The following is a 57,671-nucleotide window of genomic DNA, read 5'->3' as shown; positions in this document are numbered from 1 at the left end:
CATTAATTAGTTTTAGAGGATTAGAAGTTAAGGCTTCACCAAATGTGCCATATGATCAAAAAGAATCATTAGCACCATTAGGAGAAGTTTATAGCATTGAAACTTTATTAAATTGGACACCGGAAAGTGATCCAGATGCTAAGTATAATAGAGCAAGCATTGAGCTTCAAGATAGGTTTATGGGAGACATTGTAAATGAAAATGCTAATCCAGAAGCTAAAATAATGAATGTTGCTTTAACTAATCCATATGTTGATAGAGCACCATCACAAGGTAGTGATTCAATGGATGCTTATGTGTTTTCATATTGGCAGTATGTAAATTCATATGTTTATTGGGGAGGATCAAGTAGAGGAATATTTGCACTTCCAACACCAGATGTAGTTGATAATGCACATAAAAATGGTGTTCCAGTTTTAGCTACAATAGGATTTCCATGGGGACCAGGAGAAGGGTATGTTGAACAGGTAAGAGCATTCCTTCAAAAAGATAAGAATGGAAACTTCCCAGTTGCAGACAAAATGATTGAAATAGCTGAATATTATGGATTTGATGGATATTTCTTTAACCAAGAATCCTATGGCTGTGTAAAAGATGATGCAGATAGAATGGTAGAAATGCTTGAGTATATCAAAAAGAAAGCTCCAAATATGGTTATAGGTTGGTATGATTCTATGACTGTTGATGGAAATGTTAAGTGGCAAGATGCTTTAAATGATAAGAATGCTGCTTTCTTCCAAAATGGAGAAAATAGAACAACTGACGAATTCTTTTTAAATTATAATTGGACTCCAGAAAAAATAGAGACTACAGTGAATACTGCTAAATCATTAGGAAGAAGTCCTTTTGATGTTTATGCAGGATTAGATGTTCAACAAAATGCATATAATACTCCATTTAATGATGATTACTTATTAGATGAGAATGGAAAGCTTAGACTTTCTTTAGCTATGTACACTCCAAACTCAACATTCTCAATGGCTAAGGATGTTTATGATTTCTATAAGCATGATCAAAAATTCTGGGTAGGACCAACAGGAGACCCATCAAAATCAGATACAGAGCAAGATTGGACAGGATTAGCTAACTATGTTCCAGATAGATCAGCAATAAATGATTTACCATTTGTGACAAACTTTAATTTAGGACATGGGGAAGATTATTATATAGATGGTTCACTTTCAAGGGATGAAGAGTGGAACAATAGAGCAATGCAAGAATATTTACCAACTTGGAGATGGATAGTTGAATCAAATGGTTCAAAACTTACTCCAGATTTTGACTTTAAAACTGCATACAATGGAGGAAGTTCATTAAAGGTTGAAGGTAAGTTAGAGGCTGCAAATCCAAACCACATTAAGTTATACAGCACTGATTTAAATATAGAGAATAACTCAACAGAATTATCAATTGTTTATAAAACAGAATCAGCTCCAAACATGAAAGTAGGATTATGTTTTGGAGAAAATTATGATGAAGAAAACTTTACATTCTTTGATGTAAATAAAAATAGTAATGGAGAATGGACAGAGGTTAAAATACCTTTAGGTGACCATGTTGGAAAAACAATTTCTGCAATATCATTAAAGTTTGAAAGTGGTCAAGATGTTGAAAACTTTAAGATAAATGTAGGACAAATATCTATAGAAGAAACTGCTGAAAATAATAAAGGTTTAAAAAATAGTGATGTTATTTTAGAAGAAACAATGGTTCATAATTCAAATAGTGCAGAGGCTAGAATTTACTGGAATGGATTAGAATCAGGAAATGAAGATGATTTAGCATTCTATGAAATATATAGAATTAAGCCAGATGGATCTAGAGAACTTATGGGAGCAACTCCAAATGATGCTTACTATGTTCAAGAGTTTGAGAGATATGGAGAAGAAATGGAATTTGACATTGAAGTAGTTCCTGTAGATGTAAATTACAATAGAGGAGAAGGAAAGAGAGTAACATTCAATTGGGGAATTCCTCATGATGCTACACAAATTCCAGATAAAAAGGTTTATGAAAACCTTGCCTTATATAAATCAGTTCAAACTAGTGCAGAGGGTGCTGCAGAACCAGGTCTTAAAGCCGTTGATGGAAAAGTAGATAATAATAGTAAATGGTGTGCCGCTGGAGCTAATAGTGGTTGGTTAACAATTGATTTAGGAGAGCCAAAAAATATTCAAAGATGGGTTGTTAAACATGCTGAAGCTGGTGGAGAAGCAAAAGAAATGAATACAAGAGATTTTGCTTTAGAAGTTTCATATGATGGAGGACAAACTTATCAAGAGGTTGATGCTGTAACTGGAAATGAGGAGGCTATTACTGATAGAAATTTAGCAGAGCCAATAGTTGCACAGCATCTAAGACTTAGAATTGATAATTCAGGAAATTCACCTTGGGCAGCTATAAGAGTATACGAGTTCCAATTATATGAAGAAACATTTACAGATCAAACAACTGAGATTCCAATGAGATTTGTAAATGCTAAAAATAATAAAGGGGCTAATGACTCTGTATTATTTACAAGAGGTAAAGAAGGACAAACTGTTAATCTTTATAAGGGATTAAATGATGAAACTCCTTTTGCTACAGCTACTATAGACTCTAATGGAGAAGCTAAATTTGAAGGATTAGATTTTGGTGAAGATGGTGGAAGAGTTTACTATGGAACAGTTGAAGAAGGTAAGAGAGAAAGTTTAAGAATGAGTGCTGCTTTTGAAGGAGAAAATTGGGAATATTCAAAGGTTCCAGAAAGATTTGAATTAACTCCTTACAAGGCACCAGGAATGAATGGAGAAAATCATAATTATGGTACTTTAAAAATAAAGGATTTAGAAGCAGGAGATATTGTAAGCATATTTAATGACAAGGATTCAATATTCCCAGAGAAGGTTAGTGTTCCAGTAGCCAAAGGGGGAGATACAGCTATTTTAGATAGAATATCTATTAATCCAGAGGGTGGAGTACTAACATTAGAAGTTAAATCAGAAGGCAAGAAGGCTAGAAGAATTGAAGTTCCATATTCAGGTTTTGGCGAAATAGAAATGAAAATAGAAAATGAAGCACCTACTAACTTAAGAACAGTAGATGTTCAAAAGAAGAGTGTAAGTCTTGCTTGGGATTCACCAGAAAATACTTATGGATTAGATGGATATATAATCTATAAGGATAACAAGAAAGTTGGAGAAGTTTCAGCAGATCAAACTGAATTTACAGTTGGAAAGTTAAACAGACATACAATTTATAACTTTAAAGTTGCTGCTAAGTATTCTAATGGAGAAATTTCAAAAAGAGATACAATAACAGTAAGAACAGCTAGATAGATAAACTAAATAATTAATTATAAATGATATTAGATAGATTTAAATATTTTATATTCTATCTAATATCATTTTTTATTAGGCCACCATTATATAAAATTAAAGGCTATGTGGTTCTTACCTTTATATGCAAAAATTCTATAATAATATTATAGAGTTAAATTTGGATTTACTTATAATAATTATAGTTGGAGGACAATAATATGAAGGTTGGAATAATAATGGGAGGAATTTCTTCAGAGAGAGAAGTTTCTTTAGCAAGTGGAGAATCAATTTTTAATCATATAGATAAAGAAAAGTATGAAGTTAGTAAAATAATTATAAATAATAAAAGAGATATCTTAGAAAAAGTTAAAGGGTTAGATTTTGCTTTACTAGCACTACATGGTAAATTTGGGGAGGATGGAACAGTTCAAGCTTTCTTAGATATAATGGATATACCATATTCAGGATGTGGAGCTTTAAGTAGTTCTTTATGTATGGATAAAAATCTAAGTAAGAAGGTTTTAAAAGCTGAAAACATAAGAACAGCAAAATGGATAACTGTGAAGTCTATAGAGGAAATAGATTATGACAAGATTGAGGAAATTGGCTATCCAGTTTTTGTTAAACCTAATAATGGAGGATCGAGTGTGGCTACTTTTAAGGTTTATAAAAAAGAAGATATAAAAAATTCTGTTATGGAAGGATTAAAATATTATGAAGAAGTAATAATTGAATCCTTTGTAAAAGGAAGAGAAATTACTTGTCCTATATTTAATGGAGAGCTTTTCCCTATTCTTGAAATAAAGAGCAAAGCAGATTTTTATGATTATAAGCAAAAGTATGCAGCTAATGGAGCAGAACATTTACCAGTTCAGTTAGAAAAATCTTTATATGATGAAGTTAAGGAAATGGCTTTAAAAACTTTTGAAGTATTAAAATGTGAAGTTTATGCTAGAGTGGATATGATAATTTCAGAAGAAGGAGTTCCATATATACTAGAAGTAAATACATTACCTGGTATGACAGCTACAAGTTTATTTCCACAAAGTGCAGAATCTAGAGGAATATCATATTCAAAATTTATAGATTTAATAATAGAAACATCATTAAATAAGAAAATAAAATAAATAGAAGTTTTCAAAAGTCATTTATTTAAAGATAATTATTTTAATAAATGGCTTTTCATATACTCCTTTGAATAATATTTAGATATATTGTATATTAGATAAAAAAAGGTAATTAATGTTTAGGACATTAGAGAAAGAGGTATTAAATGGAGTTATTTGTTTCAGATTTAGACGGAACTTTACTAAATAAGGATCAAGTTATATCAGATTATTCTAAAAAGGAATTAAATAGACTTATAAGCACAGGGATTAATTTTGCAATTGCAACAGCTAGAAGTCCAGCTACTGTTTCAGATATTTTAGATGGAATAGATATAAAAACACCTGTTGTTCTTATGAATGGAGTTATAATTTTTGATATTGAAAAGAAAAAATATATAGATGTTAAAGAAATAGACAAAGAAAGTGTCAAAGAGATTATCAAAATACTTCAAGAATATAACAAAACATTCTTTCTTTATGGGATAAAAGATGATTATCTATGGGTTTATCATAAAGATTTTACTTATGATTTTGAGAGAGAATATTATGAGGAAAGATGCAATAAAAAACTTAAGTCTTTTAAAAAAGTTGAAAATTATTTAGATATTTTAGATGATAATCAAATAATAAATTTTGTGTTTTTTGAAGATAATAAACTTATAGCTCATGAATTATTTGAGAAGATACTGAAAGTAAAAGGTGTTACTGGTAATTGTTATAAAGATATATATAACGAAGGAGCTTTTTTCTTAGATGTATATAATGAGGAGGCTTCAAAAGCTAATGGAATAAAATTTTTGGCGGATTATGTAGAACATAGTAAAGTTATAACTTTTGGTGATGGAGAAAATGATGTTCCTATGTTTGAAATTGCAGATGAATGTTATGCTTTAGAAAATGCTTCAGCTGGGTTAAAGGCCATAGCTACGGGGATTATTGGCAATAATAATGATGATGCAGTGGTTAGATTTTTGATTGAAAGATTAAAATAGAAAAAATGTAAAATGAATAGAAAAAATATAGAAGAAGTATAATTAATAGGTGTACTTCTTTTATAATTTGTCAAAATAAAGTTTGAATTTTTTGAAAATTTTTTAAAATGGTTTAAGGTATTGCTGTAAATAAGAAAAATGTCCTTTATATAGATAAATACTTGCTTAAAGAGGTATTATTTATTTAATAGAATTTGTATTTTTGCAAAATATATATATGTTTAAAATTTACATAAGGCTTGTAAAACTGATGTAAAAATTGTAAAATTAACGTAAGATAAAGTGAAAAATTTGTCTTAAAGAATAAAAAAATAGGAGGTATACATATGGTAGGAATTATTCTTGCTAGTCATGGGGAATTTGCTAAAGGCATATTACAATCTGGCTCAATGATTTTTGGAGAACAGGAAAATGTAAAAGCTGTTACATTAATGCCGAGTGAAGGACCTGATGATATTAGAGCAAAAATGAAAGAAGCAATCGCTTCCTTTGATAATCAAGATGAGGTTTTATTCTTAGTTGATCTATGGGGTGGAACACCATTTAACCAAGCAGATAGCCTAGTTGAAGAACATAAAGACAAATGGGCAATCGTAGCTGGTATGAATTTACCAATGGTTATTGAAGCTTATGCTTCTCGTTTCTCAATGGAATCAGCACAAGAAATTGCTGCTAATATTCTAAAGTCAGCTAGAGAAGGAGTTAAAGTTAAGCCAGAATCATTAGAACCTGAAGAATCTACTAAAGCTACTACAGATTCTGCTCAACAATCTAACAATGTAGGTGCGCCTGGCTCTTTTGAATACGTTTTGGCACGTATTGATTCACGTTTACTTCATGGTCAAGTAGCAACTGCTTGGACAAAAACTGTAAAACCAACAAGAATTATTGTTGTATCAGACGATGTAGCTAAAGATGAACTTCGTAAGAAATTGATTCAACAAGCAGCTCCTCCTGGAGTTAAAGCGCATACTGTTCCAGTTAGTCAAATGATTAAGCTTGCAAAAGATGATCAACACTTTGGAGGACAGCGTGCATTACTTCTTTTTGAAAACCCAGAAGATGTACTTAGAGCAGTAGAGGGAGGAGTACCTATAAAGACAGTTAATGTTGGTTCTATGGCTCACTCTCCAGGTAAGGTTCAACCAAATAAAGTACTTGCTTTTAATCAAGAAGATATTGACACTTTTAATAAACTTAAAGAAGCTGGATTAGATTTTGATGTTCGTAAAGTTCCAAATGATACAAAAGGAAATATGGATGAAATTCTTAAAAAAGCACAAGAGGAATTAAATAAATTAAAATAATTTGATTTAATATAAATAAGTTATTTTAATGAAAAGGAGGATTAATAACAGTGGATTTAAATATAATTCAAATAATATTAGTTATTATTATTGCATTCTTAGCTGGTATGGGAGGGATCCTAGACGAATTCCAATTTCATCAACCATTAGTTGCTTGTACTTTAATAGGTTTAGTTACAGGTAATTTAATACCATGTTTAATCCTAGGCGGTAGTCTTCAAATGATCGCTTTAGGTTGGGCAAACATAGGTGCTGCCGTAGCACCAGACGCAGCATTAGCATCTGTTGCAGCTGCAATTATCTTAGTTCTTAGTGGAGAAGGGCAAGCGGGAATATCTTCAGCTATCGCTATAGCAATTCCACTAGCTGTTGCTGGATTATTATTAACAATTATTTGTCGTACAATAGCTACAGCATTTGTACACCTTATGGATGCTGCTGCTAAAGAAGGTAATATAAGAAAAGTTGAAATGTGGCATTTCATTGCTATTCTTATGCAAGGTGTACGTATAGCATTACCAGCTGCATTAATTTTATTAATAGGTGCTGGTCCAATAAGCGCATTACTTGCTTCTATGCCTGCTTGGTTAACAGATGGTTTAGCAGTAGGTGGTGGAATGGTAGTAGCTGTTGGTTACGCAATGGTAATTAACATGATGGCAACAAAAGAAGTATGGCCATTCTTTGCAATCGGTTTTGTATTAGCAACTATTTCTCAACTTACACTTATAGGATTAGGTGCAATTGGTGTAGCTTTAGCTCTTATTTACTTAGCACTTAGCAAAAAAGGTGGCTCAGGTAATGGTGGATCAAACATAGGAGATCCAGTAGGCGATATTATCGATAGATACTAAGAAGGGAGAGAAGACGAAAATGGAGAAAAATTTAAAATTAACAAAAAAAGATCGTCTTTCTATTTGGTGGCGTTCAACTTTCATTCAAGGATCTTGGAACTATGAAAGAATGCAAAATGGTGGTTGGGCATTCTCATTAATTCCTGCAATCAAAAAATTATACAAAACTAAAGAAGAAAGATCAGCGGCATTAACACGTCACTTAGAATTCTTCAACACTCACCCATATGTAGCTTCACCTATCATTGGTGTAACATTAGCATTAGAAGAAGATCGTGCAAATGGAGCTCAAGTAGATGATGTAACTATTCAAGGGGTTAAAGTTGGTATGATGGGACCTTTAGCAGGTATCGGAGACCCTGTATTCTGGTTTACTGTTAGACCTATATTAGGAGCATTAGGTGCTTCACTTGCTATGGCTGGTAACATATTAGGACCAATAATATTCTTCTTAGGTTGGAATATTATCCGTATGGCATTTACTTGGTACACACAAGAATTTGGTTATAAAGCTGGTTCTCGTATTACAGAGGACTTATCAGGAAACTTATTACAAGATATTACAAAAGGTGCATCTATACTTGGTATGTTTATATTAGGATCACTAGTTAATAGATGGGTATCTATTAAATTTGCTCCAGTAGTATCAACAGTTCAATTGAGCCCAGGTGCTTATATTGATTGGAATAGCCTTCCAGCAGGTGCAGAAGGTATTAAGGAAGCCTTATTACAACAATCAGCTGGATTATCTTTAACTGCTGAGAAAGTTACAACATTACAAGGAAACTTAGATTCATTAATTCCTGGACTTGCAGGATTATTATTAACATTCCTTTGTATGTGGTTACTTAAGAAGAAAGTATCTCCAATTGTAATTATTCTTGCTTTATTCGCAATCGGTATTGTTTTCCACGTAATAGGATTAATGTAATATTTTTATTTAGCCTAGGTTAGTATAATATTTTACTTAGCCTAGGCTTTTCTTAAAAATAAAAAGGCTAAAAGAGTGTTTATAAAAAATTTTCATAAGAACTATTTATTTTGAAAAGAAATAATTAAGTAAAATAAGTTTATATATTTAATTAGAAAAGAGGTAGATCTATGGTTCAATCACTTAATACAAAAGTGGATTTAGTAGTTGATGCAACATCTTTTTCAGGTCTTGCTGATTATGGACAAATAATGATTGGTGATAAAGGATTTGAATTTTATAATTCTAATGATTATAGAAAGTTCATTCAAATTCCTTGGGAAGAAGTTGACTATGTAATTGCATCAGTTATGTTCAAAGGAAAGTGGATTCCACGATATGCAATTAAAACTAAGAAAAATGGTACATATTCATTTTCTTCTAAAGACACAAAGAAAGTACTTCGTACTGTTAGAAAATATGTTGATGCAAATCGTATAGTTAAGTCATTAAGTTTCTTTGATGTTGTAAAAAGAGAGGTAAAAGCACTATTTAAGAAGAAATAATTTAAAGTTTTTTGTGTAATAAATTCTATATAAATTTAGAAAATTAAGTATAAAAGCAAATATGTTTTAATATTCTTTAAATTACCCAAGAAAATTAATAAAGTTTATTATAAAAGTAAATAAATATGTTTAAATATTTAATTTTAAAGTAAATAAAAGAGTTATTAAAAGAAAATTTGTATTTTTAGTATAAAAGTAAACAAATATTAGTTTGAATAAGAATATTGATTAATTTTACTGATTTAAGCTTTCTATGTAGGTTTGATTGAGAAAATGTAGAGGAGTATAATAAATTTTAAGATACATAAGTTAATTAATGTATGAAATCTTTACTTATAGGATATAAATGTAATGATATGTTTATACTTAAGGGGGAGAATTTTATGTTTAAAGAAAACCTTAAAAATTTATTAACTAAATATGGTACTGTAGAGTTAGTTCTTTATGATGATGAGCTAAACTTGTATGCCATGACACTATGTAAAGAGTGTCAATGCGATGTAATAAGGGAGCTAGGTATAAGAGGAACTGGAGTAGAAAATTTAAAAGATATAGTACATTCCTTAGGATATGATTTTATTTCTTTAAAAGAATATTACGAAAAAGGAACCTATGATGAATATGGTAATAAAATGACTTGTTGCTGTAATGATAGTTCTTATAAGGTTGTTAAGGTCAATTTTAATAAGGATAATGAAGATGACTATTACATGGCATGGGCAACCGTCTAAAAAGCTGCTTAAATTAGTGGCTTTTTATTTTTTATTTAATTTATTTTAGGAAAGTATGTTAAGATATTAATTGAGTATTAAATTTTTATTTTAAATATTTTATTCTTTAAAATAACATTAAAAAGTAAAAAAAATTTAAACTGTTTGTTTCTATTTTGTATTTTTTTATATTTTTTATTTTTATATAATAAATTTGCGATAATCAATTATACGGGGGATAAATATATGAAGAAAATAATGAAAATGGGTCTTATTCTTAGTGTGTTAATATGTTTAGGATCTTTTGTAGGATGTAATTCACTAAACAAAAAGCAGGTTGAGGCCACAGAAAATAAAGAAGCTGTAGAAGCTAAAGATACAACAGATGAAAAAAATACAGAAGGTAAAGATAAGGCAAAGACAAATGAATTAGAGTATTTACCTTTTGATAAAGATCCAAATGCTGAGGATGGGAAAGTTGTATCAGAGTACACTAATGGTCTTTTAAAGGGGACATTACAATATCCAGTTAGAAAAGATGGTAAAAAGATAGCGTATTTAACTTTTGATGATGGTCCATCAACAACTAATACACCAGAGGTTTTAAAGATTTTAGATAAATATAATATAAAAGGAACTTTCTTTGTAACAGGAAATTCTATAAGTGCTGGAGATAAATCAAAAGAATTATTAAAGCAGATTGTTAAAAATGGACATGCTATAGGAAATCATACATATAGTCACGATTACAAATATCTTTATCCTAATAGAAAGATGAATGTAAATAACATAATGTCAGATATAAATAAGAATGAAAACTTAATGAAAGAAGTCTTAGGTGAAGATTTCTCAACAAAAGTAGTTAGATTCCCAGGTGGATACTGGTCTTGGCAAGATAGAACACCTATGAAGGAAAAAATGATTCAAGAGGGAATACAAAACATTGATTGGAATGCCTTAAATGGAGATGCAGAAGGGAAAAAGAAAAATGCAGATGAATTAGTTGAATTTGCTAAGAAAAGTGTAGAAGGCTTAGGCCCTAATGCAGACAATGTAGTAGTTTTAATGCATGATACTTATGGAAAAGAAGAAACAGTTAAGGCTTTACCAAGAATAATAGAGTACTTACAAAGTAAAGGCTTTGAATTTAAGAGCATTAAATAAATATATTATAATTTTTACGAACAATAATTAATTATTTAATAAAAATTCTAAAAGAATTATTAAATAAATATATTGTAAGTTTTATTTAAAAGATAATATTTAATAAAGTATATAAATAAAAATAATATTAAAAATAAGCAAATAATAGGAATAAAAAGCTACTAATTTTATGCACATATGATTTAAGTAATAAAATTAGTAGCTTTAATTTTTTATAATAAAGAAGATATTTTAAAGAATAAATTAAGAAATAATTTGTTTTTTATATGATAAAATAGATAATATAATAAAAAAAAATAAGTTTATTAAATAAGGATGTGATTATATAAGGGATTATTAAGAATATGAGTATAAATTCTAAAAGGTATATAAATTTATAGAGTTTTAGAATAGGTTTAAGAATAAAGTTAAAAAGGAGGAAACTACTCAGCATAATATTTTTGAGTAGGGAGAATACTTTGAATAGATTGTTAGAGCTTAGCAATGAAATATTTAGGATAAAAACAGATGATTATACTTTCCCATTATTTTCATCTTTACATTTTAAGATTATTTTATGTGTAGTAATAACCATATTTATAGCAATTATATTTAAAGAAAAAATAAAAAAGTGGAAATATAGAAGAACATTTGAAGTAACTACAGCACTTATTTTGTTATCAACTCAAATTTTTTTAGCAATATGGTATTCTAGATTCCCTAATTTTTATTTGAAGGAAAGTTTACCTTTGTATCCATGTAGAATTGCAATAATTATGGCAGCAATAGGATTGATATGGAAGAAGAATGATTTTGCAAAATCAATAGCTTATTTTTGGGGAACAATAGGAGCTATAGGAGCATTAATGATACCTATAACTAATTCTTATATTTTTCCACATATAACTTACTATACATTTTTTATAGGACATTATTTTTTATTAATAGCTTCATTATATCTAATATTAATAGAGGAATTTAAAGTGAAAAGTAAGAATGTAAAACAGGCACTTATTTTTTCTTTTATATTTGCAATTTGTGCTTTTATAGCAAATTATTTATTTGATGCAAATTATGCCTTTTTAAATCCTCCAAATGGATATGAAATACTTAATATTATAAATGTTGAAAGTAATATTATTACAACATCAATTTTTGCATATTTTATTTTTGTATTAGGAATATTCATTATGTATTTGCCATTTAATATGAGTGATTATAAAAAAGATAGCTTGTTTGAATGTTCCTTAATTAAATATTAAGCTTACTAAAGAAATTTATATAAATAATGTGGGTTTGATTATTTTAATTTAATATATATTAGAAAGAATTATAATACTAAGCTAAGTAAAATTTAAGATATAAGTATATTAGGGGTTTATTTGAAAATGTATTAAATATATGTATAAGATTTTAGGGAGGTGAAAAGGGGCATATTAAAGGTCTTATATAAAATTTATGAATATATTATCTGAAGATTTTTTATAAGATTTATTTTTATGTACCCTAAAAGTAGTTATGCTTAAAGATTTAAATGAAAAAATAAAAGAATGTCGAGAAAATATAGCCTTAAAGGAAATTCTTGAAAAGAGAAATTTATCACTTGAAAATGAATTGAATAGTAAGGAGAAGGAATTAGGAGAGCTTGAAAAGAGGTTAAATAAGGAGCTTAAGGATGTTCAAAAGTTAAAGAGTTTATCTTTTTCTAATTTAATATCTAATATATTAAGAAATAAGGATGAAAAACTAGAAAAAGAAGAAAGAGAGTATTTAGAGGCAAAACTTAAGTATGATAACTTTAAGTTTAAGGTGGAAAAGTTAAGGTATGATGTAGAAGAAAATAACAACAGATTAGGGCAGTTAATTAATATTGAAGGTAAGTATAAAGATCTTATAAGTGAAAAGAGAGAGTTAGTTAAAAAGTTTAATCTAAATATAAGAGATGAAATAATTGAAATAGAAAATGAAATAAAGGACTTACTAAGCAATAAGACAGAAATTTCAGAAGCCTTAAGAGAAGCTAATAATTGCTTAATGATTAGTGAAGAAACCTTAAAATCCTTAAGGAGTGCTAAGAATTGGGGAATATATGATATTGTTGGAGGAGGAATGATTTCTTCAGCAATCAAACATAATAGAATAGATGATGCTAAAACTTATATGGAGAGGCTTAGTTATTCAGTAGATAGATTAAATAAGGAGTTAGGGGATGTAGATACCTCTATATTTAATGAAGGCTTAAATATAAGTGGATTTTCTTATACCTTTGATATTTTCTTTGACAATATATTTAGTGATTTTTCAGTTCAAGGAGAAATCAATGATTCCCTATATAAGATTGAAGATTTTAGAAATAAGGTTTTAAATTTAATAAGAAAACTAGAAGAAAAAGAAAATAGTGTAGGTCTAAAGGTAAATCTATTAAATGATAAATTAGAAAGATTAATAGAAGAAAATTAAATTAGCCTTTTATATTATATTTAGTATAAATTTTAATTTAAAATATTAGAATAGATTTTAAGTTTAAATAAATGATTAAATAAAGACACTTTAACTTAAAGTTAAGAATTATCTTAATGTGGTTAAAGTGTTTTTATTTTGGAAAAATTTTAGTTTTTATTCAAGTTTGTAATTTGTTAAAAGAAAGTTCATAGTAAAACATGTATAATTAATATATGGTAATAATTAACTTAAAATTTATATGGAATTAATCGTAAAATTAGGAGGAGAATTTATGAGGAAAATAATTCATATCAATGATCAATGGTTTTATGCAAATGATTACAAAGATGAATATTTAAAAAATGAGTTTGATTTTAGTAATTTTGAAAGGGTAGATTTACCTCATACAAATATAGAGTTACCATATAATTATTTTGATGAAAAATCATATCAGTTTATTTCTACTTATGTTAAAACTTTAAAGTTTGATAATAGCATTAAAGGCAAAAAAGTATTTTTAGATTTTGAAGGAGTTATGATAGCTGCAGAGGTATATTTAAATGGAATTCATGTTGGTGGACATAAGGGTGGTTACACTAATTTTTCAATAGATATTACTGAGGCTTTAAAAATTAATGAAGATAATGTATTAAAGGTTGTTGTTGACTCCACAGAAAGACCTGATATACCTCCTCATGGATATGTTGTTGATTATTTAACCTATGGAGGAATATATAGAGAGGTTTCCTTAAGAATAGTTGAACCTATATTTATAAATAATTTATATGCAAGGGCATATGATTGCTTAAAGGAAGAAAAAAGATTAGAACTTGATATAGAAATAAATAATTTTGAAAAATATAGAGATGATTTAGAAATTGTTGTAGAGTTTGGTGATGATACTTTTGAAGAAACTTTAAGTACAAAGTTACCAATTGAAGAAGGAACAAGTATTAAAAATATAGAAATAGACCAATTAAATATGGTTAAGTTATGGGATATAGAAAATCCTAATCTTTATGAAATAAAAGTTAAGTTATTAAAAGATTCAGAAGTTATAGATGAATATAAAGATACCTTTGGATTTAGAGAAGCTGAATTTAGACAAGATGGTTTCTATTTAAATGGAAGAAGAGTAAAGCTTGTTGGATTAAATCGTCATCAGGCTTATCCATATGTAGGATATGCTATGCCTCAAAGGGTTCAAGAAAAGGATGCTGAGATTTTAAAATATGAATTAGGACTTAATATAGTTAGAACATCTCACTATCCACAATCAGTACATTTCTTAAGAAAATGTGATGAGATTGGATTATTAGTTTTTGAAGAGATACCTGGTTGGCAACATATAGGTGATGAAGCTTGGCAGGCAGAATCTATTAAAAATGTAGAGGAAATGATAAAAAGAGATTACAATAGACCTTCCATAGTTTTATGGGGCGTTAGAATAAATGAGTCTCAAGATAGTCATGATTTTTATGTGAAAACTAATGCTATGGCAAAGAGTTTAGATCCTATTAGACAAACTGGTGGGGTTAGATACTTAGAAAATAGTGATTTCCTAGAAGATGTTTATACCATGAATGATTTTATACACAGTGGGGGAGAAAAAGTATTAAGAACTCAAAGTGAAGTAACAGGACAAGCTGATAAAGTTCCTTATTTAGTAACTGAGTATAATGGGCATATGTATCCAACAAAAAGCTTTGATCAAGAGTGTAAAAAAGTTGAACATGCTTATAGACATTTGAGAGTTATTAATGAATCCTTTGGCTTAGATGAAATAAGTGGAGCCATAGGATGGTGTGCTTTTGATTATAATACACATAGTTCCTTTGGTTCAGGAGATAAAATTTGTTACCATGGAGTTTCTGATATGTTCAGAAATCCTAAGTATGCAGCTTATTCATATGCTAGCCAAAAGAAAGTAGAAGATGGTGTTGTTTTAGAGCCTATTACTTTAGGGGCTAAGGGAGAAAGAGATGGAGGAGCAATACTTCCATTTACAGTGCTTACAAACTGTGATTATATTAAAATATTTAAAGATGGAATATATATAGATACTTATTATCCTAACAAAGAAAAGTTCCCTAATTTACCACATCCACCAATAGAGGTTTCACATATTTTATCTATGGATTCAGAAATACCTCTTACTGAAGAAGCAAAAAAAGAAATTAAAGACTTTGTATTAAATAAATTAAAAGATTCTAATTTAACTAATTTAGCTGAAGAAGATTTTAAATATATTGAAGAATTTAGTGAAAGAGTAAATATACCTGTATTTAAAATAATGTCTTTAGTTTATAAATTAGCTGGAGGTTGGGGAGATAAGGAAAACTCTTTAATAATAAAAGGCTTTATAGATAATAAAGAGGTTGCTTCAAAAGAAATAGGTGAGCTTAGAAGCATGAATAAGTTAGAAGTTACACCAGATGATTTAGAACTTTCATTAGATAAAACAAGTTATGATGCTACTAGAATTGTGGTTAAACTTTTAGATAACTTAGGAGAGGTTCTTTTCTTAAATAATGATTTTATTGAAGTAGAAATAGATGGACCTTTAAGTATAATGGGACCAAGTAAGTTTGGAATCTCTGGTGGAATAACAGCTTTCTGGGTAAGAACTCAAGGGCAAACTGGACTTTGCAAAATAAAGGTTAAGAGCATGTACTTTGAAGAAGAAATTTCTATAGAAGTTAAGTAGAGTTAACTTATTAGTATTTTTATAGGAAGACTTAAGTAATTTTAAATTAAAGAAATAGATTATTTTTTAAAGTGAAGTTTTGCTTTAGATTAATTTAGAATTAAAGATATATTTGAAATTTAGAATTTAGTTAAGGAATTTAAAATAAAAAGAGGGAGTTATATCAAAACTTAGATATAAGAATTATAAATGTATTTAGAGAGTTAGTGAATTTCACTAAGAATTTATAATTTTTATTTATAAGTTTAAATTGATATAACTCCTTTTTATGTAACTTTTGAAAGGACGACAACTGTCGAAATTATAATTTTTAAGAGTAAGAGGGTCCATTAATATTATTAGCTAAATTAAGAACAAATATCCTTATAATTTATATAGGAATTAATAGGGAAAAATAGGGGGGAGGTGAATAATTTATTATTGTAGAGTTATTTTTACTGTATAACCAGTAATAATATTGGGAAGTTTTAGGAGAAAAACTGGAGATCGATTAAATATTCATATATAATTCATTTAAAGTCTATGGACAAGACTTTATAATTTATTCATTCCTAAGTTAGAAAAAAGTGTTGATCTTAAAGGTTACAAGAAGATGTAAAAGCCAAGATGACTTATACATATAGAGGTAGTTAAGATAGAACACTTTTTTATTTAATAGCTAAATGATTTTTAAGTTGTATTCTTACTTAAATATAATAAATTTTTTAAGTAGTAATAGCCTCTACAAAGAAATACTAAAAGGATTTTAGTTATACTTATTAGGAAAAACAAAGGATAACTAGGAGGGAAAAACATGAGTAAAATTTTAATTTCTATATTATTATCTTTAGGATTATGTTCTGGAGGTGCTGGGGTGAGATATTTTAATAGTAATAATATATCTCATAAAAATGTACAAGCTAACCAAAGTGTTTCAAATGAAAGTTCAGAAAAGGTAGAAGCACAACAAGGAGAGAAATCCAAGGAAGAAACTAATATTTTAAGCAGTAATCCTTTTACTAAAGTTTTTGAGAATATAAGTAAGAATTTTTCTAAGGATAAAGTAACAGATACTACTAAAAAAGAAGAGAGTGTTAAAAATACTCCACAAGATGAAGAGGCAAAGGTAGAATCTAATTATGAAAATGGAAAGTTAGAGATTATTCAATCAAATAATGAAAATAAAGAAGTTTCACAAAGTAACAATGAAGAGGCAAATCCTTCAAAGGATAAACAAGAAGAAAAGCCAGTTGAAAATAATAAAGTAGAGAAAGAAACTAATAAGGAATCTGTGCAAAAACAAGAAAATAAGCCTGTAGAAAATCAAGTTGAGAAACCAGTAGAACAATCAAATAATAGTAGTTCTTATATAGCTCAAATTGAACAAATGATATTCAATAAGGTTAATGAAGAAAGAGCTAAGGCAGGGGTTGCACCTTTAAGTTATAGTAACACTATGCAAAAATATGCTCGTATTAAGTCAGAGGATATGGGAGTGAGAAAATATTTTTCACATGAAGATCCAAATGGACAATTAATAACAGCTAAAATGAAAGCTGATGGAGTTTCATATAATGCATGGGGAGAGAATATAGCTTATTTAGGTGGATATTCAGGAGATTCAAACATAGCTAACCAATTTATGACTAATTGGATGAACTCATCAGGACATAGAGCTAATATACTTTCTCCTAACTTTACTTCTATTGGGGTAGGAGTTTATAAAATAGGAAATACATATTACGCTACACAAGAGTTTATGAAATAGAATAAGAATTTTAAAAGGCGTGTATCAAAAGTTTTTTTGATATACGCCTTTTTTATAAGGGTTTTTAGCTTAATAAATTAATTTTTTATAAAAAGTAATATGAATTTTTATGGGATTTTTGGTATATTGTGTATAATGTAAGTGGGTTTTATTTTTTAGTAATAATATTTCTTACAGTTAACCTATATAGAATAGCTGTGGTATTAAAAAATAAATTTAGATAGGGTAAAGGAGAGGGGGAAAAATATAGTTTAATAAATTAGAGCTAAAGATGAGAAATAAGAGGTTTTAATTGGAATTAGGGGATGGAATTTATGAGGGTTAATAAGAAAAAGGGTACTCTTTTAATCAATATTAAGTATATTATGGGATATGCTTGGAGTCAGGACAGGGTTTTGTTTGCGCAATGTGGTGTTTATACTATTTTGGCATCTATTGCACCCTTTATAGGGATTTTTTTACCAAAATTTTTGATTGATGAACTTTTAGGACAGAGAAGAATAGAAATAATCTTAATGACTTTAATTGGATTTTTTCTTTTATCTTCAGTTGTGAACTATTCTATAGCTTGGCTTAGATGTGCATATAGTCCTAGGGTTACAAAGATTAGAACTGATTATATAACAATGATAAGTGATAAAATAATGAAAATGGATTTTAAAAATACTGAGGATCCTGAGGTTTTAAATAAAATAAAAAGTGTTATGAATGCAGTTATGAGTAATAATACAGGGGTTGAAGGAGTATATCATACACTTTTAGGACTCTTTGGAAGGTTAACTGCCTTTGTAGGATATATATCTATAGTATTATTTTTAAGTCCATGGATTTTATTATTCTTAATAATAAATGTTTTAATAAGCTATGCTTTAACTATGAGGGTTAAAAAGTATGAGTATAGTCAAAAAGAAAAGGCGGCTGATAAGGATAGAAGAACTTTCTATGTATTTGATACAATGTATGATTTTGCTTATGGTAAAGATATAAGAATATATGACTTAAAAAATATACTTATTGATAAATTTAAAAAATTTAGGGGAGAGAGAATAGATATATCTAATGATGTCCAAGAAAAACAATTAAAGGTTAAGATTGTTGATGTAATACTTCTTGTAATAAGAGAATGTGTGGTTTATGGATATTTAATATATAATGTGCTTTTTAGAGGAATGGGCATAGGAGATTTCACAATGTATTTTTCAACAATAAATGGTTTTGGAGATTGGATGAAAGGTATATTAGATGATTTAGCCCATATTAAGGCACAAAATATGTATTTAGATGATATGAGAGAGTTTTTAGAAATTAAGAGTGAAGATAAAGAAAAAACTAGGGATATACCTATTGATAGTTCTTATGAAATAGAATTTAAAAATGTATCATTTAAATATCCAAAAACAGATAAATATATTTATAAAAATCTTTCATTAAAGATTAAAAAGGGGCAAAGACTTGCTATTGTTGGAATTAATGGAGCAGGTAAAACAACCTTTGTTAAACTTTTATGTAGACTTTATGAGCCAACAAGCGGAGAGATTTTAATAAATGGGGTAAATATAAAAGACTTTTCTAAGGAAGAATATTATAAAATCTTATCAGTAGTGTTCCAAGATATTAAAACCTTTGCATTTACTGTGGCAGAAAATGTTTCTCTAGAGAATTTAGAAGATGTTGATAGAGAAAAAGTTTTACATTGCATAGAAAAGGCTGGAGTAGGAGATAAAATAAATTCTCTTCAAAAGGGAATAGATACCTCTCTTTTAAAAATTTTAGATGGAGAAGGGGTTGAATTATCAGGAGGAGAAAATCAAAAGTTAGCCCTAGCTAGAGCCTTATATAAGAATGGAAAAATAGTAATCTTAGATGAACCAACCTCAGCTTTAGACGCTGTAGCTGAATATAATATTTATAAGGGATTTGACGAGCTAATTGGAGATAAAACAGCAATTTATATATCTCATAGACTTGCAAGTACAAAGTTCTGTGATGTTATAGCTTTCTTTGAAAATGGTGAAATTGTTGAGTATGGAACTCATGAGGAATTATTAAAGAAAAATGGCAAGTATAGTGATATGTTTAATATACAAGCACAATATTATAAAGAAGAAAGTGGGGCTTTAGCATAATGGAGAATAAAGAAAAGTACACAAGTGATTTATATATAATAAAGCATTTTTTAAAGTTAGCTCATGGAATATCAAAGACCTATATACCAACATTATTCTTTTCATCTTTATTTGCAGCAGCAGTTCCTTTCTTAAATATAATAATGCCAAAGTATATTATAGATGAACTTTTAGGAGCGAGAAGAATAAAGGTTCTTATTTTGTTAGTTTTATTAACTGTAATAGGTAATGGAGTATTAAACTTAATAAATAGAGTTTTAGATAAAAAATGTAATATTAAAAACGAAGAGGTAGTAGCAGGTTTTGATTTGCTTATAGGAAAGAAAGTTATGGACTTAGATTTTGAAAATATTGAAGATCCAGAGATTTTAAACTTAAAGGAAAGAGCCTTATTTCCCATAAGAAATCAGGGAGCTATTTGGCAACTTACTTACAATATATCTAAGGGATTAACTGAAATACTTAAAATAATTGGATTAATAGGAGTTATTTTAACTCTTGATTGGATTATTATAGCCCTAATAATTTTAATTGTTCTTTTAAGTTCATTTATGTATAAGAAATCTCAAAGGTTACAGCATAAATTTTTTGATTCCTTAATTCCACTAAATAGAGAGTTTGGGTATTATATTAATACAATAAATGATTTTTCAGCAGGTAAGGATATAAGACTTTATAATGTAGCCCCTTTATTTGTAAAGAAATTAGATGAGTTTAATATAAATAGTACCAATGCATTTATTAAGATGTTTAGCAAATTAGGTGTGTATGAGGGATTAAATGAAATAGTATTACAATTACAAATGGTTATAGTTTATGGATATATAACTTATAAAGTTTTAATAAATAGTATAGGAATTGGTGACTTTACAATGTACACAAATGCTGCCATAAATTTTAGTAAATCCATATCTAATCTTTTTGGAAGTTATGTAACTATAAGACAAATGTGTAGATATCTTCAGGCTTTTATGGAGTTTGAAAATATAGAATCTAAACACACTAAAGAAGGTAAGAAGATTGGAAATTTAGAAAAGGTTAATATTGAGTTTAAAAATGTATCCTTTAAATATCCAAGAAGTAAAGAATTCACCTTAAAAAATGTTTCAATAAAAATAAATGAGGGTGAAAAATTATCAGTAGTTGGATTAAATGGTGCTGGAAAAACCACTTTTATAAAGCTTTTAGCAAGACTTTATGAGCCAACAGAGGGGGAAATTCTATTAAATGGAGTTAATATAAATGAATATGATTATGATGAATATATGAAACTTCTATCAGTAGTATTTCAAGATTTTAAACTAATGTCCTTTTCAATTAAGGAAAATATAGCTTTAAATGATTTTAATAAGGTTAAGGATGAGGAAATAGAAGAGGTTCTAATAAAGAGTGGCTTTGGAAAAGACTTAGAAAAGTTACCAAAGGGAATAAATACTCCTATATATAAAAACTTTGATGAAGGTGGAATAGAGTTTTCTGGGGGACAAGCTCAGAAATTAGCCATAGCTAGGGCAGTTTATAAGAATGCACCAATAGTAATCCTTGATGAGCCAACGGCAGCTTTAGATCCAAAAGCTGAGTATGAAATATATAGTAAGTTTAATGAACTTATAGGAAAAAAGACAACAATATATATTTCTCACAGATTATCTAGCTGTAGATTTTGTGATAACATAGCAGTATTTCAAAAAGGAAAACTTATTCAATATGGAACTCATGATGAACTTGTAAAAGATAAAGGCAATGAGTATGAAACTATGTATAGTGCTCAAGCACAATATTATATTTAATATTTATATTTAGAAGACAAAAAGATAGAGTTTAATCACTTTCTTAGGTAGATAGAAGAAAAAAGCTTCTATATAAATACTTAGGAAAGTGATTTTTTATATTACAATAGATTCTTTCTTAAACTTTGCTTAATTCTTAGGTTTTAAATTGACTTAATAAGACTAATTATGATATTTTAAGGAAAAGTTAACAAAATTTTAATGGGGGATGGACTAATGGACAAAAAGCTAAGCAATAAAGCTATTAAGTCATGGATTTTAGGGAGAACAATAGGGTTAATTGTATTAGTGATTATTTATTTAGGAATTATATTTGTTTTACCTAAGATGGATATCCAATGGGCTGATTATATTTTGAATAATCACATGAGAATAGTGAATATTTTAAGCTTTATAATTATAGGGATAACAGTTTTAAGTGCTTATATTGAGCCTTTTTTTGAATACAAACAGTGGAGTTACAGAATAGATGAGGAAGAGATATTCTTCACTGAGGGAGTTTTTTTCAAAAGAAGTGTAACTATTCCTATAGTTAGAATTCAGAATATAAACTTAAGTGAAGGGCCAGTAAATAGAAAGTTTAATTTGGCAGATGTAAAGATAGGAACTGCTGGGGGAAGCTATAAGATTCCTAATCTTGATAAAGAGGAAGTTGAAAAGATTAGAGAGTTTTTAAGGATTAAGATTAATGAAAACGTTAGAGAGGAGCTTTAGGCATAATTATGAATGAAAAATTAGCTAATAAAGAAATAAGTCAATGTAATTATGAAAAAGAGAGCCTTAATAACAGGGAAATAAAAAATAGTGTAAGAAGTCTACTTTATAATATAGTTAAGGGAATGATAAGTGATTTTGGATTAGGTCTTATATTTGTAGTATTTTTAAAACAATGGGTTTACATCTTAATAATAGTTTTAGTACTTTTAGGAATTGCAATTTCAATTCTTAGTTGGAAGAAAGAGTATATGCTTTTAAAAGGAGATGAAGCTCATTATCATAAGGGAGTTTTTTCTAAAAATACTACAATAATTCCAAAGAAGAGCTTTAAATCTATGGATATTTCTCAAAATTTAATAGAGAGAATTTTAGGATATAAGATTGTAAAAATTGAAAGTCCCTCTAGAGAGGTTGGAGAAGAAGATATTAAAATGAGCTTAAGTGATGAAGATATAGCTTTGCTTAAGAGTTTTGCCTTTGGAACTAACAAAGAATTTAATAAAGAGCTTAATAATGAAGTAAATGAAGGCTTTGACTTGAAGGAGAATATATTTAGAGAAAGTTTTTTAGATTCTGAAGTTGAAAAGTTAAAAGAGGATTATGATATTACTTTAAATAATAGGGAAAATATAAATGAGAGTGAAAAGGTACATATAAATAAGAGTGAAAAAGTAAATATTAAAGAAAAGAAAATAAGCAATAAAGATTTAATTTTATATGGATTTACAAGCTTTAATTTATTTATAGCTATTATTTTTATATTTAATGCTTGGGGTAAGATTGAAAAATTTATAAATTCAGAGTATGTTGATAGTGTTATAAATGGGTATATTGCAAATGAGGCTTCAAAAATAGGGATTATATTTGCAATAGTTGGATTAATCGTAGCTTTAATTATATTAAAAGCCATAGCTACAGTATATTATTTTATAAAATATTATAATTTTACCCTTTTAAAAGAAGGAGAAAATATAAAAATAAAATATGGATTCTTTAGCACAAAGGAATTTTCTTTTAAGGAAAATAGCATAAAGCTTATAAAATTAAAATCAAATCCTTTAAGACAACTTTTAAAAAGATATGAAATAAATGTAGTTATAAAAGGCTATTCTGGAGAAGGAAAAGAGCAGATAATAATGTATCCCATAGGAAATGACAAAGAAGTTCAAAATATAATAAGAGAATTTATACCTCAGTGGAGCATAGAAGGTGATGGAGAAGGAATAAGACATGGAAAGATATTTATGATTCTAAAACCAGTTTTAATAGTATTTATTATATCTTTAGTAGCCTATTTAATATTAAAAGTAAAATGGGTATTGCTTATTAATATAATTAGTCTTATAACAATTCCTTCATCAATTTTAAAAGGAAGAAATATAAATCTTAAGATTGAGGAAAATAAAGTTCGTGCAGTAACAGGAGGATTCTTTAGAACAATACATATTCTTAAGGGGAAGGACATACAAGCTGTAGGCTTTAATACAAATCCCATACAAGAAAAAAATAATATAGGCAAAATTGTAATTGATTATTATAGTGAAAATTCAGAGGAAATAAATTTACCTTATATGAATAAGAAGTATGTAGAAGTATTATTAAATAGTTCTAAAGGAATTATGCATAGAAGATAATAAAAAATGTAACTACAAAATAAGTAAATACCACCATAGGTAATGCTTCATAATCAAGTAAGACAAGTTCATTTATATTCAATAAATAAGGAAACAACAGTTTATATAATGTGTCAGAGATAATAACTCCTAGTAATCTTTTTTCTAAAAAATCCATAAAAGAAGAAATAAAAAGGTTGTATAAGTTAATTTAACTTTGCAACCTTTTTTAGTTGTTTTTAAATTGGAGATTTAAAAATGAAATAAAAACTATAAATATATTTTGAGGATTATCCCTAAGTTCAAAATATATAACATTGACAATTGTCGATATATAATTATAATGAAATATAGTTATAAAAAGTTTTAGTATTAGGAAGTGAAGAAATATGGAGGATAAGTTTGAAATAAATTCAAGGGTTTTTAAAGCTTTGGGAGATTCAAATAGATTAAAAATAATAGATTTGTTATCAAGTGGAGAAAAGTGTGCTTGTGAAATATTGAAGTTTTTCGATATATCTCAATCTACCTTATCACATCACATGAAGATTTTAAGTGAATGTGGACTTGTTAAATGTAGAAAAGAAGGAACTTGGAATCATTATAGTTTAAATTTAAATAATGCAAATAAATCTATATTATTTTTTATGGAAATAATAACATGCTTAGATTAGTATGAATTATTTAGGAAATATGATAAATGGTGAAACTTAGTTTAAGTTAATTAGAATTAAAATGTTTAAAAAGATATTAGTTTATTATGAAAAATAGTTTAGTAAAAGGGGAAGAATTATGAAAAAAGTAGCCTTTATATGTGTACACAATTCTTGTAGATCACAAATGGCAGAAGCCTTTGGGAAAATACTAGGATTAAATGTCTTTGAAAGTTATTCCGCAGGTACTGAGGAAAGAGATAAAATAAATCAAGATGCTGTTAGAATAATGAAAGAAATTGGAGTGGATATGGAATTAACTCAAAAACCAAAATTATTAAGAGAAATTCCAGAGGTGGATATAGTTATAACTATGGGATGTAATGTTTCCTGTCCAACATTACCTTGCAAGCATAGGGAAGATTGGGGGTTGGAGGATCCAAGTGGAAAGAGTGATGAAGAGTTTATATACACAAGAGATAAAATAAAAGAAAAGGTAGAAGATTTAGTAAGTCGTATAAAAAATGGGCAAATTTAAATAGGAGAAAGGGTAAATGAAGAAAATAGATTTAACCAAGGGTAAGGTACTAAGTGTCCTTACCACCTTAGCTCTTCCTATTATGGGAAGTTCATTCCTTCAGTTTGCTTATGGGCTTATAGATATGTTTTGGGTTGGAGGTCTTGGAAGTAGTGCAGTGGCTAGTATTGGCTCTTCAAGCTTTTTTTTAGGACTAGGATATTCTATAAATGCCTTAGTAGTTACGGGAACTGGAATTAAGGTTTCTCATGAAGTAGGGAGAAAAAATGAAATAGAGACAGAGGATTATATAAGAAATGGTATTATAATGAATTTTCTTATAGGACTAATATATGCATTAGTATTAGTGGTTTTTGGAAAAGGATTCATAGGATTTTTAAATTTAAATGATCCCTTAGTTGAAAGAGATTCTTATATATATTTAGCTGTAAGTGCTCCAGTATTATTTTTTAGCTTTTTTAATTATCTTTTTACTAGAATATTAGCTAGCTTTGGTAATAATAAATTAGCTTTAAAAATAAGTGCTACAGGTATAATTTTAAATATGATATTAGATCCAATATTAATATATACCTTTAAACTTGGTGTTTTTGGAGCAGCAGTGGCAACCTTACTTGCCAATATACTTATGTTTTTTATGTATATATATTATGGAAAAGGAATATTTAAAATAGATTTAAAAAAGAAAATAAACTATGAAAAAGTAAGAGAAATAGCTAGATTAGGATTTCCTATGGCATCTCAAAGGGTACTTTTTACCTTAGTGAATATTATATTAGCTAGAATTATAGCTAGCTTTGGAGCAGATGCTATAGCAGCTCAGAAAATAGGGCTTCAAATAGAATCTGTAAGCTTTATGGTAATTGGAGGATTAAACGGGGCTATAGCAGGATTTACAGGACAAAATTATGGAGCAAAGAAACTAAATAGAGTAAATGAAGGGTATAAGAAAGCCTTGCTTTTAGGAGCTATATACTCAGTACTTGTTTCAGCCTTATTTATTTGTATTCCAGGATTATTAGTAGGATTATTTGTTAAGGATGAGGCTACAATAATAATTGGAAGCAGTTATTTAAGAGTACTTGGAATAGTTCAGATATTTAGTAGTTTTGAGATGATATCAAATGGGGTATTCTCAGGATTAGGACTTCCTAAAATACCATCAGCCATAAGTATAATCTTTACTATGTTAAGAATTCCTATGGCCTTAGTTTTAGTAAAGTTTTTAGGGATAAATGGAGTTTGGTGGAGCATTGCAATATCAAACATATTAAAAGGAAGCACATCTTGTATAATTTATAGATTAAAAATTTATAGAAACTATATTGTGTAATTAATAGTATTTTTCATTATGACTGTATTAGGTAACTTAAATTAAAAAGTGCTTTAATACAGTTTTTTTTATATAATAAATTAAAGACAATAAAATCGTAATACTTTAAGAAAGCTTAATATATAGCTTTAAAATTTTATCTGTTAAGAAAGAATATTATAAAATTAATTATAATGGAAGGACTGGTTAGTATGAAGAGAATTCTTATAATTGAAGACACAGATACCATAAGAGAAGAACTTACAAAACTTCTTACTAGATATGGATATGAAGTTTTAGCTCCAACAGATTTTGAAAATATATTAGAGTATGTTAAAGAAAATAATTCAGATTTAATCCTATTAGATATAAATTTACCTTATTTTGATGGATATCATATTTGTAGAGAAATAAGAAAAGATTCTAATGTGCCTATAATAATAGTTACAAGTAGAGATAGTGATATGGATGAAATTATGAGCATGAATTTAGGAGCTGATGATTTTATAACAAAGCCTTATAATACTCAAGTTTTATTAGCTAGAATAGCCTCATTACTTAGAAGAACCTATTCTTTATCAGAGCAAGAAGTTTTAACATATGGTGATTTAAAGCTTAATTTATCTAATGGAACAATTTCTTGCAGAGGAAAAGAAGAAGAGTTAACTAAAAATGAACTTAAGATATTATCACATCTTTTAAAAAATAAAGGAAATGTTGTTTCAAGGGAAGATCTTATGGATTATATGTGGAACTCAGATATTTTTGTAGATGATAACACACTTTCAGTAAATGTAACTAGACTTAGAAAAAAATTAGAAGAGGTTGGAGTAAAAGGTGCTATAGAAACTAGAAGGGGATTAGGGTATATTATGCCATGAAACTAAGGGATTACTTTGAGGAAAAAATATTCTTTTTAATTGTAAACTTTATAATTTTTGCTACTATAGCAGTTTTATTGTTCATAGGCAATGTTGGTTCAGGAATAATATTTTTAATTGGATGCTTTTGGTTTATTCCTCTTTTTACATATATAATTTTAGATTTTTACAAGAGTAAAAAATTTTATGATAACATAAGCATTACTTTAGATAAATTAGACAGAAAGTACCTATTACCTGAGGTAATAGAAGAGCCAAATTTCTATCATGGCAAATTTTTATATGAGGTTTTAAAAGAAACTGACAAAGATATGCATGAGCATGTTAAAAAATATATACTGGAGCAAAAAGAATATAGAGAATATATAGAAACATGGGTTCATGAGATAAAAACTCCAATAGCTTCCACTAGGCTTATTTTAGAAAATAATGAAAGTGAGTCTAGTGAAAATATCAAAAAGGAAATAAAGAAAATTGAAGAATATATAGATCAAGCTTTATATTATGCTAGAAGTACAGATGTTAGCAAAGATTATATTGTAAAAGAATTTTCCTTAGGGAAAAGTGTAAGAAATGTAATTAAGAAAAATTCTAGGGATTTCATAAATAAGAGAATAGCTATAGACTTAGAGGATTTAGATTATAAGGTTTATAGTGATGAAAAATGGGTTGAATTTATAATAAATCAAGTTATAAATAACGCAATAAAATATAGTGCTAAAAATAGTAGAGTCAAAATATTTGCAAATAAATCTAAAAATAGCATAACTCTTAAAATAAAAGATAGTGGTGTTGGAATACCTAATAAAGATTTAGGTAGAGTTTTTGAAAAAGGCTTTACTGGAGAAAATGGAAGAAGATTTACTAAATCTACAGGTATGGGGTTATACCTATGCAAAAATCTTTGCGATAAGTTAGGATTAGGTCTAAAAATAACTTCAAAAGAAAATGAAGGAACAGAAGTTAACATAATTTTTCCAATAGGAGATGCTATAATAGTGAATTAGATAACTAATTAAGACTATTGGAATATATGGATTATAATTATATAATTTACAAAATATTACATGTATAAATTGATAGGTATGAGCCTTCTCCTGACTAAAGCAGAATTAGGTACGTAAAAATGGTGAAAGACTTCCATTATGCAAAATAGAAGGAAACTATGCTTTATGTACTTAATTTGCAGGAGAAGGCCATAAGACAGCATGTTTTACATAGAAAATATTTTTAATTTATTTTGAAAGTATATTTATTATTTAAGATTAATCAAAAATATATTTATAAGAAACTGAGAACAATACAATTAGTAATATAGATTTGAATAATCCTATTAACAAATTTCCTTCAAATAACGAATTTATCGAACTAACGAACATTATTCCTATTGCAAAGAAAACTCCAGCAATCATTTTTTTAGACATATAAATTACCTCTTTTGAACAACTAATTTATATCTACACATACCTGAATCTTGTAAATTAGTTACTGATTCTACTCTAAATAATAATTTATCATAAGAATTCATTTTATATACAGCATTTTGAACTTCACCTTTAAATTTACCTATAGATTTATATGCAACGAATGATGTTACTAATATGATATTGCCACCCCAACTTCCGTATTTAGTAATAAAATTCTTTGCATTTCTATACCTAGAACTTTTAGAGATGCTTGCTACTAAAGTTGAACCACCTATTGTAAATCCTAAATTATCTATCATACCAGTTACTTTATCATAGGCACTTATTATTTGAATAGCTTCAGACTTTGAAACTGATTTTTGAACATATGTATTATAATCGCTTGAAAAGCTTCTGCTTAATGAATTTTTCTCTTCTACTAATGCATTTTGTTTAAATAATTCCAACTGTTCTTTATCTAAATAAATTTCTTCATCCAAAAGAACAATTTCATCTTGGTACTTACCTTCATTTTTTAAATCATTTGCATAAACATTTTTATCAATGGGTAACGTAAAGAAAGTACCAGATAAAATAGAAATAGATAAACTTAAAGCGATTAATTTTCTTTTCATAAATATTCCCCCTTAAATCATATATGTTTTAAATAGATTATATAGCAATTCTACAAACGTTTTCAATGAGGTGTGCATAACTGGTCATTTTTTATGTTAAACTGGGTCAATTAAAAATTTTTTATTCTTTTTCTTTCAATATATTTATATTGATTTAAACTTATAATAGTATTGAAGTTAGTATTCATGTAATTTTTTTTCTATTCATAATATTCCCAAAAAATTAAATGCTTTTTGTATATTTATAAACTTAAATAATAGATTATTATAACCAGTTATGTATAAATTTTGACCAGTTATGCAAATTGTATTGAAAAATTCATCTATTAAATTAATATTAAATTAGTATTAACTTAATGTTAACTTAATGTTAATTTTCAGAGGGGGATGTATATGTTTAAGAAAAAGTTATCATTATTGATGGCTACTATTACCATTGGTAGCGTTCTATTAGGAGGAGCTTCAACAGTAAGTGCTGCTCCAAGACAAAAGCATAAAACTGTATCAGAGAAAATTAAAGAGGCTGAAAAGACTGAAGGTGATAAAAAACTAACGGTTATGGTATATGCTGATTGTGATAATAACCTAGAAGAGTACATACTTAATGATATTGAAGAAATGAAAGAGGGTTATAAAAATAATCCTAATCTAAATATTATAGTATTAGTTGATAGAATTCCTGGTTATTCTAATGATTCAAAAGTGTTAGGTTCTAATTTTGAAGACACAAGACTTTATAAAATAGGTGAAAATTCTGCTGAAAGAATTAGTGGGAAAAGTGAATTTCCAGAGATAACTACTACAAGTAATTATGAAGCTAACATGGGAGATGCAAATACTTTAAAAAAATTCATTAAATTCTGTAAAAAGAACTATGAAGCTGATAAGTATATGTTAATCATGTCTAACCATGGTGGTGGGGCTAAGGATGATAAAGATAGAGCTAGTACTGTAAATAAGGCAATATGCTGGGATGATAGTAACAACAAAGATTGTCTTTATACTGGAGAAATTTCAGATGTTTTAACTAAGGATGAATCTGTTGATGTTTTAGTATTTGATGCTTGTTTAATGGGAAATTCAGAGGTAGCTTATCAATATAGACCTAATAATGGAAGTTTTGAAGCTAAAACACTTGTAGCATCAGCACCAGTTGTTTGGGGCTTTGGATATCCTTATGATAAAATATTTTCTCGTTTAAGATCTACTAAAGGTGACAATGGAGAAGTTGATTCTACTTTAGGAGGAAAAGAAAAAATATTTGATCCATCTACAGTTACAAATAATGAACTTGGTGCTTTATTTGTAGAAGAGCAGCGTGATTCTGTAAATAGCTGTGGAGTAACAGATCAACAACTAAGTTGCTACGATCTTTCAAAAATTGAAAAAGTTAAAAAATCAGTTGATGCTTTAGCTAGAAATTTAAGTAAAAATAATAAAAAAGATGCTATTGAAAGCTTAAGAGGTACAGGAAAAAATGTACCAACTATGCATTATTTTAAGGCACGTGATGAATATGAATGGATTGAATATCCATATTTTGATTTATATGATTTATGTGAAAAAATTAGCTTAAGTGATGAATTTAATGAAACTACTAAAAAATTATCAAAGAATGTTATGAAAAATGTTGACCAATTAATTTTATATTCATTTGGAGGAAAAGAGTTTAAAAATTTCAAAGAAGGTAAAAATGGTATAAGTATTTTCCTTCCTGATGGTAATAGAGATTATTATGATCCATATTCAGGACAAGCAATACAACATTGGGCTATTCAAAGATGGTACAATCCTCTAGACACTAATGCTTATAGATTAAGAAGTGGTTATGGAAAACTAGCATGGTGTAAAGATGGATTAGATCCAAAAATAAATAAAGTTGGTAACTGGTTTGAACTTTTAGATTCTTGGTTCGATAAAGATAATACTTCACTTGGTGGATATAATAGATATAGATATTAAAAGATGATTTCTTAAGATTATATAAAAGAAATTAAGTTAATAAATAACTCTACTTATAAGGTTTAAGTAGAGTTATTTCTTTTTGTATAATTTTTATAATAATATATTGAATATTACAATGATTTTTTCATTTAAACGTCTATTATTTATTAAATATTTTCTTCTAAGGAAATCTTACAACATTGTAAGGTTTATGAAAGATAAATAAATATGTGATTTCTATTAAAGAGGATAAAATAACATTGTAAGATGAAACGAGGAGGAACAGGATATGAAAAATATTTTAAGTGTTGAAAATATAGAAAAGTATTATGGAAACAAAGATAACATAACAAAAGCAATAGACAATATTAACTTTAAGGTTGATAAGGGTGAGTTTGTTGGAATAATGGGACCATCAGGAAGTGGTAAGACAACATTGCTTAATTGCATATCAACTATAGATAATGTTACTACAGGAAGTATAGTTATTAATGGAAAGGATATTACAAAATTAAAATCAAAGGAACTAGAGAAGTTTAGAAGAGATGAATTAGGATTTATATTCCAAGATTTTAATTTATTGGATACCTTAACAGCTTATGAAAATATAGCCTTAGCCTTAACAATACAAGGTAAAAAGCCTAAGGATATAGATGCTCTTATTAAAAAGGTTGCAAAGAGTTTAGGTATAGATGGGATATTAAATAAATTTCCATATCAAATATCAGGGGGACAAAAACAAAGGGTTGCTTCAGCTAGAGCAATTGTTACTAATCCATCATTAATTTTAGCTGATGAGCCAACAGGAGCTTTAGATTCAAAGTCAGCTAGAATGCTTTTAGATTCTTTTGAAAGTTTAAATAAGGATTTAGAAGCTACAATACTTATGGTAACTCATGATGCTTTTACAGCAAGCTATGCTCATAGGATTTTATTTATAAAAGATGGAAAAATATTTAATGAATTAGTAAGAGGAACAGATTCAAGAAAGGAATTTTTCGATAGAATTATTGAGGTTATAACACTTCTTGGAGGGGATGATAGGGATGTATTTTAAGATTGCTTTAAACAATGTTAGAAAGAGCTTTAAAGACTATTCAATATATTTTCTAACATTAACTCTTGGAGTATGTATATTCTATGCATTTAACTCCATAGGAGATCAAAAAGCCTTTTTAGAACTTGGAAAAAGACAGGCTGAATATATAAACATATTACAAAGGTTAATATCTGGAATATCTGTATTTATATCTTGTGTTTTAGGTGGATTAATTCTTTATGCAAATAACTTTTTAGTTAAAAAGCGTAAAAAAGAATTAGGTATATATATGACCCTTGGTATGGGAAAAAACAAAATTTCAAAAATACTTACATATGAAACAGCTCTAGTAGGAATTATATCATTAGTTGTAGGCTTAGGAGTAGGTATAATAGTTTCTCAAGGAATATCTGCCTTTGCATCTAAATTATTTGAAGTATCTCTAAGTAATTATAAATTCTTATTATCAACTGATGCTATTTTAAAAACTGTTTTATACTTTGGTATAATTTTTATCTTAGTTATGATCTTTAATACTTTTGTAATTTCAAAGTATAAACTTATAGATATGTTAACAGCTGCAAAGAAGAATGAGGATATAAAAATAAAAAATCCAATATTAACAGCAATAATCTTCTTTATATCTTTAGGATTATTAGGAGTTGCGTATAAATTAGTAATTAAAGTTGGATTAGATCCTACAAATAGTATGTTCTTAGGGTCAATAGTATTAGGAGTTTTAGGAACATTACTTTTATTCTTTAGTTTAGCAGGATTTGTTTTATATGTTTTACAAAGAAATAAGAATGTTTACTTAAAAGGATTAAATATTTTTGTATTAAGACAAATGAATAGCAAGATAAATACTAACTTTTTATCAATGACAGTAATATGTCTTATGTTATTCTTAACAATAAGTACATTAGCAACTGGTTTAAGTTTTAAAAATGCCTTAGAAAAAGGATTAGAAAATACAACTCCTTTTGATGCATCTGCTACTTATTACATTGATGAGGATAGTAAAATAAAAACTGCTGAAGAATCAATAAGAGAGTTAGGATTTAAATTTAATCCAGAGGATAAAATTGTTTCATATAATGAATATAAATTAGAAAAAACTAATTTAGAAAGCTTATTAAATAAAAATGCAGAAGGTAAAAATATAAAAGATATAGTAGAAGCAATGACTTATAAGGGAACAAATGCCATAAGTATAAGTTCATATAATGATATAAGAGCTTTAAGTGGTGAAAAACCAGTAAGTTTAGCTAATAACGAAGTATTAATTTCATCTAACTTAGGTGAAGTAGAGAATACTTTAAAAAATATTCTTAAAAACAATGAGAAAATAGAAATTGATGGTAAGGAATATAAGGTTGCCAATAATGCCTTAATTGGAGAGGAAAAAGTTATAAAAGAGGCATTTGAAAGTACTGGAATGACAAATAACTTTTTCACTTTAATAGTGCCAGATAATATTGTTTCTAATTTAAAGCCTATTGCAAATAAAATTAATCTAAACTTCCCTAAAAATTCAAATGAGGAAGAAAGAGTACAAAAATTATTCAATGAATATAGAGATGGAGTTGTTGATTCAAGTAAATATGGTTTTGTAAATGGATATACAAAAGCACGTATTTATGAAGATAATAATGGAATGACAAATATAGTATTGTTTATAGGAATATATTTAGGAGTTATATTCTTAATATCAAGTACTGCTGTCCTTGCTCTTCAACAATTATCAGAGGCTAGCGATAGTATTGATAGATATAAATCCTTAAGAAGAATTGGTGTATCTCAAAAGATGATAAATAAATCAATATTTACACAGGTTAGTATTTATTTTGGATTACCATTAGTTGTAGCTTTAGTTCACTCAGTAGTAGCAATAAAAGTTGTAAATGGATTCCTAACTATGTTTAATAGACCAGATATAGGGGGTTCATCCTTAGTAACTGCCTTAATAATGGTAATTGTTTATGGTGGATATTTCTATGCAACATATACTGGATATAAATCAACAGTAAAAAATGCTTTAAAGCAAAAATAATATAATAAAAATAGTTAAGGAGCTTGAATTTAATCAAGCTCCTTAAATTATATTCTATTTAAAATATAATTTATATTTACCCTATTATTCATATTAAACTCCTTGTATAAATTAATAAAAAATAACTTTATATTTTCTAGATATAAATTAACTTAAAATGAAAAGAAAAGCTAAAATATAATTATTGATAAATTTTACAAATTATGTTTTTATAAAAGTATAATTCAATAAATTGAGAGGGTAGGTTATATGGGGAAGTTAAAAAGTTATATTTTTAAAATGTATGAAAATGAATATTGGTATGGGCCTGTGGTTAATGATGGCATAAAATATCCACTTAATTTTAATTCTAAATATGAAGTGGATATCTATCCAAATAAGAGTCCTAATAAGGTTAATACAATATTACTTTCTAATAAAGGAAGATATATATGGTGTGATTCAGGATTTGTTTTAAAAGTTTATAGTGGGGTTATAGAAATCTTAAGTGAAAAATCTGTTCCACAATTGTATGAAGAGGGAGAAACTTTAAAAGAAGCTTTTTTACATGCAGCAAATAAATTTTTTAAGCCTAATGGTAAAGTACCACCTAAGCGTTTTTTCACTAAACCACAATATAATACTTGGATTGAACTTTTATATGATCAAAGAGAGGAAAAAATATTAGAGTATGCTAATTCTATAATAGAAAATGGTATGCCTAAGGGAATAATAATGATTGATGATGGATGGAGTGATTATTATGGAAGATGGAAATTTAATGGTGAAAAGTTTAAAAATCCTAAAGGAATGATAAATAAATTACATGAGTTAGGTTTTAAGGTAATGCTATGGACATGTCCCTTTATTACTCCTGATACACAAGAATTTAGATATTTAAGAGATAGAGATTGTTTAGTAAAAAATAAAGATGGCTCTGTTTCAATAAAAAAATGGTGGAATGGTTATTCAGCAGTACTAGACTTAACAAATCCTGAGGCAGTTAAATGGTATTTAGATCAAAATGATTTTTTGATTGAAGAATATGGAGTTGATGGATTTAAATTTGATGCTGGAGATGCTAGTTTTTATAGTAATGATGACTTAACATATAAGAAAATAGAGGCTAATGAACATAGTAAGCTTTGGGCTTTATTAGGAGTAAACTATGAATTTAATGAGTTTAGAGCTTGTTTTCAATGTGCAGGATTACCTTTAGTACAAAGGTTAGCAGATAAAAATCATAGTTGGGAATATAATGGTGTTTCATCACTTATTCCTAATCAGCTAGCACAGGGGATTTTAGGATATTCATATACTTGTCCTGATATGATTGGAGGGGGAGAATATCTTAACTTTTTAGAAAATAGTTCTAATTTAGATGAAGAATTGTTTGTAAGGTATGCTCAATGTGCAGCCCTTATGCCAATGATGCAATTTTCAGCAGCACCTTGGAGAGTATTATCTAAAGAAAATTTTGAAATTTGTAAAAAAGCAGCTTGGGAGCATGTTAAATACTCAGAATATATTTATAAGTTAGCAAAAGAATCTAGTAGAAGTGGAGAGCCAATAGTTAGATATATGGAGTATGAATTTCCAAATGAAAATTTAGAAGAAATTAAAGACCAATTTATGTTAGGAGAAAAATATATGATAGCACCTAATATAAAAAAGGGAGCTAGAAAAAGAATAGTAAACTTTCCAAAGGGAAAATGGAAATATAAAAATGATGAATTTATTATAGGGCCAAGGATTAAAGAATTTAATTCACCCTTAGAAGAGATTTTAATTTTTGAAAGAGTAAATTAATAAATTGGATTAAAATAACTTTTTATAAAGCTTACAAACATATTAAGAGAATTACTAGATTTTAAGTAAAAGTTCAAATTTTTAATTTGGATTCTTGAACTTATAAAGTGGAACTTTGAGAGATTGTATTCCTAAGAAATTAACAGTCTCAGCTTTTTAAAGCAATATCTTCTACTTAATAATTTAAAATCTAAAGTTCATCTAGATATTCTCTTAATATTGTTTGTAAGCTTTATTATTATGTTATGAACTTAAACTTCGTAATCTACAACAACTCTTGATGATGCTACTTTTTTTACAAAAGAACCTGCTTTAACATGGTCAGGATTCTTTTGATATGAATCTAAATCCTCTAAAGAATTAAATGTTGAATATAAAACCACATCATAAGCTTGCTCTGATTTATTAACATCTATTCCTACTTCAATATCAACTATTTCATTAATTTTTCCTTTTAAATCTTCTAGTGAGTTTTTTATTATTTTAGCGTTTTCATCTTTAGAGTTTCCTTCAGCTTCATCTTTTAATTTCCACATTACTATATGCTTTATCATAAAATCATCTCCTAGTTTAAATGTATTTCTATAAATTAATTATATACTAATACCTTTTATAATAAAAACACGAAATTAAGAGTTTGGTGTAAAGGGAAATATCAAAATTTATAAAAGTTTTTATTTTTGAATTTTATTTAATAGTTACTTTTATATACATCCCTTTTTAATTTTTGTATTGTATCGATTCTATTGGTGATTTTGAATAGTTGTGTTATTTTTTTATACAAGAGAAAAATGAGAGTGTTTGGAGGAATGAATTATGAATTGTAATAAAACTATTTATACACCAGGGCCTACTAATTTAAGGGAGAATGTAAGAAGAGCAAGGGCTTTAAAAACTACAAATCCAGATGTTGATGTGGATTTTGTTGAGTTTTATAAGGAAACTTGTGATAGGTTTGGAGAAATTATAAATACTAAAAATGATTGTTATATACTTTCTGGAGAAGGAATTTTAGGATTAGAAGCTGCCTGTGCATCCTTAACTGAAAAAGGAGATAAGGTTTTAGTTTTAGATAATGGCTTATATGGAAGATGGTTTGATGGCTTTGTAACCATGTATGGAGGAGAGGTAACTTATTTTTCAGGAGACTATACTAAAGAGATTGATGTTGAAGCTTTATCTAAGTTTTTAGAGAAAAATAATGATTTTAAATATGCTACAGTTGTTCATTGTGATACTCCAACTGGGATATTAAATCCTGTTGATAAAATTTGTCCATTACTTAAGAGTTATGGAATTTTGACAGTTGTTGATTCTGTCTCAGCTATGGTAGGAGAAGAATTTAAGGTGGATAAATGGCAAATTGATATAGCCCTAGGTGGTTCTCAAAAGGCATTTTCAGCAGAGACAGGGCTTACTATGGTTAGTATAAGTGATGATGCAAGAAAGGTTATGGAAAATAGAGAAACACCTATTATAGGTTTTTATTGCAATTTGAATATATGGAAAAATTATTACAAAGATAAGTGGTTCCCATATACAATGCCAATAAGTGATATTATTTCTCTTAGGGTTGCTATAGACAATATTCTAGAGGAAGGAAAAGAAAAAGTTATTGAAAGACATAGAAAAATTGGAGAAGCAACTAGAAAGTCAGTAAAAGAATATGGGTTAGATTTATTCTTAAAAAATGGATATTCAAATACAGTTACAGCTGTGGAAATACCAGAAGAAATAGGTGCTTTAAACTTAAGAAACCATCTAAATAAAAAATATAATCTGCTAATGTCAACATCCTTAGATAAATATGAAAATAAATTATTAAGAATTGGACATATGGGAGAAAATGCAAATATAGAAGATATAACCTATGTTTTAAATGCTATAGACAAGGCTTTAAAAGATTTAGGATTTTCAAGTGAAAAACAATTAGATAAATTATTTATAGAAAATATTTAATAGGATTTACTAAAATAATTAATTTGTATTTAAGTGCTTAATAAAGGAAATATTATACCTTTATTAAGCATTTTTTATGTTTGTATAAATTTAACAGTAGATTTAAAGTTACGATATAAAAAAATGATATCATGTAGAAAATGAAATAGTAAGGAGAGTTTTCAATGAAATCAAAGAGAGTGATAGTGTACTCATTAATTGGAATAGTTTTATTTTCTATAGTCATTTTTATTGGATTTAAGTTAAAAGATGAATCAAATAAAAAAACAAGTAACTTTGAAAAAATTTTAGAAGTAAATAGAAAATTAGAAAAAGAAAATGAATTAAGTGGAGGTTTTCCATACACACTAGAGTTTTTAGATTACAATATAACCATAAATTCAGTAAAAGTATTTGAAGACTATGCATTATTTGATTATTCAGTAAAAAAGATTGATGGAGGATATATAAACAGTACAGATGTTAATATTACTGGAAATGTTAACTTTAAAGGGAGAGAATTTTATATATCTTCAAATGATGTTGAAAGAAGATGGGAATATTCTAGTGTACGTATTATTTCAACTGGACAAATAATTGCTAAAGAAAATAAGGATTCACCTGCAAATTTAAGCTTTTCAATTAATGCTAGATCAGCTGATGGTAGTTATATAGCGAAGTCTGTATCCATAAAAGAAGAAGTTTATTTAACAGATGAAGATTATTTAAGTTTAAATAAAAAAATTACTTTTGATAATGTTGATTTTGAAATTCGTAGTTTATCAAATTTTGAATTTGGTTCATTACTGTATATTTTTGTTGGTAATAAGGATGAAGAGGAATGTAAAAGAATTGCAAATCAATATTCCGTAAAGTTAATAAGTGGAGATTATGAAAGAAGTTTTGATTTAGAAAAATGGGTTGGGTTTACTGAGTTAGCCATAAGAAAATATAGTAGTATTGATGAAAGATATAATAAGGATTCAAAGCATGATCAGTTTTATATGTCAAGAATGTTCTATAACTTAAATGAAGTCCATAGAGATAATATGGAAGTTTATTTAATTAATAATAGAACTAAAGAGGAAATACGTATTATATAAAAGCTTAATAAATTGAAATTATTTATGGGTTTTATTTATAAATTTTTTAATTGAATCTTACTATGTATTTATTAATGAGAACTTTGTTTTATTTTAGCTAAAAATTTTAACTTTAAATTTAGAATATAAAACCTCAAAAAGGGAAAAATTAAATTGTATTGATATTTATTAGAAATAAGATCGATAGACTATAAAATTAAATTTTGAGGTGGAGTTCATGGATTTAAAAGGAAGTAAAACAGAAAAGAATCTTTTAACAGCCTTTGCTGGAGAGTCACAAGCTAGAAATAAATATACTTTCTATGCAGAGAAAGCTAGAAGAGAAGGATATAATAAGATAGCTGATATCTTTGAAGAAACTGCTCATAATGAGATGGCTCATGCAAAGATTTGGTTTAAGTTTTTAAATGATGGTACAGTTGGAGAAACTTTAGATAATCTAAAAGATGCAGCAGGTGGAGAAAACTATGAATGGACAGATATGTATGCTGAGTTTGCTAAAGAAGCAAGAGAAGAAGGTTTTAATGAAATAGCATTCATATTAGAAAAAGTAGGAGAAATAGAAAAGCACCATGAAGAAAGATATTTAGAATTATATAATCTATTGAAGAATGGTGAAATATTTAAAAAAGATGAAAAACAATTATGGAGATGTCAAAACTGTGGATTTATTTTAGAATCAACAGTAGCACCAGAAAAGTGTCCTGTTTGTCATCATCCAAAAGCATACTTTGAACTAGTTTGCGATAAATTCTAATTATAGTATTTAATGAGGATTAAATTATATTGTTTTATAGAATTAACTTCTTCCGCAAATTAGCATATTACCTATAAAAGATTTATTTTAATCCTTTTTAAATAAATTGAGATCAAGGTTTAGGTTTTAAGATTTCTTCCTATCCTTGGTCTTATTTATTTTATACATTTTTTATTTCTAGGATAAAAATTATTTTTAGAAGAAAAGTTTAAAATATAAAATTAAAAAGTTTTATTTGAATTTAATTTTAGTTATTTAAAGAATATAGAAATTAAACTGTTAAAAATACAATCTAAATTTAAAAGTTAAAATTATAATTTAAGAGATTTTAAATTGAATTTCAATTATTAAAAATATGAACTATAAAACTAATATTTGTCCACTTTACACTTAATTGCTTATAAGATATCTTTAAAATAGAGAATTTAGATGAATCGAAAGAAAAGAAGCCCATTAATTTAATTATTAAGGTAGGATTCTAAAGATTTATTTTATGATTTTTAAATTTATCAAGGGGTGAGATGAATGTTATTTCAGATAAATGAACGCAAGAATATTGTAAACGGTTTGTGTGAGAAGCTAGAAAAGGCAATATACAATGTGGTTGCGCCTTTAGAAATAGATATGTATATAACTAAGGAGCCAGTAAGTTATGAAAATAGACTAACTGGAGAGTATAAAAAAGGAGTTATAGGAGAGTCTTGGGGAGAACTTTGGGACTGTGGTTGGTTTAACTTTAAGGGAGAAGTACCTAAAAGTTATGAAGGAGAAAAGATTGTCCTTTTAATAGATATAAGTGGAGAAGCCTTTGTGGTAGATAAGAATGGAAATCCTATGAGAGGGCTTACAACTTTAAACTCAGAGTTTGATTTAAGCTTAGGAATGCCAGGTAAGAGAGAGGTTCCTATGTTTGAGAGAGCTGAAGGTGGAGAAGTTATAGATATATGGGCAGATTGTGCATGTAACGATTTGTTTGGTAAATATAGAGATAATGGAATTATAAAAGATGCATATATTGCAACTTGTAATGAAGAAGTAAAGGCTCTTTATTATGATGTAGAGGTTTTACATGAACTTATGAATCAATTACCAGAAGATAGTGCTAGATATCATACTATATTAAATGCTCTTTATGAAGCATCAAAGGTATTAAGTATTAAAACTGGAATGAGTGGATGTGATTTCTTAAAGGACGGAGTTGTTACTCAACAAGAAGTTACAATCTTAAATGAAGAAGAAGTTAAAAAAGCCAGAGAAATTTTAAAGAAAGAATTAGATAAAAAAGGTGGAGATCCTTCACTTTCAGTTTCAGCTATTGGACATGCTCATATAGATTTAGCTTGGTTATGGCCAATAAGGGAAACTATAAGAAAGGGAGCTAGAACATATTCAACAGTTTTAGCTAATATGGAAAAATATCCTGAGTATGTATTTGGAGCAAGCCAACCTCAAATTTATCAGTGGATGAAAGAATACTATCCAGATTTATATGGAAGAATTAAAGAAAGAATAGAAGATGGAAGATGGGAAGCTCAAGGAGGTATGTGGGTTGAACCAGATACTAATGTTCCATCAGGAGAATCTTTAGTAAGACAATTATTATATGGAAAGAGATATTTTAGAGAAGAATTCAAAAAAGAGATGGATACTTTATGGCTTCCAGACGTATTTGGATATTCAGCAGCTCTTCCACAAATTCTTAAAAAGAGTGGTGTAGATTATTTCATGACAATTAAATTATCATGGAACAATCATAACCAATTTCCACATCATACCTTTGTTTGGGAAGGATTAGATGGAAGTAGAGTATTATCACATATGCCACCAGAGGGAACTTATAATAGCTCAGCTGCACCAAGGGCTGTTGCTAAATCAGAGAAAGCTTTCTTAGATAAAGGCTTATCAGATGAATGCTTAATGCTATTTGGAATTGGTGATGGAGGCGGTGGACCAGGAGAAGAGCATTTAGAGAGATTAAGAAGAGAAAGAAATATAAATGGAATAGCTCCTGTTAAGCAAGAACCTTCAAGCAATTTCTTTAAGAGAATAGAAAAGGATATAGATAAATACAGTGTGTGGAGTGGAGAGTTATATTTAGAGAAACACCAAGGAACTTACACTACACATGGTAAGAATAAAAAATATAATAGAAAGATGGAAATAGCTCTTAAGAACTTAGAGTTAGCAGCAATGCAAGCTAAAGTTTTAGGAAAGGGAGAATATCCTCAAGAGGAAATAGAAAAAGTTTGGAAGGAAGTTCTTTTATATCAATTCCATGATATTTTACCAGGATCATCCATAGGCAGAGTTTATGATGAGTCAGTAGAAGCTTATGAAAAGATGCTTGCTAATGTAGAAGGAATGACTGAAAAGTTATATAGAGATATTTTAGAAAGTGCAGATAGTAAAGAAGAGGGAGCTATATTAGTAAACTCTTTATCATGGAGTAGAGAGCAATGGATTAAGCTTTATGATAGATGGACAAAGGTTAACTTAAACTCTTTAAGTGGAGAAATAATTAAAAAAGAAGAAATTGAGCCATATTGTGAAATTTCAACTTTAAAAGTTTCAGAAAATAACTTAGAAAATGGATTAGTTAAAGTTGAGTTTAATGAAAATGGAACAATTGCAAGAATTTTTGATAAAGAATTAAATAAAGAAGTCTTAAGAGATGAAAAAGGAAATGAACTTAGAGTTTATGAAGATAATGGAGATGCTTGGGATTTCTCAGGAGTTTATGAAGATAGACCATCTGAAATTTTTGAGTTAGTAAAATCAGAAGTTATTGTAGATGGACCAAAGGCAACTATTAAGCAAAACTATAAATATGGAGATTCTACTTTAGTACAAGAAATAAGTATTTTAGAAGGTAGTAAGCGAATCGACTTTAAAACAAAGGTTGATTGGAAAGAAAATGGTAAGATGCTTAGAACATCTTTTAATACTAATGTTTATACTAGAGAGGCAGATTGTGAAATCCAATTTGGTACAATAAAGAGACCTACTCATGGAAATACTTCATGGGATATGGCTAAGGGGGAAATATGTGCTCAAAGATGGATAGATTTATCACAAAGGGATTATGGAGTTGCTTTAATAAATGATTCTAAGTATGGACACAATGTCTCAGAAACTAAAATAGACTTAAATCTATTAAGAAGTCCAGGATATCCAGATCCAAATGCTGATAGAGGAGAGCATGAATTTACTTATTGCTTATTCCCACACAGAGGAGACTATATTGAAGGAAATGTTGTTCATGAAGCTCATGAAGTTAATGCTCCAATACAAGTAATTTATAGTGAAAACTTAGGTGAAAACCTAGTTAAAGAAGCAATGGCTTCAATAGATTGTGAAAATGTAATAATTGATACAATTAAAAAAGCTGAAGATGGTGACCAAATGATAATCAGATTATATGAGTGTCATGGAGAAGATGCTAAGGCTAAAGTTAATATAAATGTTCCATATGAAAAGGTAGAAATGGTTAACTTAATAGAAGATAGCATAGATGGAAAAGAATTAAACAAAGAAACAATGCACCTTACATTTAAACCATTTGAAGTTCATACTTTAAAAGTAACATTAAAGTAATTAAGAATTTAAAGAGTATTAAGACCTTTAAAGAACTTTAAGCTTTAAATTATAATTAAGAATTTAAGTAATATTTATATAGAAGGATAATACTAACAGACAATAAGGGAATTAAAAGAAACACTTCTAATTACTTAAAGAAAATGGTAAGTATAGCTTGCCAAGGGGGAAATTAGGTATAATGAAAAGGCAACCTTTGAGGGAGGGTTGTCTTTTTTGTTTGATTAAAAATTGTATTACTGAAATTTTATAGTACTTATTCTAAATCTGTTTTTAATAGAGCATATTGAGCTATATCAAAAAATTCACCTTTATTATCCTTTCTAGCTTTTCTAAGTATGCCCTCAAATTTCATGCCACATTTTTTCATAACTTGTCCAGAAGCAGGATTAAGAACATGGTGTATTGCTTCTATTCTTGTGAAACCACATTGGAATAAATAAGAAAGAACTTCCTTTAAAGATTCACTTACTATTCCCTTATTCCAATATTTTTTGCTAAGACAATAACCTATGTGAGCTTGTTCTAAATAATTATCAATAAATACTGCACCAATACTTCCAATAACCTCATTTGGATTTTCTTTTAAGGTTATTGCCCAGTTATAGTTTTCATCAGACTCATAGGCTTTAATCCAAGTATCTAAGCATTCCTTAGTCACATTTAAATTTTCATGGGGAGTCCAAGACAGATATTTTGTAACTTCAGGATCGTTTACCCAGTTTTTAAACATATTTTCAGCATCATCATAACAAAAAGGTCTAAGAGTTATTCTTTCCGTTGAAATGCATTTTGTTCCTTTATGATTTATCAAATTAATCACCTCTCATAAGAATAATTTAAATATATTATATACTTTAAAATGTATATTTCAATATTTTCCTATTATATTGGTGGTTTTTATTTTAAATTTATGTGAATATACATATTTTAAACATAATTAGAGTTTTAAAATATATTTATATAATCTTTTACTTAGAATTAAAAGTGATATATAATATTGTAAACGTAATTAATTTAAATAATATGGAAAAAAGAGAAAGGGTGAGTTAAATGAATAATTTTACTTTTTATAATCCTACTAAAATTAACTTTGGTAGAGGGGTTGAATCCTCTGTTGGAGAAGAAATTAAAAGCTTAGGAGCTAGTAAAGTACTTTTTCATTATGGTGGAGGAAGTATTAGAAAAAATGGGTTATATGATAGAATTTTAGATTCTTTAAATAAAGCAGGATTACATGTAATAGAACTTGGAGGAGTTAAGCCTAATCCTAGATTAAGTTTAGTTAAAAAGGGAATAGAACTTTGTAAAAATAGTAAAGTTGATTTTATACTTGCTGTTGGGGGAGGAAGTGTTATTGACTCAGCTAAAGCTATAGCTCTTGGTGTTCCTTATGATGGAGATGTATGGGATTTCTTTACTAAGAATATTAAAATAGAAAAAGCTTTACCATTAGGTACAGTATTAACAATACCAGCGGCAGGAAGTGAATCAAGCTCAGGAACTGTTATAACTAATGAAGATGGATGGTATAAGAGATCAACAGGATCACCACTTTTATATCCTAAATTTTCAATGTTAAATCCAGAGCTATGTGTTACTTTACCAGAATATCAAATAGCAGCTGGAAGTGCAGATATTTTAGCACATTTAATGGAAAGATATTTTACAAATACAAAGAATGTTGAACTTATAGATAGATTAATTGAGGGAACAATGAAAACAGTAATAAATAATGTTCCTAAGGTATTAAAAAATAAGGAAGACTATGATAGCTTTGCAGAGGTTATGTGGGCTGGAACAATAGCACATAATAATCTTTTAAGCACAGGAAGAGAAACAGATTGGGCATCACATAATATAGAGCATGAATTAAGTGGAATATATGATGTTACTCACGGAGCAGGATTAGCTGTTATATTCCCAGCTTGGATGAAGTTTGTTTATAAACATGATTTAGATAGATTCAATCAATTTGCTACTAGAGTATTTGATGTTCAAGTTGAAGATAAAACTAAGGAAGAGGTTGCCTTAGAAGGAATTAAGAAACTTGAAGAATTCTTCAAATCAATAAATCTTCCAGTAACTTTAAAAGAGTTAGAAATAGGTGAAGATAGATTAGAAGAAATGGCTAAAAAATGCACAGATAATGATGAGCATACAGTAGGTCATTTTGTAGAATTAAACACAGAGGACATCCTTGAAATATACAAATTAGCTTTATAGGATATTTTACCCTTAAGAAAATAAATAATAGCAAGTAGGAAAATAACTATATGTAAAATAGTATGGTATGTATCAAAATAACTTTTTAATAAAACTTTTAACTATGTTATGAGAATTAATAGATTATATTTTTTATAAGTTTTATTATTTAGTTTTGATACATATCCTTTTTTATTTTAAGTATTGTAAATGTTTAAATATTTTGCTAGTATCAGTTTATCTAAGCTTATAGAGAATACTCCAAGGTGTAATTATGGGAGATTCAAAGAGAGGAGGAGCTAAGTTTAAGCAGGGGATATACTTAGCGCAATATAATGTTAAATAGGGAACTGGCTCAAAATATAGTTAATAAAATGATGGAGGTTATTCCTTACAATGTAAACATAATGAATCATAAGGGAGTAATAATAGGTAGTGGTGATTCAAGTAGAATAGGAATGATACATAATGGTGCTTTAGAAGCCTTAAGGGTAAAAAAGGTGGTTGAAATATCTAAAGATGGGGACAAGGTGAAATCTGGAGTTAATTCACCTATATTTTTTAGAGAAAAAGCTATAGGGGTTATTGGTATAACAGGAAATCCTAAAAATGTTAGGCAATTTACACAGCTTGTAACTGTTACTGCTGAACTTTTAATAAATCAAGAATACACTTTGAATAAACATATAGTTAAAGAAAGATTGAAAGAGGAATTTATTTATGAATGGCTTTATTCAAAAGAGGCCTATGACTTAGAATTTATTCAAAGGGGAGCCAATGTAGGTATTGATATATCATTAGATAGAATAATACTTGTATTGGAGTTTCAGAAAGATCAATTTAAGGAAATAATTAAAAAAATAAAAAGGTTCATAAAAGAAGATGAGTACTATATAAATTTAACTTCAAATAGAATAGTTGTAATTTTGTTAGATAATAATTTGCTCTTTAAGAGGTTGAAAGAATTAAAGGAAATTATGAGTGACACAAATTCTAAGATAGGATTAAGCTCAAAACATAAAATTATATCAAAATCTATGAATGAGGCAGTGGAAGCAGTAGATATAGGAAGTAAATTATATAAAAATGAGTTCTTTTATGATTATAAAAAAGTAAAGGTTTTTAGTTACTTAGATAATTTTTTAGATGAAGAGGAATGGAAAATTATTAAAAACAAGATATTAGAGGAAAATATGGGAGAAGAATTATTAGAAACCTTTATATCTTATATGAAGCATAGTGGAGAGAGAAAAAAGACCGCAGAATCCTTACATATACATAGAAATACATTGAATTATAGACTAGAGAGAATTGAGGAAATAACAGGCTTAAGCTTTGATAATTATTTAGATTTATTTCAATTTTTGATTGCATATATAGTAAGTCAATTAAAATAAAAAAAGGTTTTCTTTGTGCGTTTGCATAAAGAAAACCTTTTTATTTTAGTGATATTAAATAATGATTTTGAATATGAAAACTTATACAATGAAAATCGTCAATATAAATAAGAATAAATGAGTTTAATAAGAAGGAGGAATTTATTGTGAATGTAACAGTTACAGCTTTAGGTGCAGTAATTGCATTAGTTATTGCAATCACTCTTATCATAAAAAAGGTTCATCCAGCATACGGACTTATATTAGGAGCTTTAATAGGTGGACTTGTTGGTGGAGCAGGACTAACAGGGACAGTTAATTTAATGATGGATGGAGCCAAAAATATGATGCCTTCTATCCTTAGAATACTTACAGCAGGGGTACTAGCTGGGGTTTTAATTGAATCAGGAGCGGCAGCCAAGATTGCAGAGACAATAGTTGAGAAGATTGGAGAATCAAGAGCTCTTATAGCCTTAGCAATAGCTACTATGGTTTTAACAATGGTTGGAGTTTTTGTAGACGTTTCAGTAATAACAGTATCTCCAATAGCTTTAGCAATAGCTCACAAATCAGGTTTAAGTAAACCAGCTATATTATTAGCTATGGTTGGTGGAGGTAAGGCAGGAAATATAATGTCTCCAAACCCAAATACCATTGCGGCAGCAGATAATTTAGGAGTTTCATTAACTAATGTTATGATAGCAGGTATAGTACCAGCTATATTTGGAGTTATAATTACATGTATATTAGCAAGTAGAATAAAACAAAAAGGTTCTTTAGTAGAATCTGATGAACATATGAAAGAGTTAACAGATATGCCTGGATTTTTACCAGCCATGGTTGGACCATTAGTAGCAATAATCTTATTAATGTTAAGACCAATAGCAGGCATTGCTATAGATCCATTAATAGCTTTACCAGTAGGTGGTATATGCGGAATACTAGCTATGGGAAAAATTAAGCATATTAACAAATATGCAACATATGGACTAGCTAAGATGAGTGGAGTAGCTATACTTTTAATAGGTACAGGTACTTTAGCAGGAATAATTGCTAACTCAGGATTAAAGGACGTTATTATAAGTGGAATAAATGCTTTAGGATTACCAAGCTTTATGTTAGCTCCAGTTTCAGGAATACTTATGTCAGCGGCAACTGCCTCTACTACTTCAGGAACAGCGGTGGCTACATCAGTATTTGGACCAACAATTGTTCAATTAGGAGTGGCACCACTTGCTACAGCAGCTATGATACATGCTGGGGCTACAGTTTTAGATCACTTACCTCATGGAAGCTTCTTTCACGCTACTGGTGGAAGTGTTTCAATGGATATGAAAGAGAGACTTAAACTTATACCATATGAATCTTTAGTTGGATTAACAATGACAATTGTATCAACTATAATATTTGGAATAATATTAAAATAGTTATTTAATAAATAAAGAAAATTTTTAGTAAGGTTTAATTTAAACTTAGTATGAAATTTATTAACTTTTAAGAATTATGATTTAAAATAGAGTTTTTAGTAAAAGCACAGTGGATTTTAAAATGAAAGGTTAAGATAAAATCTAGTAGGAGGAAATAAAGATGAAATTTGTATTAGCACCAGATTCATTCAAGGAAAGTATGACTTCAATGGAAGCCTGTAATGCTATGGAAAGAGGAATTAAAAAGGTCTTTAAAGATGCAGAATGCATAAAGGTTCCAATGGCTGACGGTGGAGAGGGAACTGTAGAAGCCTTAGTTCATGCTACCTTTGGAAGAATAGAAAGAGTAAATGTTACTGGACCTTTAGGAAATAAGGTGGAAGCTTTTTATGGAGTCTTAGGTAATGGAAAGACTGCTGTCATAGAAATGGCTAGTGCTTCAGGAATTCAACTTGTTAAGAGAGAAGAAAGAAATCCTTTAATAACAACAACTTTTGGAACTGGAGAGCTTATAAAGGCTGCATTAGATCAAGGAATAAAACATTTAGTTATAGGAATAGGTGGAAGTGCCACTAATGATGGAGGTTGTGGAATGCTTCAAGCCTTAGGTGGAAAACTTTTAGACAAGGATGGAAATCAAATAGCCTTTGGTGGAGGAGCATTAAAAGATATAGAAAGTATTGATTTAAGTTCTTTAGATGAAAGACTAAAGGAAGTATCAATAGAAGTAGCTTGTGATGTAACTAATCCATTAATAGGAGAAAAAGGAGCCTCAGCAGTATTTGGTCCTCAAAAGGGAGCAACTAAAGAGATTGTTAAAGAATTAGATAGTAATCTAGCTCATTACGCTTCAGTAATAAAAAAAGACCTAGGAAAAGAAGTTTCACACATAGAAGGTTCTGGTGCTGCTGGAGGATTAGGTGCCGCTTTATTACTATTAGGTGGAGAATTAAAAAGAGGTATAGAGCTTGTAATAAAACATACAGAGTTAGCTGAAAAGGTAAAGGGAGCAGACTTTGTATTTACTGGTGAAGGAAGTATAGATGATCAAACTATATATGGAAAAACACCAATGGGAGTTGCTACTGTGGCTAAGGAGAATGGAGTTTCTACAATTGCCTTTTCAGGAAAGGTTGGAGAGGGAATAGAAGGCCTTTATGAAATAGGTATAAAGAGTATATTTAGTATAATGACTGGAGTTTCAACTTTAGATGAAGCTTTAAAAGAAGGAAGTAGAAATTTAGAATTAACAACTGAAAATGTAGTTAGACTTTTAAAATAAAGTTTATAATTTTATAAAGTTATATTTATAAAGTCATAGAGTGAAGATAAAGAATTAAACAAAATTTAATACTTGCTTAAAGATAGATAGTTTAAGGTGAACATAAGCAATAAAAAATATATTGTTTGTGTTCACTTTTTTATTATAAAGAAAATTCTTTATAATTAAGATATTTTAAAATATATAAGTTAATAAAGGAGAAAACATAGTATTATGTTATTTTCTTTAATTTTAAGAATTTTAACTGTTTCCCTCTTTATGATATATGGAAAAATGTAGTATTATCCTATTTTCTTAGGATTTTAAAAATTAAAATTAGTAGAAAAAATGAATATATGGTATAACTATAAGAAGACTAATAAAGTTTTAAAAAAGGAGATAAAAACAATATATGAAATTTAATGAATTAAATTTAAGTGAGGATATTATTAAAGCACTTAATAATTTAGGATATAAAAATCCATCAGAGGTTCAGGAAGCTTCTATTCCAAAGTTATTAAAGGGTGAAGATATAATAGTTAAGTCTCAAACTGGTAGTGGTAAAACTGCAAGTTTTGGAATACCTCTTTGTGAAAAGATAAATATTGAAGAAAAAAAGGTTCAGTGTCTAGTTTTAACACCAACTAGAGAGTTAGCAATTCAAGTTAAAGATGAACTTTCTAATATAGGAAGAATAAAAAAGGTTAGATGTGCGGCTATATTTGGGAAACAACCTTTTAATGAGCAAATTAGAGAGCTTAAACAAAGAGTACATATAGTAGTAGGAACTCCAGGAAGAGTATTTGATCATATGGAAAGAGGAACTTTAGACTTAAGTGAAGTTAACTATGTAGTTATAGATGAAGCTGATAAAATGCTTTCAATGGGATTTATTGATCAAATAAAGGACATATTAGGAGAATTAAGATTAAACAAAACCACTGCATTATTTTCTGCTACATTTTCTAAAGAAATAGAGGAAATATGTGAAGAGTATATGAGAAATCCTATGCTTTTAGAGGTTAAATCAAAAGTATTCAATAGAGATAGAATAGAAGAAAGTGCAATTGAAATAGAGGAGAAAAATAAGGGTAAAGCTTTATGGAAATGCCTTTATGCTTATCATCCAGAGAGTGCTATAGTATTTTGTAATACAAGAAATAAGGTTAAGTCTGTTTACAAAATGCTTAAGGATGAGGGAATAACTTGTAATGAACTTCATGGAGATATGGAGCAAAAGAAGCGTATTGAGGTTATGGAAAACTTTAGAGATAAGCACTTTAAAGTATTAGTTTGTACTGATATAGCAGCTAGAGGAATTCATGTAGATAGTATAGAACTTGTTATAAACTATGAGGTTCCAATGGAAACAGAAAGCTATGTTCATAGAATAGGGAGAACTGGTAGAGCAGGAAGAGAAGGAAAGGCTATTACTTTTGTAAATCATTATGAGAAGAAATATTTAGAGAATGTTGAAGAATATATTGGCTATGAAATAAGAAAAGCAAGTCTTCCTTCTGATGAAGAAGTTAAAGCTGGAAGAAAAATATTTAAGGAAAGTCAAAAGGTTCAATTAAAAGAGAGTAAGAAACCTAAGAAAGAAGTTCATGGTGATATAGTTAAAATACATGTTAATGGCGGAAAGAAAAAGAAAATAAGAGCCTTTGACATTGTTGGATGTTTTAGTAATTTACCAGGTTTAACAGGAGAAGATATTGGAATAATAGATGTTCAAGATGGTTTTTCTTATGTTGATATATTAAATGGAAAAGGTGATAAAGTTTTAAAGAGCTTTAAGGAAGTTACTATAAAGGGTAAAAAAGTAAAAATACAAAAAGCAAGAAAATAAAATTATTATATACGATTTAAGATAAAATACATTTAAGTTATATGTTGTATTTAAAGTACATGTAAAAATAATAGTGACTTATAAGTTTTTACTTTGAAAATATTATGATTAATTTAATTATAAAAGTAGTTATAATGTTAAATTGTTTTGAAGTATATAATGACCATGTAATATGTGGTAAAATTAAAGTAAGATATAGTAAAATATATCTTACTTTTTTAAAAGGAAATTTTATTTTTGAGAGGTGGTCTGTATGAAGAAAAAGGTTGCTATCTCTATTACAACTTTAGTAATAATATTTTTAATATCTATAGTATATCTAGGGTTGTATCATAATGACTATGTTGGAGAAAATAAGTCATTAAACAAAGAAGTTATAAGTATTATAGAAGGTGAAGAGGATAAAAAGCTAGACTTAATTTCTTTAAATAAAAATATAGCTTTTGAATGGGATGAGGTTTATTTAATAGCTCCATACCAAGATGTAAGCGATTTTTTTAAAGAGATGAATGCTTATGCACCAGAAAAAACATACACCTCAGAAATAAATGATGTGTACATGCTAGCTTTTACTAAATATTCTGACAAGCTAGGGAAAAACAAACTAATAGAATATACTTATATACCAGGAACTTATATTGATTCTGAAAAATTAAAAGACATGGAAGTTATAAATGGAAATTATTATTATGCAAATGATAGTTTAGTTTAGATTTTAAAGCTCTAAGTTTAAAACTTAGGGCTTTTTTTAATTAAGAATTAATTTAAAAATAAAAATATTAATAAAATTGCTTTAATATTCATATATTGTTAAATTTAAACACATATTATAAGTTAGTACAGAATGCTATAATGTACATTGACTTTTATAAGAATATATTTTTAGTAAGGGGGCTAATTATGATTATAACTAGAGACAAAAGATTTTATAGGTTACTTTTTAGTATTGCTTTGCCAATAGCAGTACAAAATTTAATAACCTTTATGGTAAGTATGGTAGATACTTTGATGGTTGGAGCTTTGGGGGAAATTCAACTATCAGCAGTTTCTATAGCTAATAATTTATTTTTTGTACTTACAATTTTAATGTTTGGACTAGCTGGAGGATCTAATATTATGATTTCTCAGTATTGGGGAAAAGGAAATGTTAAAACAATTCATAAGATTTTGGCCATAATGTATAGGGTGTGTTTATTAATAACTGGTATTTTCATATTTATAGCATTATTTTTACCAAAATACTTTATGGGAATTTTCACAACTGATAAGGCTGTTATAGATTTTGGAGCAAGTTATTTAAGAATTGTGTGCATAGGATATTTGTTCTATTCCATAACAAACTGTACAATAATGATGCTTCGTTCAGTAAAAACTGTTAGCATATCAATTATAGTTTATACTGCTTCTTTAGTGGTAAATTCAATATTAAACTGGATTTTTATATTTGGAAATTTAGGTGCTCCCGAACTTGGAATAAGAGGAGCTGCCATAGCTACTGTCTGTGCTAGAATTACTGAGTTTTCAATAGTTTTAGTGTTTATGTTTATATATGAAAGAAAGATTGGTCTTAAGATAGAACATTTATTAAAGCTAGATAAAGAGATTTTAAAAGATTATGTTGGATTATGTACTCCTGTTTTATGTAATGAATTACTTTGGGCAATTGGAGCTTCTATGATATCTGTAATAGTTGGTAGAATGGGAACAGAGGTTGTGGCTGCTAATAGTATAAATGGAGTTGCTCATCAATTTGTAACAGTTTTTATATTTGGTATGTCTAATGCTACAGCAGTAATTATAGGAAATACCATAGGAGAAGGTAAAAAAGAAAAAGCAAAGGAATATGCCTATAGTATAGGGATTTTCAGTGTTGTCATGGGATGTATATCAGGACTTATGATTTTACTTATAAAGCCATTTGTGGTTAATTTCTATAATGTATCTTATTCAACAAAATTAATAGCTATGGAAATAATGACTGTAACTTCAGGAATAATAGTATTTCAATCTCTTGCAAGTAATTTTATGATGGGTGTACTTAGAGGTGGTGGAGATGCTAAGTTTGTCTTGATAAATGATCTTATTTTTATGTGGCTTGTTGCTATTCCAGGTGGATTTTTTGTAGCATTTGTTTTAGAACTTCCAGTTGCCTTAGTATTCTTAGTTATAAAATGTGATGAAATATTAAAATCTCTTACTAGTGTATATAGGGTAATTAGTGGAAAATGGGTAAATGATGTAACTAAGGATTATGAATTTAAGGAAGTAAAGTGTTAGTGGTTTTTAGGAAATAGTAAGCAGTTTTGGAAAGTTGTTTTAAGGATATATGAGTTATTAAAGTTAAATACTAATTAAGAACTTAATTTGAAAGGAGTGTTTAACTTTGTCTCATAAAAATAATAAAAACAGCAAAGATAACAAAAAGACTAGTCAAAAAACTAAAAAAGAAGTAGAGAAAATGAAAAATGAAACTGCTAATGAAATAGGATACTCTAAGGAATCAAGAAAACTTGGAAAAGATAAAACTAGAAATAACCCATATATGGGACCACAATAATTAAAAAATAATAAAATATTTTAATTTAAATTGTAGCTAATTTTAATAAGTTTAAAGTTAGCTATAAGCTTTAATTTTTGCTATTACTTTTAATTAAGTGGTAGTGATTAAAAATTTAGTTCTTATAAAAAAATCCTTAGTACTATGGATTAAAAATATTTTTTGTTTATTTTGGTTAATATTAGAATTAAATATTTAGTTATTTTTTGTAGGAACATCTAGTTTTTTGTAATAACATACATTTTTTTAACTTACTAAACATATTAATATAATAGTAAAGCACAACAAAAAGTAGTTTTATTGAATATATTATAGTGAAGGGGATTTTAAATTGTTTAGTAAAAAATTTAAAAAGCAAATGGCTTATGTTTTAGCAAGTACTTTTGTATTTGGATTAGTTAATCCAAGTGCAATTAAGGTAAGGGCATCAACTGGTGTTGAAATTACAGAAGGGGTTACTGTAACTGCAAAGGGAAATACAGAATGTAATACAGCTGATTTAGCCATAGATGGTGATTTATCTACTTATTGGGAATCTTCAAATGATTATAAATGGATAGAAGTTGACTTAGGTGGAATTTACGAATTATCAAAGATTGAAATATTTAATAAGGATGAAGCTGTGTATAAATATAATATATATGCTTCAGAAGATGGAGAAAACTTTAATAAAATAGCATATAAAAATAATGATAATGTATCAGATAGTAATGGTAATGTGCATACCATTGATAATGTAAGGGCAGGAAAGATTAGAATTGATGTAGTTCAAAATAGTAATAGTGATAGGGTGAATATAGCTGAAATAAATGTATTTGGTAAAAATACAGGAGAGAGTTTACCGGAAATTAAGAAAATTGCTACAAGTAATTTTAGTGAAACCCCTTGGGCTACTGAATATGAAAAGTTTAATAGTGATAGTGCCTATGCCAATGAAAAGACTTTAAATGAAATAAAGAATTTAGTTGGTAGAGTAATAGGAGAAGAATTTAAGGACAAGTTTATTTTTGAAATAAGAGATCAATTAAATGGAAATGATGTTTTTGAGGTTTCTGATTCAAGAGATGGAAAGGTTTTAATAAAAGGTAATAATGGTGTTTCCTTAGCATCAGGATTTAACTATTATTTAAAAAATTATTGTAATGTAAGTTACAATCCAATAATGGGATCTAATTTAAAAATGCCTGAAACGATGCCTTCTGTTGGGGAGAGAGTAGTTATAGATACTCCATATGAGCATAGATATGCACTAAACTTTTGTACCTATTCTTATACAATGTCTTTCTGGGATTGGGATCAATATGAAGAATTCCTAGATTGGTGTGCTATGAATGGGGTTAACTTAGTTTTAGATATAATTGGACAAGAAGAGGTTTTAAGAAGAACCTTAAATGAATTTGGATATAGTGATGAAGAGGTTAAAGAATTTATTTCAGGACCTGCATATTTTGCTTGGTTCTATATGCAAAATATGACAGGATTTGGAGGTCCACTTCCTAACGATTGGTTTGAGCAAAGAGCAGAGCTTGGAAGAAAAATGCATGATAGAATGCAAAGTTTTGGAATAAATCCTGTTCTTCAAGGATACTCAGGTATGGTTCCAAGAGACTTTAAGGAAAAAAATCCAGAAGCGCAAACTATTTCTCAAGGGGGATGGTGTGGCTTTGATAGACCAGATATGCTTAAAACATATGTAAATGAAGGGGAGGTAGATTATTTCCAAAAGGTTGCAGATGTTTTCTATGAAAAGCAAAAAGAAGTGTTTGGAGATGTAACTAACTTCTATGGAGTAGATCCATTCCATGAGGGAGGAAATACTGGTGATTTAGATAATGGAAAGATATATGAAATAATTCAAAATAAGATGATAGAGCATGATAATGATGCAGTTTGGGTTATACAAAACTGGCAAGGAAATCCTAGTAATAATAAGTTAGAAGGATTAACTAAAAAAGACCAAGCTATGGTATTAGATCTTTTCTCAGAGGTAAGTCCAGACTGGAATAGATTAGAGGAAAGGGATTTACCATGGATTTGGAATATGCTTCATAACTTTGGAGGAAGAATGGGAATGGATGCAGCACCAGAAAAACTTGCAACAGAAATTCCTAAAGCCTTAGCTAATTCAGAGCATATGGTTGGTATAGGTATTACACCAGAGGCTATAAATACAAATCCTTTAGCGTATGAACTTTTATTTGACATGGCTTGGACTAGAGATCAAATAAACTTTAGAACATGGACTGAAGATTATATTGAAAGAAGATATGGTAAGACTAATAAAGAGATTTTAGAGGCTTGGAATATTATATTAGACACTGCTTACAAAAAGAGAAATAATTATTACCAAGGTGCTGCTGAGTCTATTATAAATGCAAGACCAGGCTTTGGAATAAAAAGTGCTTCAACTTGGGGACATTCAAAAATAGTTTATGATAAGAGTGAATTTGAAAAAGCTATTGAAATATTTGCAAAGAACTATGATGAATTCAAAGATAGTGATGCATTCCTTTATGACTTTGCTGATATATTAAAACAATTATTAGCTAACTCAGCTCAAGAATATTATGAGGTTATGTGTAATGCTTATAATAATGGAAATGGAGAGAAATTTAAATTCGTTTCAGGAAAGTTTTTAGAACTTATAAAGCTTCAAGAGAGAGTATTATCAACTAGACCTGAATTCTTAATAGGAAATTGGATTGAAGATGCTAGAACTATGCTTAAGGACTCTGATGATTGGACTAAGGACTTATTTGAATTTAATGCTAGAGCTTTAGTAACAACTTGGGGTTCAAGAAATAATGCTGACGGTGGTGGTCTTAAAGATTATTCTAATAGACAATGGTCAGGACTAACTGAGGATTATTATTATGCTAGATGGGAAAAATGGATAAATGGATTACAAACTGAATTAGATGGAGGAGCTAAAGCCCCTAATATAGATTGGTTTAAGATGGAGTATGACTGGGTAAACAAGAAGAGTGATACAGATAAGCTTTATCCTACAGAAGCTTCTAATGAAAACTTAGGAGAACTTGCTAAGATAGCCATGGAAAGTTATTCAGTAACTAATATGGATAAAATATTAGGTGAAAATGAATCAGTTGAAAGAGTTAATATTGCTTTAGGAAAGCCTGTAAGTAGTGAAACTCATGGAGAAACTGAAGCTAATCCTTTAACTAATATTACAGATGGAAATACAGGAACTATGTGGGTTGCTGATAAAGAGGGATATCCTGCAAGTGTAACTGTAGATTTACAAGGGGTTAAAAGTGTAGATGGAATAGAATTTGCTTTTAGAAATCAGGCTGGTGATAGGG

Annotated in this window: 42 protein-coding genes (2 of these 42 only partly in view); 39 read left to right on the top strand and 3 right to left on the bottom strand. The window is 28.2% G+C overall.

Annotation, left to right across the window (positions count from 1 at the left end; all coding sequences use genetic code 11):
• The 22 genes from I6G60_RS12325 to I6G60_RS12220 all read left to right on the top strand — a co-directional run.
• Positions 1-3,317 carry the 3' portion of an endo-beta-N-acetylglucosaminidase gene (locus I6G60_RS12325; protein ID WP_138329565.1) on the top strand. Its footprint begins 67 nt before the window's first position, so only the last 3,317 of its 3,384 coding nucleotides appear in the window; the start codon falls outside the window, past its left edge; the stop codon is at positions 3,315-3,317.
• 200 nt (positions 3,318-3,517) lie between these two features.
• Complete coding sequence (locus tag I6G60_RS12320; RefSeq protein WP_011590386.1) at positions 3,518-4,426, top strand: D-alanine--D-alanine ligase; 909 nt, start codon at positions 3,518-3,520, stop codon at positions 4,424-4,426.
• 146 nt (positions 4,427-4,572) lie between these two features.
• Complete coding sequence (locus I6G60_RS12315; protein ID WP_004456191.1) at positions 4,573-5,400, top strand: Cof-type HAD-IIB family hydrolase; 828 nt, start codon at positions 4,573-4,575, stop codon at positions 5,398-5,400.
• Between the two features lie 326 nt (positions 5,401-5,726).
• Entirely contained in the window at positions 5,727-6,707 is a 981-nt protein-coding gene (locus tag I6G60_RS12310; protein ID WP_003455841.1) for a mannose/fructose/sorbose PTS transporter subunit IIA, read from the top strand.
• Between the two features lie 50 nt (positions 6,708-6,757).
• The gene (locus I6G60_RS12305; protein ID WP_003455721.1) at positions 6,758-7,561 is read left to right on the top strand and encodes a PTS mannose/fructose/sorbose transporter subunit IIC; all 804 of its coding nucleotides are present in this window, start codon (positions 6,758-6,760) and stop codon (positions 7,559-7,561) included.
• A gap of 19 nt (positions 7,562-7,580) precedes the next feature.
• Entirely contained in the window at positions 7,581-8,492 is a 912-nt protein-coding gene (locus tag I6G60_RS12300) for a PTS system mannose/fructose/sorbose family transporter subunit IID (RefSeq protein ID WP_003455840.1), read from the top strand.
• A gap of 170 nt (positions 8,493-8,662) precedes the next feature.
• Positions 8,663-9,037: a DUF956 family protein gene (locus I6G60_RS12295; RefSeq protein ID WP_003449204.1), complete on the top strand. Its 375-nt coding sequence runs from the start codon at positions 8,663-8,665 to the stop codon at positions 9,035-9,037.
• Positions 9,038-9,420: 383 nt separating this feature from the next.
• A complete protein-coding gene (locus I6G60_RS12290; protein WP_011590388.1) occupies positions 9,421-9,768 on the top strand; it encodes a hypothetical protein in 348 nt (115 codons plus the stop codon).
• 225 nt (positions 9,769-9,993) lie between these two features.
• Entirely contained in the window at positions 9,994-10,911 is a 918-nt protein-coding gene (locus I6G60_RS12285) for a polysaccharide deacetylase family protein (RefSeq protein ID WP_003455717.1), read from the top strand.
• A gap of 458 nt (positions 10,912-11,369) precedes the next feature.
• Entirely contained in the window at positions 11,370-12,152 is a 783-nt protein-coding gene (locus I6G60_RS12280) for a YwaF family protein (protein WP_011590389.1), read from the top strand.
• 256 nt (positions 12,153-12,408) lie between these two features.
• Positions 12,409-13,350, top strand: coding sequence for a hypothetical protein (locus tag I6G60_RS12275; RefSeq protein ID WP_011590390.1), 942 nt, complete (start codon positions 12,409-12,411; stop codon positions 13,348-13,350).
• 274 nt (positions 13,351-13,624) lie between these two features.
• Positions 13,625-16,039: a glycoside hydrolase family 2 protein gene (locus tag I6G60_RS12270; RefSeq protein ID WP_004456165.1), complete on the top strand. Its 2,415-nt coding sequence runs from the start codon at positions 13,625-13,627 to the stop codon at positions 16,037-16,039.
• Positions 16,040-16,832: 793 nt separating this feature from the next.
• Positions 16,833-17,786: a CAP domain-containing protein gene (locus I6G60_RS12265; protein ID WP_003455787.1), complete on the top strand. Its 954-nt coding sequence runs from the start codon at positions 16,833-16,835 to the stop codon at positions 17,784-17,786.
• Between the two features lie 314 nt (positions 17,787-18,100).
• A complete protein-coding gene (locus I6G60_RS12260; protein ID WP_111744080.1) occupies positions 18,101-19,912 on the top strand; it encodes an ABC transporter ATP-binding protein in 1,812 nt (603 codons plus the stop codon).
• Positions 19,912-21,702, top strand: coding sequence for an ABC transporter ATP-binding protein (locus I6G60_RS12255; RefSeq protein WP_003455695.1), 1,791 nt, complete (start codon positions 19,912-19,914; stop codon positions 21,700-21,702). Before I6G60_RS12260 ends, I6G60_RS12255 begins: the two co-directional genes overlap by 1 nt.
• Positions 21,703-21,918: 216 nt before the next feature.
• Positions 21,919-22,416 carry a PH domain-containing protein gene (locus I6G60_RS12250; protein WP_003455803.1) on the top strand — a complete coding sequence of 166 codons (498 nt, stop codon included), beginning with the start codon at positions 21,919-21,921 and terminating at the stop codon, positions 22,414-22,416.
• Between the two features lie 8 nt (positions 22,417-22,424).
• Positions 22,425-24,053 (top strand): PH domain-containing protein, encoded by a 1,629-nt coding sequence (locus I6G60_RS12245; protein WP_111744081.1) that lies wholly within the window; start codon positions 22,425-22,427, stop codon positions 24,051-24,053.
• Between the two features lie 368 nt (positions 24,054-24,421).
• Positions 24,422-24,706, top strand: coding sequence for an ArsR/SmtB family transcription factor (locus I6G60_RS12240; RefSeq protein WP_003449190.1), 285 nt, complete (start codon positions 24,422-24,424; stop codon positions 24,704-24,706).
• A gap of 118 nt (positions 24,707-24,824) precedes the next feature.
• Entirely contained in the window at positions 24,825-25,223 is a 399-nt protein-coding gene (locus I6G60_RS12235; RefSeq protein ID WP_003455733.1) for an arsenate reductase ArsC, read from the top strand.
• A gap of 16 nt (positions 25,224-25,239) precedes the next feature.
• The gene (locus tag I6G60_RS12230) at positions 25,240-26,556 is read left to right on the top strand and encodes an MATE family efflux transporter (protein ID WP_011590393.1); all 1,317 of its coding nucleotides are present in this window, start codon (positions 25,240-25,242) and stop codon (positions 26,554-26,556) included.
• 191 nt (positions 26,557-26,747) lie between these two features.
• A complete protein-coding gene (locus tag I6G60_RS12225; RefSeq protein WP_003449171.1) occupies positions 26,748-27,416 on the top strand; it encodes a response regulator transcription factor in 669 nt (222 codons plus the stop codon).
• A complete protein-coding gene (locus tag I6G60_RS12220; protein ID WP_049039872.1) occupies positions 27,413-28,423 on the top strand; it encodes a sensor histidine kinase in 1,011 nt (336 codons plus the stop codon). The genes I6G60_RS12225 and I6G60_RS12220 overlap by 4 nt, the downstream gene beginning before the upstream one ends.
• A gap of 422 nt (positions 28,424-28,845) precedes the next feature.
• Here I6G60_RS12220 and I6G60_RS12215 read toward each other — a convergent pair whose 3' ends face one another.
• Positions 28,846-29,457, bottom strand: coding sequence for a hypothetical protein (locus tag I6G60_RS12215; protein WP_057230979.1), 612 nt, complete (start codon positions 29,455-29,457; stop codon positions 28,846-28,848).
• A 393-nt stretch (positions 29,458-29,850) separates the two neighbouring features.
• Between I6G60_RS12215 and cloSI the strand changes: the two genes are divergently transcribed.
• The 4 genes from cloSI (at position 29,851) to I6G60_RS12195 (ending at position 36,281) form a co-directional block, all read left to right on the top strand.
• Entirely contained in the window at positions 29,851-31,419 is a 1,569-nt protein-coding gene (gene cloSI / locus I6G60_RS12210; protein ID WP_197925405.1) for a clostripain, read from the top strand.
• Between the two features lie 271 nt (positions 31,420-31,690).
• The gene (locus tag I6G60_RS12205; RefSeq protein WP_003449271.1) at positions 31,691-32,458 is read left to right on the top strand and encodes an ABC transporter ATP-binding protein; all 768 of its coding nucleotides are present in this window, start codon (positions 31,691-31,693) and stop codon (positions 32,456-32,458) included.
• Positions 32,448-34,493, top strand: coding sequence for an FtsX-like permease family protein (locus I6G60_RS12200; protein WP_061415353.1), 2,046 nt, complete (start codon positions 32,448-32,450; stop codon positions 34,491-34,493). The genes I6G60_RS12205 and I6G60_RS12200 overlap by 11 nt, the downstream gene beginning before the upstream one ends.
• A 249-nt stretch (positions 34,494-34,742) precedes the next feature.
• Positions 34,743-36,281 (top strand): glycoside hydrolase family 31 protein, encoded by a 1,539-nt coding sequence (locus tag I6G60_RS12195; protein WP_164789002.1) that lies wholly within the window; start codon positions 34,743-34,745, stop codon positions 36,279-36,281.
• A gap of 251 nt (positions 36,282-36,532) precedes the next feature.
• Here the strand turns inward: I6G60_RS12195 and I6G60_RS12190 are convergent, their stop codons facing one another.
• A complete protein-coding gene (locus I6G60_RS12190) occupies positions 36,533-36,835 on the bottom strand; it encodes a Dabb family protein (protein WP_011590400.1) in 303 nt (100 codons plus the stop codon).
• Between the two features lie 262 nt (positions 36,836-37,097).
• Here I6G60_RS12190 and I6G60_RS12185 point away from each other — a divergent pair, with 262 nt between their 5' ends.
• From I6G60_RS12185 to I6G60_RS12170, 4 genes are all read left to right on the top strand, one after another.
• Positions 37,098-38,240 (top strand): pyridoxal-phosphate-dependent aminotransferase family protein, encoded by a 1,143-nt coding sequence (locus I6G60_RS12185; RefSeq protein WP_197925403.1) that lies wholly within the window; start codon positions 37,098-37,100, stop codon positions 38,238-38,240.
• A 164-nt stretch (positions 38,241-38,404) separates the two neighbouring features.
• The gene (locus I6G60_RS12180; protein ID WP_003477206.1) at positions 38,405-39,322 is read left to right on the top strand and encodes a hypothetical protein; all 918 of its coding nucleotides are present in this window, start codon (positions 38,405-38,407) and stop codon (positions 39,320-39,322) included.
• Between the two features lie 217 nt (positions 39,323-39,539).
• On the top strand, positions 39,540-40,079 hold the full coding sequence (gene rbr, locus I6G60_RS12175) for a rubrerythrin (RefSeq protein WP_003477208.1): 540 nt from the start codon (positions 39,540-39,542) through the stop codon (positions 40,077-40,079).
• A gap of 525 nt (positions 40,080-40,604) precedes the next feature.
• The gene (locus I6G60_RS12170) at positions 40,605-43,673 is read left to right on the top strand and encodes an alpha-mannosidase (protein ID WP_197925401.1); all 3,069 of its coding nucleotides are present in this window, start codon (positions 40,605-40,607) and stop codon (positions 43,671-43,673) included.
• A gap of 256 nt (positions 43,674-43,929) precedes the next feature.
• Here the strand turns inward: I6G60_RS12170 and I6G60_RS12165 are convergent, their stop codons facing one another.
• Positions 43,930-44,487 (bottom strand): GNAT family N-acetyltransferase, encoded by a 558-nt coding sequence (locus I6G60_RS12165; protein WP_003477210.1) that lies wholly within the window; start codon positions 44,485-44,487, stop codon positions 43,930-43,932.
• Positions 44,488-44,726: 239 nt separating this feature from the next.
• On the opposite strand from I6G60_RS12165, the gene I6G60_RS12160 reads away from it, so the two are divergent.
• The 9 genes from I6G60_RS12160 to I6G60_RS12120 form a co-directional block, all read left to right on the top strand.
• Positions 44,727-45,899: an iron-containing alcohol dehydrogenase gene (locus tag I6G60_RS12160; RefSeq protein ID WP_003449272.1), complete on the top strand. Its 1,173-nt coding sequence runs from the start codon at positions 44,727-44,729 to the stop codon at positions 45,897-45,899.
• A gap of 314 nt (positions 45,900-46,213) precedes the next feature.
• A complete protein-coding gene (locus I6G60_RS12155) occupies positions 46,214-47,275 on the top strand; it encodes a CdaR family transcriptional regulator (RefSeq protein WP_003474311.1) in 1,062 nt (353 codons plus the stop codon).
• 146 nt (positions 47,276-47,421) lie between these two features.
• Positions 47,422-48,681 (top strand): GntP family permease, encoded by a 1,260-nt coding sequence (locus I6G60_RS12150; protein WP_197925399.1) that lies wholly within the window; start codon positions 47,422-47,424, stop codon positions 48,679-48,681.
• A gap of 160 nt (positions 48,682-48,841) precedes the next feature.
• Entirely contained in the window at positions 48,842-49,963 is a 1,122-nt protein-coding gene (locus I6G60_RS12145) for a glycerate kinase (protein WP_197925397.1), read from the top strand.
• Between the two features lie 391 nt (positions 49,964-50,354).
• The gene (locus tag I6G60_RS12140) at positions 50,355-51,791 is read left to right on the top strand and encodes a DEAD/DEAH box helicase (RefSeq protein WP_139933045.1); all 1,437 of its coding nucleotides are present in this window, start codon (positions 50,355-50,357) and stop codon (positions 51,789-51,791) included.
• 253 nt (positions 51,792-52,044) lie between these two features.
• On the top strand, positions 52,045-52,503 hold the full coding sequence (locus I6G60_RS12135) for a hypothetical protein (RefSeq protein ID WP_111693860.1): 459 nt from the start codon (positions 52,045-52,047) through the stop codon (positions 52,501-52,503).
• Between the two features lie 188 nt (positions 52,504-52,691).
• Positions 52,692-54,068: an MATE family efflux transporter gene (locus I6G60_RS12130; protein ID WP_011590405.1), complete on the top strand. Its 1,377-nt coding sequence runs from the start codon at positions 52,692-52,694 to the stop codon at positions 54,066-54,068.
• A gap of 106 nt (positions 54,069-54,174) precedes the next feature.
• Positions 54,175-54,348, top strand: a complete 174-nt coding sequence (locus tag I6G60_RS12125) for a small, acid-soluble spore protein, alpha/beta type (RefSeq protein ID WP_003454088.1) — start codon at positions 54,175-54,177, stop codon at positions 54,346-54,348.
• 331 nt (positions 54,349-54,679) lie between these two features.
• Positions 54,680-57,671, top strand: partial view of an alpha-N-acetylglucosaminidase TIM-barrel domain-containing protein gene (locus I6G60_RS12120; protein ID WP_197925396.1) — the start only. Its footprint extends 3,323 nt past the window's final position; 2,992 of the gene's 6,315 nt are visible here — the first part of the coding sequence; it begins with the start codon at positions 54,680-54,682; its stop codon lies off the right edge, out of view.

Source organism: Clostridium perfringens, assembly GCF_016027375.1.
Taxonomy (GTDB): Bacteria; Bacillota; Clostridia; order Clostridiales; family Clostridiaceae; genus Sarcina; species Sarcina perfringens.
The sequence above is the reverse complement of the archived record's forward strand: the minus strand, read 5'-3'. Positions and strand labels throughout refer to the sequence as shown.

What these genes read in the sequence shown, in the direction of transcription:
- I6G60_RS12320 (WP_011590386.1), top strand. Translation starts at nt 3,518, where the DNA reads ATGAAGGTTGGAATAATAATGGGAGGAATTTCTTCAGAGAGAGAAGTT.
- I6G60_RS12315 (WP_004456191.1), top strand. Translation starts at nt 4,573, where the DNA reads ATGGAGTTATTTGTTTCAGATTTAGACGGAACTTTACTAAATAAGGAT.
- I6G60_RS12310 (WP_003455841.1), top strand. Translation starts at nt 5,727, where the DNA reads ATGGTAGGAATTATTCTTGCTAGTCATGGGGAATTTGCTAAAGGCATA.
- I6G60_RS12300 (WP_003455840.1), top strand. Translation starts at nt 7,581, where the DNA reads ATGGAGAAAAATTTAAAATTAACAAAAAAAGATCGTCTTTCTATTTGG.
- I6G60_RS12295 (WP_003449204.1), top strand. Translation starts at nt 8,663, where the DNA reads ATGGTTCAATCACTTAATACAAAAGTGGATTTAGTAGTTGATGCAACA.
- I6G60_RS12290 (WP_011590388.1), top strand. Translation starts at nt 9,421, where the DNA reads ATGTTTAAAGAAAACCTTAAAAATTTATTAACTAAATATGGTACTGTA.
- I6G60_RS12285 (WP_003455717.1), top strand. Translation starts at nt 9,994, where the DNA reads ATGAAGAAAATAATGAAAATGGGTCTTATTCTTAGTGTGTTAATATGT.
- I6G60_RS12275 (WP_011590390.1), top strand. Translation starts at nt 12,409, where the DNA reads ATGCTTAAAGATTTAAATGAAAAAATAAAAGAATGTCGAGAAAATATA.
- I6G60_RS12270 (WP_004456165.1), top strand. Translation starts at nt 13,625, where the DNA reads ATGAGGAAAATAATTCATATCAATGATCAATGGTTTTATGCAAATGAT.
- I6G60_RS12265 (WP_003455787.1), top strand. Translation starts at nt 16,833, where the DNA reads ATGAGTAAAATTTTAATTTCTATATTATTATCTTTAGGATTATGTTCT.
- I6G60_RS12260 (WP_111744080.1), top strand. Translation starts at nt 18,101, where the DNA reads ATGAGGGTTAATAAGAAAAAGGGTACTCTTTTAATCAATATTAAGTAT.
- I6G60_RS12255 (WP_003455695.1), top strand. Translation starts at nt 19,912, where the DNA reads ATGGAGAATAAAGAAAAGTACACAAGTGATTTATATATAATAAAGCAT.
- I6G60_RS12250 (WP_003455803.1), top strand. Translation starts at nt 21,919, where the DNA reads ATGGACAAAAAGCTAAGCAATAAAGCTATTAAGTCATGGATTTTAGGG.
- I6G60_RS12245 (WP_111744081.1), top strand. Translation starts at nt 22,425, where the DNA reads ATGAATGAAAAATTAGCTAATAAAGAAATAAGTCAATGTAATTATGAA.
- I6G60_RS12240 (WP_003449190.1), top strand. Translation starts at nt 24,422, where the DNA reads ATGGAGGATAAGTTTGAAATAAATTCAAGGGTTTTTAAAGCTTTGGGA.
- I6G60_RS12235 (WP_003455733.1), top strand. Translation starts at nt 24,825, where the DNA reads ATGAAAAAAGTAGCCTTTATATGTGTACACAATTCTTGTAGATCACAA.
- I6G60_RS12230 (WP_011590393.1), top strand. Translation starts at nt 25,240, where the DNA reads ATGAAGAAAATAGATTTAACCAAGGGTAAGGTACTAAGTGTCCTTACC.
- I6G60_RS12225 (WP_003449171.1), top strand. Translation starts at nt 26,748, where the DNA reads ATGAAGAGAATTCTTATAATTGAAGACACAGATACCATAAGAGAAGAA.
- I6G60_RS12220 (WP_049039872.1), top strand. Translation starts at nt 27,413, where the DNA reads ATGAAACTAAGGGATTACTTTGAGGAAAAAATATTCTTTTTAATTGTA.
- I6G60_RS12215 (WP_057230979.1), bottom strand. Translation starts at nt 29,457, where the DNA reads ATGAAAAGAAAATTAATCGCTTTAAGTTTATCTATTTCTATTTTATCT.
- cloSI (WP_197925405.1), top strand. Translation starts at nt 29,851, where the DNA reads ATGTTTAAGAAAAAGTTATCATTATTGATGGCTACTATTACCATTGGT.
- I6G60_RS12205 (WP_003449271.1), top strand. Translation starts at nt 31,691, where the DNA reads ATGAAAAATATTTTAAGTGTTGAAAATATAGAAAAGTATTATGGAAAC.
- I6G60_RS12200 (WP_061415353.1), top strand. Translation starts at nt 32,448, where the DNA reads ATGTATTTTAAGATTGCTTTAAACAATGTTAGAAAGAGCTTTAAAGAC.
- I6G60_RS12195 (WP_164789002.1), top strand. Translation starts at nt 34,743, where the DNA reads ATGGGGAAGTTAAAAAGTTATATTTTTAAAATGTATGAAAATGAATAT.
- I6G60_RS12190 (WP_011590400.1), bottom strand. Translation starts at nt 36,835, where the DNA reads ATGATAAAGCATATAGTAATGTGGAAATTAAAAGATGAAGCTGAAGGA.
- I6G60_RS12185 (WP_197925403.1), top strand. Translation starts at nt 37,098, where the DNA reads ATGAATTGTAATAAAACTATTTATACACCAGGGCCTACTAATTTAAGG.
- I6G60_RS12180 (WP_003477206.1), top strand. Translation starts at nt 38,405, where the DNA reads ATGAAATCAAAGAGAGTGATAGTGTACTCATTAATTGGAATAGTTTTA.
- rbr (WP_003477208.1), top strand. Translation starts at nt 39,540, where the DNA reads ATGGATTTAAAAGGAAGTAAAACAGAAAAGAATCTTTTAACAGCCTTT.
- I6G60_RS12170 (WP_197925401.1), top strand. Translation starts at nt 40,605, where the DNA reads ATGTTATTTCAGATAAATGAACGCAAGAATATTGTAAACGGTTTGTGT.
- I6G60_RS12160 (WP_003449272.1), top strand. Translation starts at nt 44,727, where the DNA reads ATGAATAATTTTACTTTTTATAATCCTACTAAAATTAACTTTGGTAGA.
- I6G60_RS12155 (WP_003474311.1), top strand. Translation starts at nt 46,214, where the DNA reads ATGTTAAATAGGGAACTGGCTCAAAATATAGTTAATAAAATGATGGAG.
- I6G60_RS12145 (WP_197925397.1), top strand. Translation starts at nt 48,842, where the DNA reads ATGAAATTTGTATTAGCACCAGATTCATTCAAGGAAAGTATGACTTCA.
- I6G60_RS12140 (WP_139933045.1), top strand. Translation starts at nt 50,355, where the DNA reads ATGAAATTTAATGAATTAAATTTAAGTGAGGATATTATTAAAGCACTT.
- I6G60_RS12135 (WP_111693860.1), top strand. Translation starts at nt 52,045, where the DNA reads ATGAAGAAAAAGGTTGCTATCTCTATTACAACTTTAGTAATAATATTT.
- I6G60_RS12130 (WP_011590405.1), top strand. Translation starts at nt 52,692, where the DNA reads ATGATTATAACTAGAGACAAAAGATTTTATAGGTTACTTTTTAGTATT.